Below are 56,490 nucleotides of genomic sequence, written 5' to 3'. Positions count from 1 at the left end.
CGCTCGTAACAGTCTGCGACGCCCTGTTCGGCTCCATCAACATCTCTCTTCCAGCCGGGAACGCGGCCGGCGTGGCGGTGATTCCGTTCCGGCGGGAGCTTCCCATCGCCTTCGCGGCTCTCGCTGCGGGCAGCCTGCACAGCGTGGTGGCCGACATGGAGCGCGCCGCCTCCAAGACCTTCCGCACCTACGAGGTGGCGCACGCGATTGCCGTCAGCGCGATCACGGTGGTGTTGCTCGGCTCGGCCGAGGCAGTCTTCACCACCACGGAACTCGCCGTTCTGATGATGCGGGCGTTGCTCATCTGGCTCGGCCTGGCGTTCCTCTCCGGCCGGATCTTCGGCTGGATGCTCTCCTGGGTCCTGCCGACGCTCACCATCTTCCCGTTGACCTACTACGGAGCCGAAGATCTCGGACGGCACCGCTGGTGGGACTGGACGGGGCAGTCCGCCGGTTCGCTCCCCTGCTGGGCTCTGGCGGCGGTCAGTCTCACCGTCGGTGCGGGTGCCCTGGCGCTGACGCCGTGGAGGCTGCACGGCCTAAGCAGATGCCGGGCGGCGCGGAGTGGCTGACACTCGTTGGTGTGACTCCGCGACCGCCCGGTACCCCGCAGCCCGACGGCCTGCCCGCCGTCGAGCTGCGGCGCTTCGCCGAGGGTGATTCGGTCGAGGCGCTGACCGGCCTGCTGCACCTCGCGTACGCCGACCACGCGGCGGCCGGCCGGGTGTTCTTCGCCTCGTACCAGTCCGTGCAGGACACCGCGAACCGGCTGGCCGAGGGCGAGTGCTGGCTCGCGCTGAGCGGCGGGGCGCTGCTCGGCACGGTGACGGTCGCGGCCCGGCACGCGGCCCCGGAGGGGTACCCGGCACCGGCCGGGGCCGGGTCGTTCTGGCAGCTGGCGGTGCACCCGTCGCAGCGCGGGGCCGGTCTGGGGCACCGCCTGCTGGCCCTCGCGGAGCGACGGATCGCCGCGCTCGGGGCCGACCGGGTCGCCATCGACACGTCGGCCGGGGCCGCCGAGCTGGTCGGCTGGTACCTCCGACACGGCTACACGCCGGTCGGGACGTGGCAGTGGGAGGTCACGAACTACCAGAGCGTCGTGCTCCTGAAGGAGCTCCCCCCGACCGGCTGACCCGCTGCGACGGCTAGTCGACGATCAGCAGGCTCGCGCCGTTCGGCGCGCTGGAGCGGTGCGCCTCGCGCTCGTCGGCGACCTGGTAGCTACGGCCCGCAGGCGTCACCACGACCCGGCCGTCGTCCAGCGTGGTGACGAGCTCGCCCTCGAGCACGAACAGCACGTGCCCCTTGCTGCACCAGTGGTCCGCCGAGTAGCCGACGCTGTAGTCCACCCGCCGTACTCGTACCGCACCGAACTGCTTCACCCGGCTGCGGACTTCACCCGTCTCGCCGGGCTTGCACTCCTCCGGCACCGTGCTCCAGTCCGTCGCGCTGAACGCGAAGCCACTCAACTCCATGCCCGTACTCCTTACTTGATCGCCAACATGCCTTCGAAGTGAAGATACTTCGAGATCGTCACCACGCTGCTGAAACCGACCTCACGGAGCAGCTCCTGGGTGTCCGCACTGCGCTGCGGCGCCAGCACGGAGCGCAGGCTGTGCGCCTTCTGGTAGATCTCCGCGGGGTCGAAGCCGTTCTCCAACTTGTACTCGTTGTACAGCTGTTGGACGATGTCCTGGGTCCGCGAATCCGGCTCCAGCGTCTTCTCGAAGAGGAAGAGACCGCCCCCCTCGACCAGGCCGTCGCAGACCAGCTTGAGGGCCTTGCGGCGCTCACCGGGCGGCAGGAACTGCAGGGTGTAGTACATGATGACCGCGTTGGCGCCGGAGTAGTCGACGTTGAGCATGTCGCCCTGCCGGATGGTGACGTTCTCCAGGTCCATACATCGCTGGCGGGCGACGCGGACCATGTCCGCCTCGATGTCGAACCCGATCAGCGAGAGGTCCTGGCAGCACTCCTTCTCGGCCAGCCGGGCCAGCAGCGTGCCGGTGGAGCAGCCGATGTCGATCACGCTGCCGCCGCGTCGGCAGAAGAACTCGATGCAGCGGCTGATCAGGTCGTGCCCCTCCGCGTAGAGCGGCACGCTGCGGCTGACGTGGACGTCGAACTTCTGCGGCGTACTGCCCGCGAAGCTCCACCGCGTGTCGACGGTCACGATGTCGTCGCCCACCTGCGCCAGGGTGTCAGGCACGCCCGGCAGTCGGTAAGCCGTGGGCTTGTCGGTCAGTTCGGTCAGTTCGGTCAGATCAGTCGCATGGGTCACATCGGTCACATCTGTCACGATGACTCCTGGGGCTCCTCGACAGGGAGGACGACGGGTTCGGATTCGTCGAGCTCGAATCCCGAGTTTCGGACGAGCACGCGGAAGACCTGGACGGTCAGCAGGACGGCGCCCACCGCGAAGGTGACCCGAAGGCCGACCCACGCGACGACCAGACCGGCCACCATCGCCCCGAGCGGGACGGAACCCCAGGCCATCATCCGGTACACGCTGGTCACCCGGCCGAGCAGCGCACTCGGGATCTGCGCCTGCCGCAGGGCCACGCTCACCGAGCTGAACTGGATCTGGGCGTAGCTCGCGCTGCTCAGCGCAAGCACGGTGAGCACCCGGTCCGATGCCACGAAGAGCACCGCCTGGCCGACGGCCTGAAGGCCCACTGCCAGGGCGAGGGCGCCCTTGATCCCGACCTTCTTCGCCACCTTGCCGGCCACCAGACCGGCGGCCAGCCCGCCGAAGGCGCCGCAGGCGATCACCAGTCCGTAGCCCGAACCGCTGAGGTGGAGGACCCGGTGCGCGTAGATCACCATGATGGCGGTGGTCGCGCCGGTGAAGAAGTTGATGACCGCCGAGGTGGCCGCGAGGAAGCGCAGGGTGCCCTGCCCCCACATCCAACGCACGCCCTCGGCAGCCTCCTTGAGGATCCCCGGGCGGGCCTCCTTCGGCTGTCCGGCGCCCGCCCCGGCCGGGCCGTCGGCAGCACCGGCACCCTTCCGTCCGAGCGAGCGCGCCGCCATCGGCAGCGCGAACAGCACCAGCAGCCCGGACCCGGCGAAGGAGATCCCGTCCACCAGGAACGGCAGGGTCACCGACGCCGCGAACAGCAGGCCGCCGAGCGCGGGGCCGAAGAACTGGGTGCCGATCGTCTCGGCGGACATGAGCCGGCTGTTCGCCCGGACCAGCGCGTCCTTCGGAACGATCGAGGGCAGCACGGTCTGGGCCGCGGTTCGGAAGACCGTGTCCGCCGTGGAGAGGATGAACAGCGCGACCAGCAGCACCGGGATCTGCGCGACACCGATCAGCAGCGAGGCCACGACGACGGCCAGCAGCAGGCCCCGGGCGAGGTCGAGCCCGACCATCAGCCGTCGGCGTTCCATCCGGTCGACCACGACGCCGCCGAAGATGCCGAGCAGCAGGTACGGCAGCGTGACCGCCACCTCGGCGGTCGCCACCACCTTGGGGTCGCTGTTCAGCGAGAGGACGAGCAGCGGCCCTGCCGTGAGCAGCACGCCGTCCCCCACGCAGGAGATCGCGCTGGCCGTCCACAGCAGGGCGAAGCGCCTGCCGGCTTCCGTCGTCATCGGGCGTCTCCGGCGGTGCTGATGGCGGGCGGGCCGGGTGTCACCAGGCCCCAGTCGGCGAAGGTTTCGAGCAGCCCCCGGAGCCCGGCGTCGGCCGGGTCCAGCCCGACCAGGGCGGCGATCTCCGGGAGGTCCGCGCCGGTGGCGAGCGCCTCGGCGACCAGCGCCGCGCTCTCGCCGATCCCGTTGAGGGAGTAGTGGTCCGGGGAGCCGTCGAGCCGCACCACGATCTGCCGGGGCTGCGCCGGGAGCGCCGTGAGGTCGGTCTGCTGCGGGTCGGCGAGCCAGCCGAGGATGTCGTGCCCGACCCGTACGAGAGCGCCACGCCCCGTCCAACGGGGAGCAGTTCCGTCAGCAGCGGCCACCGGCGGACCGGCGGCATGCCGGGCGACCAGCAGGGCTCCGGCGTATTCCAGCGCGATGATGTCGAACAGGCCCGGCGCCGAGGCCGCCCCGGGGGTGTCCAGGGTGCGCCGCAGGTGGTCCAGGTAGTCGGCGGTGACGGTGTAGACGTAGGGCCCCCGGTCGGTCCACCCGCTGGCCTCGACGTACGAGCGCGCCAGCGCCGGGAGGTCCTGGCCCAGCTGCTCCAGGGCGAGTGCGGTGAGCGGTGCGCCCTCGGCGACCGCGTACCGGGTGACCCTGACCAACCGGAAGCGGTAGGCGTCCACGGCCCAGGCGACGCCCTTGCCGTTGGCGGCGTACTGGGCCGCGATCGCGGTCTCCTCGGGGGTCAGCCCGAACTCGGCTGCCCGCTCGGCCACTTCGGCGGCGATGACGGCGTCCGAGAGCGCGGGCTCGCGCAGGATGCGCCGCCAGAGCCGCCAGACCTCCTCGGCCTTCACCGGGCGGCCTCCCCGGCTGCGGCGACTGCGGTCGTCCGGCGGCTGTGCGGGCCGTAGACGCGGTCCCAGATCTGCGCCGCGCGTTCGAGATCCCCGAGGATCAGCGGTGCGTCCTCGGCCGGGTCGAGCTCCCGGGTGCGTGCGGAGTGGGCGCGGCCCTGGACCTCCACGATCACCGCGCCGGGCCGGGACTTCGACATCAGGTCCTCCAGCGCCTCCCACACCGGCTCGGGCACCCGGGCGTCGTGCCAGTCGTGGTACATACCGCCGGACCAGCTGCCGCCCGCCACGTGGACTTCCACCACGCGGTCCAGGGGCAACGCGTCCAGATAGGAACGCATGCTGTAGTAGCCGAAGTTGACCACGTTGGTATGGATGTTGTGCAGGTCGATGTGGAGGTAGGTGCCCGCCTTCTCGACCAGGGCGGCGAGGAAGTCCGGCTCGGCCAGGTCCCCGCCGGGGCAGGGCACGTAGTAGGCCGCGTTCTCGTGGGCCAGCGGCACACCGAGCAACTCCTGGAGCCGACTGGCGCGTTCGGCCAGCCGGGAGACCTCCGCGCGGGAGAACTGGACGGGTGAGCTCCAGATGTCCGACCAGGAGCCGTCGCCGTAGAAGCAGTGGTCACTCATCCAGGGGCTGCGGAACCGCTGGGCGGCGGGTACGTGCCGCAGCACCGCCGCCGTCGTCTCCAACGGCTCGAAGCCGAACTCCGCGCCGTAGTTGGAGTGTGCGATGACGGTGGGCTCGCCCGCCACCAGCGCGTCGATCTCCGCCTCGCGGTCGGGCAGGATCGTCCAGGGGCTGTCCAGCGGCGCGATGACGGTGTCCAGCAGCACCTCCACCGCGTCGATGCCGGCCTGGTGGAAGGGGAACCACTCGGCGACCTCGGGGTTGTACTGCAGGCCGACACCCACCGGGGCCACCGGCCCGCGCGGAGTTCCGTCGTTCATCGGCGACACCTTCTCAACCTGTCCTCGTGCGGGTGTTGCCCTCGGTGACCTTGACGACCAGGAACCGCTCGCAGGGCAGGTCTCACTGCCGGCGTCGCTTCACTCGGACGTACCGGAGGCCAGTAGTGCCCCCGCGATTCAGGTGCTTCTTCAGCAGGTCGGGCTGCGGCGAACCTTGGTCTCGCGGCTGATCGTGATCGTGGTGGTCTCCATGTGCGTCACCCCCCTTCGAACATGACATCACGCCGCGAACGGTTCCTGGCCGACAGGGCCACCGAGTGGCGCCACCATCTGAGCGCGCTCGGTTGAGAGTTGACCACTAACGACCTACCCGCGCAAGACTCATTCGTCGACCATCAAATCCCTTGCCAAACAGGCACTTTGGTGTTCTCTCGGCCAAGTCTTGCCGTGGCCAGGGGAGATGACCTTGCTGATGATCTGTCAATTGTACGAAGTGGCGCAGAGCCCTGAGCCGAGTGAACAGCGAGCAGCCGGGAGGCGGATCGTTCGAACAGCTGCGCAGGGCGACACACGGGTGCAACAATCCGGAACGGCGCCGCAGCGGCACGGAACGGCGGCGCGCCACGCCGACACGGGAGAGGTCGAGGAGCGCGTGAACGTCGATCTGGACTACTTCAGCCGGCACCACTGGAACCGGGTCGCGGATGCCCGTGGCGCGTCCTCCAGCGAGATCGGCACCGCCCTGATCGACTCCCTCGTCGGCCTCGTCCACGCGTCCGGCGCGCGGAGCGTCCTGGACGTCGGATCGGGCAACGGGGCACTCAGCTGCGCCCTCGCCGCCGCCGTCCCCGAGTCGCAGGTGTCCGGGCTCGACTACTCCGACGTCGCCGTGCGCATCGCCACCGAGAAGTTGCTGCCCGCCCTCCCCCTCGAACTCCAGCACCGACTGTCCTTCTCGGTCGGATCGGCAAGCGAACTCCCGTACGAAGACGCCCAGTTCGATGCCGTCACGATGCTCAAGACCGCCTGGGTGCTGCCCGACCTGCCGGCCGCGCTGCGCGAGTGCCGCCGGGTGCTGCGTCCGGGCGGCAGCCTGCACGTCCAGTCCTGGGGTGATCCGGACGCGTGTGCGGCCCTGACGCTGGGGAGCGGTGTGCTCGGCGACTCGGTCGAGGGCTTCGAACTGCCACCGGAGGCGATGGCACCCTTCGAACTGACCCCCGAGCGCCTCCACGAGGAACTGACGGCGGCGGGCTTCCGGGTCGACCACCAGCACCCCTTCTCCTGGCAGCTGACCGTCGACTCCCCCGCGCAGTACTGGGACCGGCTGCGCTCCATCGCGGGCACGGCGTACTGGGTGCTGGCCGCTCAGTCGGCCGAGGACCGCGAGGCGCTGGACGCGGCCTGGCAGCTCCACAGCGCGGAGTACCGCCGGGAGGACGGGACGGTCGGCCTGCCGCTGGGCTGGTACGTCTCGGTCGGCACCGCAGTCTGACCGCCACCGGTCCATTCACCCGTTCGTACCAGCCCTGACCGGCCCCGACCCACCCCGCCGGGCGGCCGGTGCACCGCCGTGCGAGCACGCCACCCGTACGGACGGCGCACCGACCGCGTGCACGGCGCGCGCTCTGGCTTTGGGGGCGCACACTGGACAGAGTCGTTCACCGTCCCGATCACACCCTGGCTGTGGCTGCGCCCAGACCGGTGAATGCTTGGCAAAGATGGGTAAATCCCTGACGGACCCGGAGAATTCGTGCTTCTCTGCTGCTGAATCTCCAGCCGGAATCCTTCCTTCCACGGTCGGCCGCGCCAGGGACCGCACAGCCTCGAACAGCCCCGCTCTGCGCCGGGCCGGATGCTGCACGGCGGGCGCGCACGGAGCTGAAACGCGGAGCCCAGCATGCTCACCACACTGCAGACTTCCTACACGGACACCCGCGCCGGTGATTTGGCGTGGTGCCTGGGCGGCGAGCCGCTGCCCGCGCTCGCGGTGCGCGACCTGAGACTCGACAGCCCCGGCACCGACACCACCACGGCCGCCCGCTCCGGCGGCACCCTGCAGTTGCGCCTGCTCGGCGCCTCGCACCAGGTCATCCTGGCCGCCGGGCCGGGCGAGTGCCTGGAGACCGTCGCCTGCCTGCCCGGCCGCCAGACCCCGCTGCCTGCCCGGGTCGCCAAGCAGGTCGCGGGCTGGGAGTACGAGTTCGCGGCCCGGATCGAGGAGCTGCCCGCCCACATCTTCGCCGCCCGCGCCCAGGAGTTGCTGGCACTGGTGGAGGGCCACCCGCGCGCCCTCGCCGGGATCTTCCCCGGCGACCCGAGCGCCTTCACCGCCCTGGTCGCGCACGGCGACCAGAACCGGGTGCTCTGGCGGACCTGGCACGCCTACCCGCAGGAGGGACGCCTGGTCTGCACCCGCTCCTCGCTCGTCGTCCGGCCGACCGGCCCGAGCCCGAGTCCCGGTACCAGTAGTCCCAACAACCCCACCAGCCCCTCCCGCCACAGCGTCGAGCCGGACTGATACCCCATGCTGATGAATCGTCAATTCGCTGCACCGCGCTGTCCGTCGAATGGGTGCAGCTACCGACACCGCACGTCGCCTAGCGTTTGTTCATGATCAACCATCCGGCAGGCCCACCCGTCCAGCCGGGCGTCAACGGCGAAGGATCGTCCCCGCTCGGAGCCCAAGACCCCACCCGGCTGCGCGAGATCGGCGCACGGGCCGTCCGGGCGCGGGACGCCATACCGGGTGGCACCGGCTCGCGGCCGGGCCGCCGACGCCGCGCCCACCCGCGCGCCGCCCGGCTGCTGGTGCTGCTCGCCGCGTTCGTCTGCGCGGCCTGCGGTCTGGTGTACGAACTCGAACTCGTCGCCCTCGGCGGGTACTTGCTCGGCAACTCGGTCACGCAGACCTCCGTCGTGCTCTCCGTCATGGTGTTCGCGATGGGCGTCGGCTCACTGCTCGCCAAACGGCTGACCCGACGCCCGGCCACCTCCTTCGCGCTGGTCGAGTGCGCGCTCGCGCTGATCGGCGGGCTCTCCGTCCTGGCCCTCTACAGCTGCTGGGCCTGGCTCGACCGGTACGGGGCCACCAGCGCCGGGCTGGTCGGCACGACCTTCGTCATCGGCACCCTGATCGGGGCCGAGATCCCGCTGCTGATGACGCTGATCCAGCGCATCCGCCGGGAGGACGCGGGCCGGGCCGCCGCCGACCTCTTCGCCGCCGACTACGTGGGCGCCCTGATCGGCGGGCTGGCCTTCCCGTTCGTCCTGCTGCCCGCCCTCGGCCAGGCCACCGGCGCGCTGCTCACCGGCGCGGTGAACGCCCTCGCCGGGGCGGCCGTCGTGCTCTGGCTGTTCCGCGACGAGCCACCGCCACGCGCCCGGCTGCTGCTGTGGACGGGCTGCGGGCTGGTGCTGATCACCCTGGCCGTCGCCGCCGCCTGCACCGGCGCGATCGAACGCGCCGCCAGGCAGGCCCTCTACGGGGCTCAGGTGCGCTTCGCCACCCAGAGCCGGCACCACGAGATCGTGCTGACCGGGCCCACCCCCCGGGTGCCGCCCCAGCGCGACGCGCCCCTGGAACTCTTCCTCGACGGCCGCTCCGCCGTCTGCGGCCCGGACGAGTACCGCGAGCACGAGGCCCTCGTGCAGCCCGCGCTCGCCACCGGCCGACAGCTGCGGGTGCTGGTGCTCGGCGGCGGCGACGGGCTGGCCCTGCGCGAGGTGCTGCGGCACCCGTCCGTCCGCTCGGTGCTGGTGGTCGAGCCCGACCCGGCGCTCCCCGCCCTCGCCCGCAGCGACGAAGCCCTCGCCGCGCTCGGCGAGCACTCCTTCGACGACTCCCGGGCCACCCTGGTCAGCGCCGACCCGCTGGAGTGGCTGCGCAGCGGCGACAACACCTTCGACGTGATCGTCTCCGACCTGCCCCCGCCCGGTGACGGACCCGACCAGACGTACGCCTCCGCCGAGTTCTACGGCCTCGCCGCCCACCGCCTGGCCCCCGGCGGCCGGCTCGCCGTCCGCTCCGGCACGGTCGGCCCCGGCCTCTGGTCCACCGAGTCCGGCCTGCGGACCGCCGGGCTGCAGACCGTCCCGTACGCCGCCGCCGACGGCCCCCGGCACTGCCCTCGCGGCCCCGAGCCCGGCCAGACCTTCGTGCTCTCCTCCGACACGCAGCCGGAACTCGCCCTCGCCGCGGACACCCCCGCCCCACGCTCGCTCACCCCCGAGAGCCTGCAACGCTCCGCCGAACAGCTGGCCGCCGAACGCCCGGCCGAACTGCCCGCCCCCCGGACCCTGCTCGGCTAGGCCGGGCCGGTGCGTCCGCCGGTAGGTCTAACGCGGGCGTCAACCTGACGGCAAGGGTCCGTCCCGGGGAGGAGGGTGGGTAGGCTCGCTGACATGGAGCATGAGGTTGTCGTACCGCTGTCGGCCGATGTCGTCCTGCCGGCCCTCCGGGAGCCCGCGCTGCTGGCCCGCTGCGTCCCGGGGCTGAGCACCGAGGCCGACGCCGGTGACGGGCAGGAGATCAGCGGCAGGCTGAGGGTGCGGATCGGTTCCTCCACCATCACCTACCGGGGCACGCTCTCGCTGATCCAGGGCCGCGAGGGCGTGCTGACGGTGCTCGCCGAGGGCCAGGAGGCGCGCGGGAACGGCGCGGTCACGGCGACCGTCCGGATCGCCACCGAGAAGGCGGAGCCGGCCGAACAGGCCGCGCAGGCCGACACCGCCGGGCAGCCTGACACCACCGAGCAGCCCGCAGGCACCGACCGCGCGGCCATCCGCTTCACCTGCGACCTGAGCGCGACGGGCCGGCTCGCCGAGTTCGACGCCGCCACCCTGGCCGCCGCCGGGCGCCGCCTGCTCGACCGCTTCGCCACGGCTCTCGTGCTGGAGGCCGGAGGCGCAGAGCCGCCCACCGCGACAGTGCTCTACCTGGAGGACCACGCCGCCTCGGGCTTCGGCGACCTCGACGACGACCTCAGCGACCTGATCTCCTTCTCCGACGACCCCGAGCCCGGCCCCCGGCAGCCTGCCGAGCTGCCGGAGTTCCCGGCCGTCCCGGACTCCCCCGCCGATCTCCCGTACGTCTTCCAGCCCATGCCCGCCGCCGCGGACGCGGCCCTGGACGGACCCGTCCGCCGCAGCATCGTCGGCCGGTCGGCGGAGGAGGTCGACCACGCCCCGCCACGCGGGCGCTACGCCCCGGCTCCGCCCGCCCGCAGCGCCCGTGCCCGCGCCGCCACCCGCTGGGTCGGCCCGGAGACCGTCCCGGTCAGCGGCGGTGGCAGCTCGGTGCCGTGGATGATCGGCGGCGGCGTCGCCCTGATCGGCGGCGCGGTCGTACTGGTCCGCGCCCTGCGGCGGCGCTGACCGCAGGCCGGGCAGCAGGTCGAACAGCCCCTAGACTGGCTGCTCATGAGCAACCACCGCGACGCCCTGCTGGCGCAGATCAAGGACAAGGCCGTCGTGCACGGCAAGGTCACCCTCTCCTCCGGGCTGGAGGCCGACTACTACATCGACCTCCGCCGCATCACGCTGGACGGCGAGGCCGCTCCGCTGGTCGGCCAGGTCATGCTGGACGCCACCGCCGAGCTCGACTACGACGCCGTGGGCGGTCTGACGCTGGGCGCCGACCCTGTCGGGACGTCGATGCTGCACGCCGCCGCCGCGCAGGGCCGGAAGCTGGACGCGTTCGTCGTCCGCAAGACCGGCAAGGCGCACGGGATGCAGCAGCGGGTCGAGGGGCCGTCCGTCAAGGGCCGCCGGGTGCTGGTGGTCGAGGACGTCTCCACCACCGGTGGTTCGCCGCTGACGGCCGTCGAGGCCCTGCGTGAGGCGGGCGCCGAGGTCGTCGCCGTCGCGGTGATCGTCGAGCGCGGCGCCGCCCCGGCGATCGAGGCAGCCGGTCTGCCGTACTACGCGGCCTACTCCCTCAAGGACCTCGACCTCGGCTGATCCCAGGCCCCAGGCCCCGGGTACGAGAACGGCCGGCGTTTCACGTGAAACAACGTGAGACGCCGGCCGTTTCCGTACCTGGTCAGTTCTTGCGGTGCCGGCCGCCGACCGAGTCGGCCTCGCGGGAGTCGGCCTGGCCGGCCGCCTTCTTCTTCTTCCGCTCGCGCATCACCTCGAAGATGATCGGCGAGACCGAGATCAGGATGATCAACAGCATCGCCGGGATCAGGTACTTGTCGATCACGGGCGCCAGCCCGGCACCGGCGAAGTAGCCGATCAGCAGCATCGACTCCGTCCAGAGCACGCCGCCGACGACGTTCCACACGAAGAACGTGCGGGCGGGCATCTCCAGCGTCCCGGCGACGGGATTGAGGAAGGTCCGGACGATCGGGATGAAACGGGCCATCACCACGGCCTTGGCCGGCCCGAACTTGTCGAAGTACTCCTCGGCCTTCAGCACGTACTGGCGCCGGAAGATCTTCGAATCGGGCTTGTCGAACAGTTTCGGGCCGACCTTGGCTCCGAGCAGGTGCCCCAGCTGTGCACCCGCGACGGCGCAGACCGGCGCGCCGATCAGCAGCACCGCGATCGGCAGCCTGGCCCCCTCTCCCAGCACGGAGGAGGCCGCGCTCGAGGCGGCGACCCCGGCCAGGATCAGCAGCGAGTCACCGGGGAAGAAGAACCCGATGAGCAGGCCGGTCTCGGCGAAGATGATCGCCAGCAGCCCGATCGCGCCGAGCGAGGAGATCAGCGATTTGGCGTCCAGTACGTTGACCGCAAGTTGGATTGGTTCCACGGGCGCAGGATAGCGCTCAAGGGTTTACGGAGGCTCAACGTCACCCCGGGCCGGGCCGTGCGGCCCGTCTCCGTCCCAAGTGGCGAGCCACCTGGTGATCCCGGCGGGCGAGTCTGGGAAGATGGCACAGGCGTCCGGTCCGTGGTCGCAGAACACCCTCATCTGTCCCAACCGCGGCGGAAGCCTCGAACCCTGGTAACGGAAGCCGCACCGCAGAGCCGCGTCGGCCACCGGTACCGACTGCATCACGGTACTCATACCCACGTACCGAAGGCGTACCGAGCGTCGGACAGGTCGTCCGTGCGCCGCACACCGACAGGAGCGGATTCGCATGCCCATCGCAACTCCCGAGGTCTACAACGAGATGCTCGACCGGGCCAAGGCGGGCAAGTTCGCCTACCCGGCCATCAACGTCACCTCGACGCAGACCCTGCACGCGGCCCTGCGCGGCTTCGCCGAGGCGGAGAGCGACGGCATCATCCAGATCTCCACCGGTGGTGCGGAGTTCCTGGGCGGCCAGCACAACAAGGACATGGTGACGGGCGCGGTCGCGCTCGCCGAGTTCGCGCACATCGTGGCCGCCAAGTACGACATCACCGTCGCGCTGCACACCGACCACTGCCCGAAGGACAAGCTGGACGGCTACGTCCGCCCGCTGCTGGCGATCTCCGCCGAGCGCGTGGCCAAGGGCCAGAACCCGCTCTTCCAGTCGCACATGTGGGACGGCTCCGCCGAGACCCTGAACGACAACCTGACGATCGCCCAGGAGCTGCTGGCCCAGGCCGCCGCCGCCAAGATCATCCTCGAGGTCGAGATCACCCCGACCGGCGGTGAGGAGGACGGCGTCACGCACGAGATCAACGACGAGCTGTACACCACCGTCAACGACGCCGTCCGCACCGCCGAGGCCCTCGGCCTGGGCGAGAAGGGCCGCTACCTCCTCGCCGCCTCCTTCGGCAACGTGCACGGCGTCTACAAGCCGGGCAACGTCGTGCTGAAGCCGGAGCTGCTCCGCGAGCTCCAGGCCGAGATCGGCAAGCAGTACGGCAAGCAGGACCCGTTCGACTTCGTCTTCCACGGCGGCTCGGGCTCCACCGCCGAGGAGATCGCCACCGCGCTGGAGAACGGCGTCGTGAAGATGAACCTCGACACCGACACCCAGTACGCCTTCACCCGCCCGATCGCGGACCACATGTTCCGCAACTACGACGGCGTCCTGAAGGTCGACGGCGAGGTCGGCAAGAAGAACACCTACGACCCGCGCACCTGGGGCAAGCTCGGCGAGGCCAGCATGGCCGCCCGCGTCGCCGAGGCCGCCAAGAGCCTCCGCTCGGCCGGCACCCGCCTGAAGTAGGCCCGAAACAGCAGTGAGCCCCCGGCGGTCATCGTCGGGGGCTCACTGCCGTCTACGGCACTGCTACGGCTACTGCTTGAGCTCGGCGTACGCCTCCGGGCTGCTGTCGTTCAGGAACTGCCAGCAGCGGTCGGCCTCCTCGGTCTCGTCGATCGCGTCGGCGGCGCGGGCCAGCCCGGCCAGGCAGCGCAGGAAGCCGCGGTTGGCGCGGTGGTCCCACGGCACCGGGCCGTGGCCCTTCCACCCGGCCCGCCGCAGGGCGTCCAGGCCACGGTGGTAGCCGGTGCGCGCGTAGGCGTACGACTCGACCACCCGACCGGCGTCGAACGCGTCGTCGGCCAGCATCGCCCAGGCCAGCGAGAAGGTCGGGAAGGCGGCCGCCACCTGGGTGGGCGAGGCCGACTCCTCCCCGAGCATCCGGTACGGCTGCTCCTCCTCGGGCAGCAGGGTCGGTTCGGGGCCGCCGAGCAGGTTCTTGTAATTGGTCATACGGGCAGTCTGCCACCCACCCGGACCGTCCCCGGCCGCTCGCTCGCAAACCCTTCACACACCTAGATACCGGGTATGTGGACAGGTCGGACGACCACGTGCAAAAGTGACTCGACGGGGGTCACGGACGACGCACCGTCGGCTCTGTCGTCAACCGGGGGACGTGCTCTTTGCTGCCCGAAACCGAGAACCACCCACGCCGCCGCGCCAGGCTGCGCCCGCACCGGATCCGCCGGCGCCGCCTCACCCTGCTGGGGCTGGTCACCACCACCGCCCTCGGCGCTGCGGCGTTCGCCTTCACCGACCTCGGCAGCTCGCCGCCCTCGGGCGCGCGTGCCTCGCTCGCGCCCGGCGGCCACGGGGACGGCAGCTTCACCACCGCCGCCGTGACCGGCCCGGCCATCGGCCACGGCATCGTCCGGCGCTACAAGGTCGAGGTGGAGAAGGGGATAGGCATCGACCCGAAGGCCGCCGCCACCCAGATCCAGGGCATCCTCGCGGACCCCCGCAGCTGGACGACCGACGGCGTGGACAGCTTCCAGCCGGTCACCGACTACCCGTACGACTTCACCGTCCGGATAGCCTCCCCCGCGACGGTGGACCGCCTGTGCGGGGCCGCCGGGCTGCAGACCAACGGCGAGGTGAACTGCGACGTCGGCCGCCAGGTGATGGTCAACTCCAAGCGCTGGACGACCGGTTCACCGCAGTTCAGCGGCAGCCTGGACGACTACCGGGCGCTGATCGTCAACCACGAGGTCGGCCACCGGATCGGCCACGGGCACGAGGGCTGCCCAGGGCCGGGCAAGCCCGCCCCTGCGATGATGCAGCAGATCTACGGCCTGGCCGGCTGCCTGCCCAACGCCTGGCCGTACGACGCCGCCGGAAACTACCTCACCGGCCCCAGCGTGCCCTGAGCCCACCTGAGCCCCCGCCCGGACCAGGGCGCGGCGCTCAACCCATCACCGGCAGGTACGCCGACAGGTCGCTGCGCTCGCCGCTCGCCGAGACGGCCGCCGCCTCGACGGCCGAGGCGAAGTCCGTCCGGCCGGTGGCCAGTCGGATCCAGTGCAGGGCGTCGGTCTCGACCACGTTCGGCGGGGTGCCCCGGGTGTGCCGGGGGCCGGGCACGGCCTGCACCACGGCGAACGGCGGGATGCGCAGCTCGACCGCACCGCCCGGCACCTGGTCGGCGAAGGCGTCGGCCAGCAGCCGGGTGACGGCGGCCAGCGCCTGCCGGTCGTGCGGGAAGGCGGCGAGGCCGAGCGCGTCCGCCAGGTCGTCCGCGTGCACCACCAGCTCGACCAGCCGGGTGACCAGGAAGTCGGCGAGCAGGATCGGCCCGAAGCGGATCACGAACCGCCTTGCGGGGTCGGCGAGTTCGGGCCCGTCCAGGACGCCCAGCAGGGCGTCCGCGGCCGCGTCGAAGGCCTTCGCCAGCTCGGCCGGGCCGCCGCCGAAGACACCCTCCGCGTACTCCCGCGTCGACGCGTCGATCCCGGCGGCGGCCGTCTTCGTGATGCCGACCCACTCGACCAGCGGGATCGGCGCCCCGTCAGGCACCGGCTGGTCCAGGTGGCGCGGCATCCAGTCCAGGCAGAAGCCCAGGTGCGCGATCAACTCCCGTACCCGCCAGTCGCCGAGGCGGGTCGGCCGGGCGAGCAGCGCCGGGGCGTCCGGGTCGGCGCAGAGCCGGTGCACGGCGGCGCGCAGCGCCTCCGTCTGCGCGGCGAGCGCGGCGCGGACCATGGCGGGGTCGAAGGTGCGGGGGCGACGAGTGGGGGTCGGCATGCCTGCGAGGCTAACGCGAAGGGTGGCCCGCGCAGCAGCGCGGACCACCCTTCGGACTTCGAACTGCTACGCCAGCAGGGCCTCGATGACGCCGGTGTGGGCGTCCTTCAGCTCCGCGAGCGAGACGGTGAACTGGCCCTGGAATTCCACGACATCACCGTCGACCACGCCGATCCGGGTCGCCGGGAGGCTGCGGGCGCCGCACATCTCGTTGAACCGGAGCTCCTCGCTGCGCGGGATGGACACGATCGCGCGCCCCGCCGACTCGGAGAACAGGAAGACGAACGGGTCCAGACCCTCGGGCACGATGATCCGCGCGCCGTTGCCGCCCTTGAGGCAGCTCTCCACCAGGGCCTGGGCCAGGCCGCCGTCGGAGAGGTCGTGCGCGGCGTCGATCATGCCGTCGCGCGAGGCGGCGATCAGGATCTCGCCGAGCAGCCGCTCGCGCTCCAGGTCGACCTTGGGCGGCAGGCCGCCCAGGTGGTCGTGCGCGACCTGCGTCCAGGCGGAGCCGCCCAGCTCGTCGGCAGTGTCGCCGAGCAGGTAGATCACCTGGCCCTCCTCGGCGAAGCCGATCGGGGTCCGGCGGGTGACGTCGTCGATGACGCCGAGCACCGCGACCACGGGGGTCGGGTGGATGGCGACGTCGCCGGTCTGGTTGTAGAGCGAGACGTTGCCGCCGGTGACGGGGGTGCCGAGCACCAGGCAGGCGTCGGCCAGGCCACGGGTGGCCTCGGCGAACTGCCACATCACGTCCGGGTCCTCGGGGGAGCCGAAGTTGAGGCAGTCGGAGATGGCGAGCGGCTTGGCGCCACCGGCGGCGACGTTGCGGTACGCCTCCGCCAGGGCCAGCTGGGCGCCGGTGTACGGGTCCAGCTTGGCGTAGCGGCCGTTGCCGTCGGTGGCGACCGAGACGCCGAGGTTGGTCTCCTCGTCGATCCGGATCATGCCGGAGTCCTCGGGGGAGGCCAGCACGGTGTTGCCGATGACGTACCGGTCGTACTGGTCGGTGATCCACGCCTTGGAGGCCTGGTTCGGGGAGGAGACCAGCTGCAGCAGGGCTGCCTTCAGCTCCTCGCCGCCGACCGGGCGCTTCAGCCGGTCCGCCGTCGGCGCGTCGGCCTGGAGGGCGTCCTGCCAGCTCGGGCGGGCGTACGGGCGGTTGTACTGCGGGCCGTCGTGGGCGACGGAGCGCGGCGGCACGTCGACGACCTGCTCGCCGTGCCAGAAGATCTCCAGCCGCTCGCCGTCGGTCACCTCACCGATGACGGTGGCGATGACGTCCCACTTCTCGCAGATCTCCAGGAAGCGGTCGACCTTGCCGGGCTCGACGATGGCGCACATGCGCTCCTGCGACTCGCTCATCAGGATCTCCTCGGGGGAGAGCGAGGAGTCGCGGAGCGGCACGGTGTCCAGCTCGACCCGCATGCCGCCGGAGCCGGCCGAGGCCAACTCGCTGGTGGCACACGACAGTCCGGCGCCGCCGAGGTCCTGGATGCCGAGCACCAGCTTCTCGGCGAAGATCTCCAGGGTGCACTCGATGAGGAGCTTCTCCTGGAAGGGGTCGCCGACCTGCACGGCCGGGCGCTTGGCCGGGCCGGTGGCGTCGAAGGTCTCCGAGGCGAGCACGGAGACGCCGCCGATGCCGTCGCCGCCGGTGCGGGCACCGTAGAGGATGACCTTGTTACCGGCACCCGAGGCCTGCGCGAGGTGGATGTCCTCGTGCTTCATCACGCCGACGCACAGGGCGTTGACGAGCGGGTTGCCCTGGTAGCAGGAGTCGAAGACGACCTCGCCGCCGATGTTCGGCAGGCCCAGGCAGTTGCCGTAGCCGCCGATGCCCGCGACGATCCCGGGCAGCACGCGCCGGGTGTCGGGGTGGTCGGCCGCACCGAAGCGCAGCGGGTCCATCACGGCGACCGGGCGGGCGCCCATCGCCAGGATGTCGCGGACGATGCCGCCGATGCCGGTGGCCGCGCCCTGGTAGGGCTCGATGTACGACGGGTGGTTGTGCGACTCGACCTTGAAGGTCACGGCGTAGCCCTGGCCGACGTCGACGACGCCCGCGTTCTCGCCGATGCCGACGAGCATGGCGTCCGAGGCGGGCGCCTTCTCGCCGAACTGCTTCAGGTGCACCTTGGAGCTCTTGTACGAGCAGTGCTCCGACCACATGACGGAGTACATCGCGAGCTCGGCGCCGGTGGGGCGGCGGCCGAGGATCTCGCGGATCTTCGCGTACTCGTCTTCCTTGAGCCCGAGTTCGGCCCAGGGCTGGGCGGCGTCGGGGGTCTGCTCAGCGTTCTTTACGGTGTCCAGCGACATCAGGCGTTCACCAACTGCTTCAGGACGGAGGTGAAGAAGCCCAGGCCCTCGGTGGTCGGGCCGGTGAGCGGCTCCACGGCGTGCTCGGGGTGCGGCATCAGGCCGACGACATTGCCGGCGGCGTTGGTGATCCCGGCGATGTCGCGGTACGAACCGTTGGGGTTCACGTCCACGTACCGGGCCACGATCCGGCCCTCGGCCTCCAGCGCGTCGAGCACGTGCGCGTCGGCGACGAAGCGCCCCTCGCCGTTCTTCAGCGGGACGACGATTTCCTGGCCGGCCGAGTAATCCCGGGTCCAGGCGGTGTCGGCGTTCTCGATCCGCAGCTTCTGGTCGCGGCAGACGAAGTGCAGCGAGTCGTTGCGGGTGAGCGCGCCCGGCAGCAGGTGCGATTCGCAGAGCACCTGGAAGCCGTTGCAGATACCGAGGACGGGCATTCCCAGCTTGGCCTGCTCGATGACGGTCTCCATCACCGGCGAGAAGCGGGAGATGGCGCCGCAGCGCAGATAGTCACCGTAGGAGAATCCGCCCGGCAGGACGACGGCGTCGACCTGGTGGAGATCCTTGTCACGGTGCCAGAGCGCGACCGGCTCGGCGCCGGCCAGGCGGACCGCGCGCTGGGCGTCACGGTCGTCGAGCGAGCCGGGGAAAGTGACGACGCCTACGCGGGTGGTCACTTGCCGTCCTCCTCGACTCGGACGGTGAAGTCCTCGATCACGGTGTTGGCGAGGAAGGTCTCGGCGGCTTCGCGGATGCGGGCGAGGGCGGCCTCGTCGACCGGCCCCTCCAGCTCCAGCTCGAAACGCTTTCCCTGGCGGACATCGGCGATCCCGGCGTACCCGAGACGCGGCAGCGCACGCTGCACCGCCTGTCCCTGGGGGTCGAGGATCTCCGGCTTGAGCATGACGTCGACTACGACGCGTGCCACTGGCACTCCCGATGGTGTGGTGCGTGAAGGCGGGGGGACCTTCAGAGTACCGGGGCTTTCGGGCGCTTTTGCGAGCCGGGCAGGGCGACGCGCGTAGATCGCCACCCCTTACGAACCAGGGGTTCCCTGCCCCTCCCACCCCCCTTCCACACCTGGTTTCACCAGCGGTAATCCCTGGTACGGACCTTCTCCGAGAACACCCGAATACCGGCACACCGGACATGTCGGCCATCGGTATCCGAACCGCAAATCACCGTCCGGGCGGCGGATCGGTGATGCACCGTGAATATCCGGAAAAAGAATGCATGGACCCTTCGATTTCAACCGGCTTTTGGTGCAGAATAAGGGCGACCGGCAGCGGTGAGCGCTGCGTATCGGCATGGCCTGGCCCGCTGCCCACGTGCGCTTTCGCCACCGGTGCACAGGGCCGCCGAGCCGCATCCCCGCACCCGACGGCCGAATTGCCCGAGAGGATTGACACCCATGGCTCAGCGTGTAGTCGTCACGCTCTCCGACGACCTGGACGGCGGCACTGCCGCGGAAACCGTCCACTTCGGCGTCGACGGGAAGTCGTACGAGATCGACCTGTCCCTGGACAACGCGGAAAAGCTGCGGGAGGCCCTCGCTCCGTTCGTCGCGGCCGGGCGCCGCCAGAGCCGCAGCGGAAAGTCCTTCCGCCGCACGGCCCTTACGCCGGACCCGGCGGCCGTCCGCGCCTGGGCGCAGTCCCACGGCATGGAGCTGCCCGCCCGTGGCCGCATCCCCAAGCACGTGTACGAGGCGTTCGCCGACGCCAACTGACGCCGCCCCTCGTGCAGTCGTCGCCCTTCCCCGCCCCTGACCGGGAGGGGTGGGGCGACCACCTCGATCCATGGGGTAAAGTATTCCTCGTCGCCACAACCGGGAGATCGGGAGAGGCGGCCGGTGCCCTAGACAAGCACCGTGCGGACGTGGCTCAGTTGGTAGAGCATCACCTTGCCAAGGTGAGGGTCGCGAGTTCGAATCTCGTCGTCCGCTCGCAGTACATAACCGAAGATCGTGCGGACGTGGCTCAGTTGGTAGAGCATCACCTTGCCAAGGTGAGGGTCGCGAGTTCGAATCTCGTCGTCCGCTCAGTTGAAAGGCCCCCTCATCGAGGGGGCCTTTCGCGTTCCCTACTTCTGCACACCTTCGGCCTGGGGGCGCCCGGAGGCGCCCCCAGCCGTACGGCTAGACCCAGGTGTTGCCGGTCAGCCGCTCGTACGCCTCGACGTACTTGGCCCGGACGCGGTCGACGACCTCGGCGGGCAGCTCGGGCGGCGGCAGCTCGCTGTGGCGGTCCCAGCCGGACTCCGGCGAGGTCAGCCAGTCCCGGATGAACTGCTTGTCGTAGGAGGGCTGGGCGTGCCCCGGCTCCCACTGGTCGGCGGGCCAGAAGCGCGAGGAGTCCGGCGTCAGCACCTCGTCGCCGATCACCAGCTCGCCGTCCAGCAGACCGAACTCGAACTTGGTGTCGGCCAGGATGATGCCGCGGTCACGCGCGATGTCCCGGGCCCGGGAGTACACGGCCAGCGTGGTCTGGCGCAGCGTGGTGGCCAGTTCGGCGCCGAGTCGGCGGGCCGTCTCCTCGTAGGGGACGTTCTCGTCGTGCTCGCCGACCTCGGCCTTGAGCGCGGGGGTGTAGATCGGGCTGGGCAGCTCGGAGCCGTCCTCCAGACCCTCGGGCAGCGCGATGCCGCAGACCGTGCGGTCGGCGCGGTACTCCAGCAGGCCGGAGCCGGTCAGGTAGCCACGGGCCACGCACTCGACCGGCGCCATCTCCAGGCTGCGGCAGATCAGCGTGCGGCCGGCCCAGTCGGCGGGCGCCCCGGCCGGGAGCTCGGTGGAGATCACGTGGTTGGGGACGATGTCCGCGATCCGCTCGAACCACCACAGCGAGAGCTGGGTGAGGATGCGGCCCTTGTCGGGGATCTCGTTGGGCAGCACCCAGTCGAAGGCGGAGGTGCGGTCGCTGGCGACCATCACCAGCTCCCCCGACTCGGCACGGTAGAGGTCGCGCACCTTGCCGGTGTGCAGGTGGACCAGGCCGGGCACCTGGACCGGCTCGGGCTTGGTGACAAATCCGCTCAAGGTCGTCTCAGTCCTCAGGGGTGGTTCGCGTGTGGGGTGCCGCGAAGTGGGAGGTCACTGACCCCGAGTCTTTCACGAGCGCCGTCGGCGGCAGCCGTCAGCCGTCCTTGCACAGCTGGTCGAGCAGGTTGGCGGTGGCCCGCTGGACGCGCTCGTCGGTGTGCCCCGGCCGGTCCAGCGCGGGCGACCAGGCGAAGGTGCCGGCGGCGAAGACGTACGCGCCGCTCGGCGCCCGGTAGAGCGAGGTCTCCTGGTGGCGGGTGCGCCCGGCGCCGTCCCGGTAGGGCGAGTGGGCGAGCAGGATCCGCTCGGTGTGCGGCGCGAGCGGGACTCTGGGGTGGTAGTGGTCGGCCTCCCCCGCGACCAGGCCGGGCAGTTCGTCGCCGTCCCGCAGGCCGGTGCCCGCCCAGAGCCAGTGCCCGGTGTTCCGGGCGACCAGCGGGGAGGGCGAGGCGACACTGCCGCCGTACTGCACGCCGATCAGGTGCTGCTCGGGCTCCCCCGCGTCCCGCCAGAGCGCGCTGTGGCTGCCGTGCACCCCGTACGCGGCGTGGCCGGCCGGGACGCGCTGGCGTTTGCGGCAGTTGAGCAGCCGGTTCGGCTCGCCGGAGGCCCCGGCGCTCAACTCGACCCGCCAGTACATGGTGTTGGCGGAGAGGAAGACCAGCGAGGTGCCGCCGTCCCGGGCCCGCTCGGCCGCTCGGCGCATCGGCTCGGACCAGTACTCGTCGTGCCCGGGGAAGACCAGCGCCTTGTGCCGGGCCGGCTCGACCAGCCCGGCGTGCAGGTCGGAGGCGGTGGCGTAGGAGAGGTCGTAGCCGTACCGCTCGGCCCAGCGGATGAAGTCGTACGCGTGCCCGACGTGCAGCGGCAGCCCGGCCCCGGCGTGCGGGCGGTCGAAGGAGACCGTCACGGCGGCGTCCGGCTCGCGCAGCAGCCCGCCCCGGCCGTCCCAGGCGTGGTAGAGGCTGGCGCCGTCGCGGCCGTCCTCGGGGAAGAGGTTGTACGCCTGCCAGGTCACGTCCGGCAGCACCAGCAGCAGCTCGGCCGGGTGCGTCGGCTGGTCGAAGTCCCGCACGGTGAAGGGGATGTGACTGCGGTGCAGGTTGTCGGCGGTGGTGAGCACCGCGACGTACGCGCCGGGGTGCCAGTGCTGCGGGACGTGCAGCCGCCAGGACTGCCACCAGTGGTGGCAGGAGACCGTCCGGCCGACCACCAGCGGGGGCGCCTGGGCGATGCCGGCGATCCTCGGGCTGGACGTCATGTGGTGTGCGCCGTCGCCGCCGTAGTGGCCGATCCGGTAGATGTCGACGGTGAACTCGCGCGGCGGGTGCACGGTGACGCGGAAGTCGACCGAACCGCCGGGGCGGACCACCCCGGCCGAGGCGAAGCCCTTGATCTGCTGCACGACGTCGTCGGAGTTACCGGGGGTGCCGACGGGCGGCGCGGGGCGGGCCGCCTCGACCGGCCGCTGGCCGGGGGCGTCGACGCTGACGTACCAGGGCACCGCCCCTTCGGCCCCGGCCACGTAGTGGTCCGGGCTGCGCAGCCAGGGCAGCGGCCCCTGGCCGAAGGGGTCGGACACGCCGTGTGCCAGCGTCCCGGACTCCCAGCGGCGGTTGAGTTCCGTCCCCACGCGCCCCTCCCCACAGTTCACGCCCGCGCGGCATGTGCCAAGCGGATGTGCGTGCGGTCCAGCACATCACATCCCGCTGGCGCTGCGTCACCCCACGGTAGCAACAAGTATTGTTGAAATTTGGCTTACTGACGCCCCGTCCGGTTGTGGACTACAGCCGGACGGGACGCTCCAGCCGGACGCCCTCCGCCTCCAGCCAGCCGCGCAGCGGCGCGTCCTTGCCCTGCTCGACGGCCTCCGCCACCGCGAGCGCCAGATCGGGGCGCCGGACACCACCGATCAGCAGCACCGGGCCGTCCAGCCAGTCCAGGCCCGGGGTGCCGGCCCCGGCGTCGATGACGGCGCAGCAGACCGTCGCCGTGACGTGCTCGACCAGCAGGTCACGGCCGCTGCGCGCGGGTTGCAGCAGGGGCGCGGAGCGGGCGGCGCGCGCCAGCTGGAGGGCGAGTGCGGCGGCCAGGGGCTCACCGTCACCCTCCGCGAGCCGGGCCAGCAGCAGGTGCAGCGTCGGGCCGGACCGGCGCCCGGCGTCGCCGTCCAGCGCGGCCTGAAGGGCTGTGGCCTGGACTCGCCAGCCCCGGTCGGCCACCTGCTCCGGGTAGTCGGCCCAGTCCAGCTCCTGCCAGGCGGCGGGGGCGCCCGAGGGCCCGGTGAAGAGCTCCGCCGCGAGCAGCGAGACGGCCGCGTCGACGGCGCCCGGCTCCTCCAGCAGGTCGCAGGCCGGGCGGTCGCCGAGGCGGCGCTCGTAGCCGTCGGCGAGGCGGTCCCGGCGGGAGAGCTCGGTGAGCGCCGAGACGACGCCCGCGTTGAGGTGCGCCGGGTGGCGGCCGAGCCGCCAGGCGGGCAGCGCGACTCGGGTCAGCAGCCTGTCCCACCCCGCGTAGGCGAGGCCGACCTGCTCCTGGGCCGAGATCCGCAGGCCGTAGTCGACGGCCTTGGCGCGCTCCGAGGCACGGGCCGCGACGGCCCGCTCCAGCTCGGCGGAGTGCTCGCGGCAGGCGCCGAGCAGGGCGCGGGTGATCCGGGCGGTGAGCGCGGCCGTGCCCCGGCGGGGCTCGCCGAGCGCCGCGTCCAGGCTGCGGACGAAGCGGCGGGCGGCGGCGATCTCCGGGTCGGCGGCGGCGGCCGTACCGGCCACCACGGGGGCGAGCAGGGCGCGCAGCTCGCCGGCGCGCATCCACCAGAGGAACGGCGAGCCGATCACCAGCACCGGCGCCGGCGGCTCGGCCGGGCGGCGGGCGAGGACGCCGCGGCGCGGGTGGTCGTCCTCCAGCCAGCTGTCGCAGTCCGGTGTGATCGCGATCCCCGCCGGGGCGGGCACGTCCAGGTGCTCGGCGAGCTCGTTGATCAGCCGGTACAGCTCCGGCGCCTCGGACGGCCCGACCGCGACGGCCGGGGTGCGGGGCGGTACGGCCCGCGCGTGCGCCCTCGCCACCAGGTAGGCGACCAGCAGCGTCACCACCGCGACTATGGAGACCACCCAGCGGGCCGCGTCCCACCCGGCCGCGTCGGCGGAGCCGGGCGCGCCGATGCGGCCCGTGGCCCGCCCGGCGAGCAGCACCACGGCGCATGCGGCGGGCAGCACGGCGGCGGCCAGCGCCCGCCCTCGGACCCGCAGCACGGCCTGGGCACGTGCGCGGGCTGCGTCGACAGCGGCCATAAGGCGCGGCACCCCCTTCGGAGCGCTCGGAGACGGAGTGGATCGTGGAAATCCCGGCGCAATTCGCCGAGCCCGACCGTCCGGTCTTCCGAGCCGGCTCGAAATGATCAGTATCCGACCGGGAAACAGCGGCAGCCGACCCCGGTTGAGCATCCTGCACGGCACTTCTGACAGTTTTGACGCCCGTGTGCGGGTGAGCGTTCCAGAACGACACGGTTTCCACCCGTCCTGGTGACGAACGCGTGCGCTCCCGCCCTCCGCAACCCCCGCCAGCATCCCCCCGGCCGGGCCGGGCCACCCGGCGGTGATCACCAGGGCGCAGCCGCCGCCACGGCGATGCAGCGCACCCTAAGGCCGGGAGTCGCACCGCGTCAGCCGGATGCCGAGTCCATCACCCGAAGGGCTGGAATCCTGCCGCCGTCCGGTGTGGCGGCTGGCCTCCGGACGCGGCGGCGCGCCTTGCGCCACCGGGATGACCGGGGGCTGTGACCGGGGCGCAGAAGGGGGCGCAAAAGGGGCGCGGGGCTCTGCTCGATCGAGCAGGGCCCCGCGCCCCGGGGTGGTGCAGGGTCGGCCCTACCGGGCTGCCTTCTCCGCGATGTCCGTGCGGTGGTGGGCGCCCTTGAGGGAGATCTTCCCGATGCCCCGGTAGGCCCGGGTGCGGGCCTCGGCGAGGTCGGTGCCGGTCGCGGTGACCGAGAGCACCCGGCCACCGGCGCTGAGCACCGAACCGTCGGCACCGGCGGCGGTGCCCGCGTGCAGCACGTACACCGTGCCGTCGGCGGCCTCCGCCTCGGCCAGGCCCTCGATCGGGTCACCCGTGCGCGGCGCGGCCGGGTAGCCCTCGGAGGCGATCACCACGGTGACGGCGGCGCCGTCGTCCCAGCGCAGCGGCTCCAGGGCCCCGAGGGTGCCCTCCGCCGAGGCCAGCAGGACGCCACCGAGGGGGGTGCGCAGCCGGGCCAGCACGACCTGCGTCTCCGGGTCGCCGAAGCGCGCGTTGAACTCGATCACCCGGGTGCCGCGCGAGGTGAGCGCCAGACCCGCGTAGAGCAGCCCGGAGAACGGGGTGCCCCGGCGGCGCAGCTCGTCCACGGTGGGCTGGAGAACGGTCTCCAGCACCTCCTGCACCAGGCCCTCGGGGGCCCAGGGCAGCGGCGAGTACGCGCCCATGCCGCCGGTGTTCGGGCCCTCGTCACCGTCCAGGGCGCGCTTGAAGTCCTGCGCGGGCACCAGCGGGAGCACCGTGGTCCCGTCGGTGATCGCGAAGAGCGACACCTCCGGGCCGTCCAGGTACTCCTCGATCACGGTGCGCTCGCAGGAGGCCGCGTGGGCCAGCGCCTCGGCGCGGTCGGAGGTGACCACGACGCCCTTGCCGGCCGCGAGGCCGTCGTCCTTCACCACGTACGGGGCGCCGAAGGCGTCCAGCGCCTCGGCCGCCTCGGCCGGGGTGGTGCAGACGTAGCTGCGGGCGGTGGGCACTCCGGCGCCGGCCATGACGTCCTTGGCGAACGCCTTGGAGCCCTCCAGCTGGGCGGCCGCCCCGGAGGGGCCGAAGACCGGGATGCCGGCCGCGCGCACGGCGTCGGAGACACCCGCGACGAGCGGGGCCTCCGGGCCGACCACGACCAGGTCGGCGGCCAGCTGCCGGGCGAGCGCGGTGACGGCCGCACCGTCCAGCTGGTCGACAGGGTGCACCGTCGCCACCTGCGCGATCCCGGCGTTACCCGGGGCGCAGTGCAACTCGGTGACGTCGGAATCTTGGGACAGAGAGCGGCACAGGGCGTGTTCGCGGGCGCCGCCGCCGATGACGAGGACCTTCACGCCTGGAAGCGTAGTCGGTGGCCTGTTCGGGCTGCTCCCCGGCTCCGTCGGAAGCTCCAACCAGGTGGCGTGGGAGCCCTTGACGACTGTAGGAACCTCCATGAGCTGCCGGTGTGTCCCCGGCGTGTCATGGCAGCGGGACGACGGGGGCTCGCTCGGACGGGTGAAATCTCGCCACCCGCCGAAACCCTCCCACCTCGGACGCAAGGGGTGAAATCCGGTAACGATCACTGCGGAACCGGCCACGCGGTCAGCCATTTGGCGGTAAGAAGTGCTGTTGGGCAGCCACCCGCACCGGGCCTGCCCGCACCACCAGCACCGACCGCACCACCAGCACCGAGCGCCCAGCCAGGGCCTCAGCAGTCCCCGCCACAGGGAGCCCCACAGGTGAGCCAGCCGGAAATGCAGCCCGAGGAGAGTCCCTGGGGCAAGGAAGTCGGCGAGGAGGACCAACCCGCCGCCCCCTCCCCCGGACGTGCCCCGACCCGTCGCCGCACCGACCTGAGTGCCCGCCAGTTCCCCCTCGGGGACTGGGGCGAGCCCGCCGAGCGGCTGGAGGAGCTCTACCGCTGGTCGGAGGAGCGGGCCGTCGAGGCGATCGACTGGTACCGGAAGGACCGGATCTGGAAGCGGCGCTGGGCACGGCTGCTGCGGTTCGGCGCGGCCGTCTTCGCGGCGGTCGGGGTGACGGCCCCGCTGGTCGCCCTCACCGGCCTCGCCGACCGCGCCGCCGACTGGGGGTACGTCGGCCTGGCGCTCTCCGTCGCCTGCCTCGGCGCGGACCGCGCCTTCGGCCTGACCTCCGGCTGGATGCGGGACGTCAGCACCTCCCAGGCCCTCCAGCGGCGCCTGGAGGCGTTCCAGTTCGACTGGGCCTCCGAGTGCGTACGCGAGGTGCTCGGCCCGACCGAGGGCACCGCCGGGGAGGCGGCCGAGCGCTGCCTCGGGGTGCTGCGGCGGTTCTGCGAGGACGTCTCCGACATGGTCCGCATCGAGACCTCGGAGTGGATGCTCGAATTCCGGGCCTCGATGACCCAGCTCCCCACCCAGTCGCCCGGCACCTGGGGCGGCCGCAGCGAGGGCAGCTCCGGCGCCCAGGTCCGCATCCTCCCCCCGCCGGGCGCCCGCCCGACCATGCCCCGCCAGCGCCCCCCGGAGGGACCGCTCCGCTGAACCCTTCGCGAAGGACCACCGGGCAACCTCCCGGGGGCTGACCAGGTGCGTGAAGTCAGGCGAAGACGACCATCGAGCCCTGGGTGACGCTCCGCGTCGCGGCCGCGTAGAGCCCCGCCCAGGCGTGGCGCTCGCGCGCGTAGGGGTGCTGGTCGTCGATCGGCGGGCCGAAGGGCTGCTCCAGGCCGGTCGGCGAGAGCGGGCGGGTCGGCAGTGGGGGCTGCAGCTGGTCTATCCCCAACAGCGGTGCGACCGCGAGGAGTTCACGCAGCAGCCCCTGCGAGGAGCCGAGCGGGCCGCCGGCCTCCAGCAACGCGTCGACCACCAGCGGGGTGTGGAAGTCGATCGGCACGTACGCCCCGGCGTGGTCGAAGTGCCAGACCAGGTGGGACTGCTCGGCCGTGCTCTCGAACATCTCCAGCAGCTGTTCGTAGTCGCTGCCGAGCTCGTCCACGGGGCTGAGCTGGAAGCCGGTGAGCCCCAGCAGGTAGGCCCGCCGGAGGAAGTGCAGCGAGTCGTAGTCGAAGGCGGCTATCGGCTCGACCGTGCCGCTGAAACCGGGCACGTACTCGTAGACCGGCACCTGCGGCAGCCCGTGGGCGGCGAGTGCGGCGTTGTACCGCACGAGGTCGTCCCGGAAGGGGTTCTCGGGGTTGTGCGTCAGCACGTCCACAAGCGGGACGAGCCAGAGGTCGCAGGCCATGGGCCGGCTCGTCCTCTCCGGTCGGCGGGCAACGACCGCCCACCCTACCGGCCCTTGGGCCCTCCACCGCCGGGCAGCAGCGGACGCCCGAACCGGCTGGGCGGCAGCGACCTCGGCAGCGGCACCAGGCCCAGCCCGACCTCGCCCGCCTCGACCACGACGGGCCCTCCGACCGTCCCCCCGGCCGTCCCCCCGAGAGGCCCTCCGACCGGCTCCGGCGGCGGCTCGGGGAGTGCGGTGAGCAGCGGGAGCACGGCGACCGACTCCAACGGGTTGCCGGTGAGCCGGGCCAGCAGCTCGATCGTGAAGAGGTTGTACTCGTTGACGATCCGGTGCGCCCCGGCGAGATCCCGCTCCTCGATCCGGTCGACCAGCTCGTGGTGACGGTCCCAGCAGACCCCGCTGAGATCGTCGGCGGCCCGCAGGTACGGCGCCGCGAACATCCACGACTGCACCCGCAGCCAGTCCAGGAAGTCGGCGATCCGCCGGTTGTCGAGCAGCGCCCCGGCCTCCGCCCAGAACCGCCGGTCGCAGCCGACCAGCACGTCCAGCTGGCCCGCCCGGGAGGCGCGGGCGGCGGCCTCGGCGCGGCGGCGCAGCGAGGGCAGGCGGTTCCAGTCGTAGGTGCTGGCCTTGGAGCGCAGCTGCCGGAAGGAGCTGTCGGTGAGCAGCGTCCGGCTCTCGAAGATCTCCAGGAAGTCGGCCCAGGTGAACTCGGGCACGGTGAATCCCCGGTGGTGCTCGGCCCAGAGCAGGCCCTGGGCCGCCAGGTCGACCAGGGCCTCGCGGGCCGGCGTCGCCGAGACGCCGTACAGCTCGGCGATCTCCTTGACGGTGAAGTTGCGCCCGGCGGCGAGCCGCCCGGCCATCATCTCCTCGCGCAGGGCACCGGCGATCTGCTCCCGGAGGCTGTTGCGCTGGATCGGCGGACGGCCGTCGCCACCACTGGCGGCACCGGACAGCCGGGCACCTGGAAGGTCGGCCCCGGACATCTGCGTTCCGGACATCTGGCGACGGCCTCCTCTCCGGGCTCGGGCCGGTGTGCTGGTTCGCGTCCGCTGCGGGCAGGCAGCTGAACACGACGACGGCTCATCTTCTCAAAAATGGGCACCAGATGCGCAATGCATTCACACCACCCGCAACCGGACAGCCGGCCTGTTGTTCAGCGTTGGACGGGCGCCGGGATGCCGAGCAGGCGGTCGCGGTGGACGGGGAAGTCGGCGCGGGCCTTGGAGACCTCCGCCGGGTCGAAGTCGACGGTGAGGACCTCCTCGCCCGCACCCGCCTCCGCCAGCACCTTCCCCCACGGGTCGACGACCACGCTGTGGCCGCCCTGTTCGACCCCGCCGTGCGTACCGGCGGTGTTGCAGGCCAGCACGTACGCCTGCTCCTCGACCGCACGGGCGCGGGCCAGCAGCGACCAGTGCTCGCGGCGGCGCTCCGGCCAGGCGGCCGGGACGATCAGCAGTTCGGCCCCGGCGTCCAGCAGGGCCCGGAAGAGCTCGGGGAAGCGGAGGTCGTAGCAGGTGGCCAGGCCCAGCGTGCCGATCTCGGTGGTGGCGGTGACGATCTCCTGCCCGGCGCCCATCACCACCGCCTCACCGCTGTCGAAGCCGAAGCGGTGGATCTTGCGGTAGGTGTGCGCCAGCTCGCCGTCGGGCGAGAAGAGCAGCGAGGTGTTGTAGATCGGCCCGTCCGGGTCGCGCTCGACGATCGACCCCGCGTGCAGCCAGACCCCGGCCGCCTTCGCGGCCGCCGACATGGCCTCCGCGGTCGGCCCGTCGAGCGTCTCGGCGCCGTCCGACCAGGCGTCGTAGGCGAAGCCGCCGAGCGGCCACAACTCCGGCAGCACCACGAGGTCGGCGCCCTCCTGGGCCCGTACCAGGGCGGCAGCCCTGGCCCGCCGCTCGGCCGGTGGTTCCTCGTCGGAGACCACGAGTTGGATCAATGAAGCGCGCACACTACCACCGTCCATGAGACCAGTCCTACGATCATCACCCGAAAGCACTGCCCTGCTGTCACCCGGCAGCGTAACGTGCGGTTAGCGCGTACGCCCGGAAGCCGGAATTCCCGGACCACGACGGACTCCCGACGGACTCCCCGCGGACTCCCTGCGGACTCCCGGGCGGCGCGGCAAGGAAGCTGACGGAGAGCCGGAGATTGCCGTGACGGACAACCAGACCGTGCAGACCTACATCGACGCCTGGACGCACTCCGTCGAGTCGATGTCCGAGCTGCTCGCGCCCCTGCCGGAGGACTCCTGGAACAGGGCCACCGAGTGCCCCGGCTGGTCCGTCCGCGACGTCGTCTCGCACGTCATCGCGGTCGAGTCCGAACTGCTCGGCGACCCCCGGCCGATCCACTCGCTGCCGCGCGACCTGCTGCACATCACCGGAGACTTCGCCAGGTACATGGAGCTGCCGGTCGACAAGCGCCGGTGCCACACCTCGCCGGAGATCACCAGCGAGCTGGAGTACACCGTCATCCGGCGCTCCCGTGCACTGCGCAACGCCAAGTACGAGGCGGGCGACCTCGTCCGCTGGCCCGGCGGCCCGGCGGCCCGCGAAATCCCGTACGCGGACATGCTGCGGCTGCGGGTCTTCGACGTCTGGGTGCACGAGCAGGACCTGCGGCGGGCCCTCGGCCTGCCCGGCAACCTCGACTCGGCCGCCGCCGTGATAGCCCGCGACCACCTCCTGCTCGCCCTCCCGAAGGTCGTCGCCAAGCTCGCGGGCGCCCCCGCCGGCAGCTCGGTCGCCTTCGACGTGACCGGCCCGCTGGAATTCCTCCGCACCGTCCGGGTGGACGACTCCGGCCGCGCCACCGTCGACAGCGCCGTCACCCTCGCCCCCGACGTCCAGCTCACCCTCGACTGGGAGACCTACCTCCGCCTCGCCTGCGGCCGAGGCCGCCCCGGCCCGGTCAAGGTCGACGGCGACCAGGAGCTCGCCGCCCGCATCCTGGCCAACTTCGCCGTCACCCCCTGACCCCGGCGTTACAGCCTGGTTGTCGCACGCCATCCCCGCACGCGGGGTGGCACACTTCGCGCTCCCGTACGTCCCCCTGGTACCGGTACGTCACCCGTTCGGCCTCGTTGTCCCGGGCAGCCCGAGAGCCGGGTCGAACGAAGGAGGACGTCATGGACGAGCAGGACGACCGGGACGAGATGGTGATGATGCGGTCGAGCTTCCCCGTCACGGGGCAGCCGATCAGGGTGGTGATGATCAACGACGAGCCGTGGTTCGTCATCGCCGACGTGTGCAAGATCCTGGGGCGGGAGAACCCCACCCGAACGAAGAGCATCGTCGACCCGGGCCAGTCCCGGGTCGTGAACCTCCGCGCGGTCACCCTTACTTTTGGTAAGGCTAAGGACTCCTCCGCAGGTGGGAAACCCTACGAGCGGGGCAACCCGATGACCAACGTGGTCAGCGAGAGCGGGCTCTACACGCTGATCATGCGGTCGAACAAGCCGACGGCGCTGCCGTTCCAGCGCTGGGTCACCGAGGAGTTGCTCCCCTCCATCCGGCGAGGCGACACCGACGTGCCGAAGCAGCAGCAGCGGATGGCCGAGACCCTCTCGGAGGCGATCGGCCAGCAGGTGCAGATCCTCGCCGAGATCCAGCAGGGTGACGGCGGGCCCGGGGTGCACGTCCGCTCGGACGGGACGGTGCACTGCCGTCACGGCGAGATGGAGTTCCGGGTGCCGAGCCGGGACGAGGACAGCGGGCCGCCCTTCGGGGCGTACTTCCAGTGCCCGAGCGTCGAGCGGGTCGGGATCAGGGGCGGCACGGCGCTGCCCCGCTGCGCGCGCCTGAAGCTGGTCGACCTGATCCGCCGCCTGGCCCGTCCCCCGGCCGCGCCGGAGCCGTCCCCGGCTGGCGGGCTGCTCGAGTGGGACGTCAGCTCGAACCGCGTCCGCGCCACCGCCCAGGACCTCGCCGACCTGCTGCGGAAGATGGGGCAGCAGCCCGAGTAGCAGCAACCGCCGTAACCCTTGCTTTGAGCGAGGGTTACGGCTTTTTCATGGCCCGAATTGCCTGCATATCGGTAAGGCTATCCACATCACTGCAGCTCACAAGCCCTATGCCCGCGCGAGCTTCCGCCGCAGGCGGACGATCGCCAGCAGCCCGCCCGCCATCGGCACGTACAGCCAGCAGAACGCCCAGCGGTACGTCTCCGCCGTGTAGCCGCCGGGGCCGGCGAGGGTGTCGAGGAGGAGGCCGACGCCGAGCAGGGTGATCATCGTGCCGATGAATCCGCCCATGTTGGCGATGCCGGAGGCGGTGCCGAGGCGTTCGAGCGGGTTGTGGGAGCGGGCGAAATCGAGGCCGACCAGGGAGGCGGGGCCGTTGCTGCCCATGACGAGGAGCAGCAGGACGAGCAGCCAGAGCGGCGGGTGGCCGGAGGGCCAGGCGAGGACGACGGCCCAGAGGGTGCCGGTGGTGGCGATGACGGTGTAGGCGATCGGCATCCGGGCGCGGGCGGAGCGCAGCAGGAGGCGGCCGAAGAGCAGCCCGAAGGCCATGTTGCTGAGGACGAGCAGGGTGAGCAGGCCGCCGGCCTCGGCGCGGCTCATGCCCTGGCCCTCGACCAGGTACGGGAGGCCCCAGAGCATCGCGAAGGCGTTGCCGGGGAACTGGGTGGTGAAGTGGATGGCGAGGCCGAGCCGGGTGCCGGGCTCGCGCCAGCAGTCGCGGATCTGGGTCCGTACGGGCACCCGCCGGACCACAGCGGACACGGGCACGGGCGCGGGCCCGGCGCCGGGCGGGGTCTCGCGGAGCAGCAGGGCGACGAGGGCGAAGACCCCGGCGCCGAGCACCGAGATGGTGGTGAAGGTGGTGGTCCAGCCGGCGCTGTGCAGGGCCTGGGCGACGACCACGGTGGTGACGAGGTTGCCGCAGGTGCCCATCAGGCCGGTGAGCTGGGCGACCAGGGCGTTCTTGGCGGCGGGGAACCAGCGGGCGGAGATCCGCAGGACGCTGATGAAGGTCATGGCGTCGCCGCAGCCGAGCACCGCGCGGGAGGCGAGTGCGGGGCCGAAGGAGGTGCTGAAGGCGAAGGCCAGCTGGCCGGCGCTGAGCAGGACGACGCCTGCCAGCAGGACCCGTCGGGGGCCGAAGCGGTCGACGAGCAGGCCGACCGGGATCTGCATGGCCGCGTAGACCAGCACCTGGAGGATCGAGAAGGTGGAGAGCGCGGAGGCGTTGATGCCGAAGCGCTGTGCGGCGTCCAGCCCGGCAACGCCGAGGCTGGTGCGGTGCAGGACGGCGAGGACGTAGACGCTGACGCCGATCGACCAGGCGAACCAGGCGGCCCGCCCGCCGGGCGGGGACCCGGGCAGCCCGGCGAGCGGTCCGGTGGTGAGGGGCGGCCGGGGGCCCGGGACGGAGCCTGCGCGGGCGGGGCTGAGCGGGTCCACGGTCACCCGGACAGCGTAACTACCTGATCGGATGATCATCCCGGAGGGAACGAATCCGGCCTCAGCCCCGCAGGGTCCAGGTCACCGTCCGGGTCATCCGGGCGTCCCGGAACGCCTCGTCGCGGACCCAGTCGGTGGTGTCCCGGACGGTCGCGGTGACGGTCAGGGTGCCGGTGCGCGGCGGCAGCCCGGAGGTGTCGAGCCAGGTGCGGTCCACCGCCTGCGGCTCGACGGAGACGCCGTTGACCCGCCAGTCGACCTGGAGCTGCCGGCCGCCGGTCAGGGCCACCGGCCTGACCTGGAGCCGGGGCCGCCCGGTCAGGTCGCCGGGGGCGGGGACGGGCGGGTCCATCGGGCTCACCCGGCGATAGATCTGCTCGATGATCGCCTCCCGCGAGGGCAGGTTGTACGTGCCGCCGAGGGTGCGCATGACGGAGTCGGCCGTCGGGCGGTAGACGCCGTTGGCGCTGCGGTACGCCCCGACCGTCCCGGCCCCGTCCGGCGACTGGGCGCCGAGCCAGCGCCACCACTTGACGTGGGTCCGGCTCATCTCCTCGGCGCCGACGGTGGCGAGGTTCGGGTAGTCGGCGTCCTCGGGGGCGCTGTCGTACTCGTCGCCGAGATCACCGACGGTGTGCCCTATCTCGTGCTGGATGATCCGCCCGGCGTCCGGGCTGCCGCCTGCCAGGGTGGTGACCCCGGTGCCGCCCGCGCCGCCGTACTCGGTGGAGTTGGCGAGCGCGATCAGGTACTGCGGGCCCTCGCCCTCCCCCGCGTACCGGGCGGTCGCGGACTCGTCCGCGCAGAGCAGCCGGGCGGTGCCCTCGCACCAGAAGTGCATGCCCAGGGGGGTGCCGAGCTTGCGGCTGTGGTTCTCCGTCTCGGCGATGCCGGAGACCGGGGAGACCACCTCGACCCGCCTTATGTTGAAGAAGCCCTGGTAGCTGCGGAAGGGCTCGATGTCCATCAGCGCGCGCCAGGCGCGGTCCGCCTGGTCGCGGAAGACGTTCTGCTGGTCGGCGGTGTAGCCGTCGCCGAGCAGCACCAGGGTGATCCGGTTCGCGGGCTCGCCGGTGCGCCTTATGTCGGTGGTCGGGGCGGTGCCCGCCGCGCGCAGGTCGGCGTGGGTGGCGGTGTGCGGCGGCACGGCGCGGTCCGGGCCGGGGGCGGGCGCGCCGATCACACCGAACGGCGACGGCGCCACCAGCTCCAGCGCGGCGGGCAGTACGGCGGCCGACAGCAGCACGAGCGCGGCCAGACTCCGGACGAGACGGCCAGGATTGCCAGACGGCATGCGGGTGCGTCCTCGGTGCTCCGGTCACCCGGCGGGCGCGCGGGTGGGGGGTCGCGAAGACGTACCCCCGGCGCACGCCGGGACAGCCGGTTCGCGCCGAGGTTCGCCGGACCGGTCCATTTACCCGGGCCAACCGGCGCAACTGGCGCGCAGCACCCGTAACCAGGGCGGTAGACGGCCGCCGCTACCTGCGCCGCCCCAGCACGAAGTGGGTGGCGAGGCCCAGCAGCAGGCCCCAGAACGCCGAGCCGATGCCGAGCAGGGTCATGCCGGAGGCGGTGGCGAGGAAGGTCACGACGGCGCCGTCGCGGTCGCTCTCGTCGGCGACGGCGGCGGCCAGGCTGCTCTGCAGGGCGGCGAGCAGGGCGACTCCGGCGATGACCGCGATCAGGGCCGGCGGGAGGCCGGTGAAGAGGCTGACCAGGACGCCGCCGAAGGTGCCGACGACCAGGTAGAGCACGCCGGTGGACATCCCGGCGATGTAGCGGCGGCGCGGGTCGGGGTGGCTCTCGGGGCTGGTGCAGATCGCGGCGGTGATCGCCGCCAGGTTGACGCCGGGCGAGCCGAAGGGCGCCAGCAGGACGGAGACGGCGCCGGTCGCGGTGACGAGCAGCCGGTCGTCCGGCTGGTAGCCGGAGGCCCGCAGCACGCCGAGCCCGGGGGCGTTCTGCGAGGCGAGCGCGACGAGGGTGAGTGGGAGCGCCAGGCCGACCGTCGCGGGCCAGGAGAAGGCGGGCGTGGTCAGCACGGGATGGACGAGCCCGCCGCCGCCCAGGTGCAGCGGCAGGCCGATGGTGGCGGCGGCCAGCACCGCGCCGGTGAGCAGCGCGAGCGGCACGGCGTACCGGGGCAGCAGGCGCTTGGCGGCCAGGAAGGCGGCGAAGCTGCCCAGCACCAGCACTGGCGCGCTGTGCAGGGCGGAGAAGATGCCCACCCCGAAGGAGAACAGGATGCCGGCGAGCATCGCGTTCACGATCCCCGCCGGGATGGCCCGGATCAGCCGCCCGAACAGACCGGTGACCCCGAACACCGTGACGGCGACCCCACAGAGCAGGAACGCGCCGACCGCCTCCCGGTACGGGTACGCCCCCAGGCTGGTCACCAGCAGCGCGGCGCCCGGCGTGGACCAGGCAACGATCACCGGCGTGCGGGTGCGCCAGCTGAGCGCGAAGCAGGTCACCCCGCAGCCCATCGAGACGGCCCAGATCCAGGAGGAGGTGTGGGCCGCGTCCAGGTGCCCGGCAGCGGCTGCGGCCAGCACCACGACGAGCGGGCCGGAGAAGCCGACGGCGATGCAGATCACCCCGGCCAGCAGCGCGGGTACGGAGACGTCCCGGCGTATCGACGGGCGGTACGGGGGCGTGTCCGGCACGGCCTCGACGGGCGGCGCGGTCTGGTGGTCTGTCACGGCAGCAGTATCCCGAAGGGGCCCGCCGCCGTCCCGGAAAAACTTTCTTGAAGGTCACCTGCAACCACGGCGCCGGATGCGCGTCTGTACGGGTGAAGGGTGCGGAAAGCGGGACCGGCGAGCGCCGGGGGGACGCGATCACCGGCCACCTTCGACTTGACTCGTCGTCAGCACACACAGCCCTTGGGGGACTTCCGTCATGCGCCTGCCCGTTATCTCCCGTTTCGTCGCCACTTCGGCCGCCGCTCTCACCCTGGGCGTGGCCCTCCCGCTGCTGGCCGGCGGCACCGCCTTCGCCTGCGGCGACGAGCAGCCGCCCGCCGCCGTGGAGTCGCCCGAGCCCCGGCACGCGACGGACCCGGTGAGTGCGTTCGTCCCGGAGTTCCCGACCTCGCTGACGGCGGGCGGGCAGGTCGAGATCGGCGTCGAGATCGGCAACTTCACCGGCGCCGCGTACCAGCGGCTCGCCCCGACGTTCGCCGTGTTCGCCTCGACCCCCGGGCCGGGCCACACCCTGGTCAACCTCCAGATCCCCGAGGTGAACGTCGACGTGATGGTGGACGGCTCGTGGCGGCACCTGCCGATGCACCACAGCTGCGACCCGACACTCGTCGCCGACACCAGCAGCCTCAGGGCCCCGCTGGCGGACGGCCACGCCCGCCGCTACATGTTCCGGCTCGGGCTCACGACCGCCACCGCGAAGGCGATCAAGAAGGTCGACGTCCTCGCCGGCACGACCGCCGGGGACGTCCCCAAGCACCGCACCCTCGCCGTCAACCACCCCGCGCCCGCCCCCGCACCGGCTACCACCCCGCCGGTCGCCAAGGCAGCGCCCGCCGTACCCGCCGCCGTGATCACCACTCCCACCGCCGCAGCCTCAGCCACACCTTCCCCCAAGACCGCCGCCGCAGCCACGCTCGCCCAGACCGGGCCCGCCGCGCAGACCGGGTGGCTGTTCGGCTCGGGTGCGGCCTGCCTCGCGGCCGGCGCCGCAGTGCTCTACGCCGTGCGGCGGCGCTACGCCCGCTAGGGCCGCGCCGGCCGGACACGCGACAGGGCCCCGCGCCTCCCGGAGGGGAGGCGCGGGGCCCTGTCGTGCGTGGTGCCGTCAGCCCCAGGTGATGAGGCGCTTCGGGCGCTCCAGGATCGCGGCCGTGTCGGCCAGCACCTTGGAGCCGAGCTCGCCGTCGACCAGGCGGTGGTCGAAGGAGAGGGCGAGGGTGGTGACCTGGCGGGGCACCACCTTGCCCTTGTGGACCCACGGGAGGTCGCGGACGGCACCGAAGGCGAGGATGGCCGCCTCGCCCGGGTTGAGGATCGGGGTGCCGGTGTCGACGCCGAAGACGCCGACGTTGGTGATGGTGATCGAGCCGCCCGACATGTCGGCGGGCGAGGTCTTGCCCTGGCGGGCGGTGTCGATCAGGTCGCCGAGCGAGACGGCCAGCTGCGGGAGGGTCTGCGAACCGGCGTCCTTGATGTTCGGGACGATCAGCCCGCGCGGGGTGGCCGCGGCGATGCCGAGGTTGACCTGCCCCTTGATGACGATCTCCTGGGCGGCCTCGTCCCAGCTGGCGTTGATCTCGGGGTAGCGGCGGACGGCCGTCAGCAGCGCCTTGGCGACCAGCAGCAGCGGGCTGACGCGGACGCCCTGGCCCAGCTCGCCGTTCTCCTTCAGCTCGCGGACGAGCCGCATCGTGCGGGTCACGTCGACCTGCACGAACTCGGTGACGTGCGGGGCGGTGAACGCCGAGGCGACCATCGCCTGCGCCGTCGCCTTCCGGACGCCCTTGACCGGCACCCGGACGTCGGCGAGCCCGCTCGCCACCGGCACCGCCTCGACGGCCGCCGGAGCGGCCTCGACGGGGGCGGCAGCGGCAGCCGGGGCGGCTGCGGCGTGCACGTCGTCCCGGGTGATCACGCCGTCGGGGCCGGTCGGGGTGACCGTCCACAGGTCGATCCCGAGGTCCTTGGCGAGCTTGCGCACCGGCGGCTTGGCCAGCGGACGCTCGCCCTGCCCCTGCGCGGGCACCACGGCGACCGGGGCCACCGCAACGGGAGCCACCGCAACAGGCGCCGCAACAACGGGAGCCACCGCGGCCGGAGCAGCGGCAGTCCGCCGGGCCCGGCGCTGGGTGCCACCGGTACGCGGCCCGTAGCCGACCAGCACCTCACGGCGCGCGGGCTCGGCCTCGGCCTCGGCGGCCGGGGCGGCCGCAGCGGGTGCGACGGCGGCCGGGGCGGCGGGCGCCGGGACGGCCGGAGCCGCACCCTCGACCGCGACCGCGATGATCGCGGTGCCGACGTCGACGGTCGTACCGGCCGGGAAGAACAGGCTCTCGACCGTCCCGTTGAACGGGATAGGCAGCTCGACGGCGGCCTTGGCGGTCTCGACCTCGCAGACGACCTGGCCGTCGGTCACGGTGTCACCGACCTTGACGTACCAGGTCAGGATCTCGGCCTCGGTGAGGCCCTCGCCGACGTCCGGCATCTTGAACTCGCGGAGCGAGCGAACTTCGGTGGTCATGATCGCTCCGCTCTCAGAACGCCAGCGCGCGGTCGACGGCGTCGAGCACACGGTCGAGGTCCGGCAGGAAGGCATCCTCGACCCGCGACGGCGGGTACGGGGCGTGGTAGCCGCCGACCCGCAGGACGGGGGCCTCCAGGTGGTAGAAGCAGCGCTCGGTGAGCCGGGCGGCGAGCTCGGCGCCCATGCCCATGAAGACCGGCGCCTCGTGCACCACGATGGCGCGGCCGGTGCGCTTGACCGACTCCTCCAGCGTGGTGAAGTCGACCGGGGAGAGCGAGCGCAGGTCGACGACCTCCAGGCGGCGGCCGTCCTCCTCCGCCGCGGCGGCGACTTCCTGACAGACCTTCACCATCGGCCCGTAGGCGAGCAGGGTGAGGTCGGTGCCGGGCCGGACGATCCGCGCGGAGTGCAGCGGCAGCTCGGCGGCGTCGGAGACCTCGCTCTTGTCCCAGTAGCGGCGCTTCGGCTCCAGGAAGATCACCGGGTCGTCCGAGGCGATGGACTGCCGGAGCATCCAGTGCGCGTCGTTCGCGTTGGAGGGGGTGACCACCCGCAGACCGGCGGTGTGCGCGAAGTACGCCTCGTGCGACTCGCTGTGGTGCTCGACCGCGCCGATGCCGCCCGCGTACGGGATACGGATGGTGATCGGCAGCCGGACGTGGCCCAGCGCGCGGGCGTGCATCTTGGCGAGCTGGGTGACGATCTGGTCGAACGCCGGGTAGACGAACCCGTCGAACTGGATCTCGACCACCGGGCGGTAGCCGCGCAGCGCCAGGCCGATCGCGGTGCCGACGATGCCGGACTCGGCGAGCGGGGTGTCGATCACCCGGGCCTCGCCGAAGTCCTTCTGCAGGCCGTCGGTGATCCGGAAGACACCGCCCAGCTTGCCGATGTCCTCGCCCATGAGGAGGGTCTTGGGATCGTTCTCCAACGACTTGCGAAGTGCGTCGTTGAGCGCCTTCGCGATGCTCAGCTGGCCGGCCATCAGAGGTTCTCCCCGCCCTCGAAGGACGCCGTGTACGCCTCGTACTCGGCCCGCTCCTCGTCCACCAGCGCGTGCGGCTCGGCGTACACGTGATCGAAGATCAGCGTCGCGTCCGGGTCCGGCATGCTGCGCACGCCCTCGCGGACCCGCAGGCCCAGCGCCTCGCTCTCGGCCTCGATGCCGGCGAAGTACGCCTCGTCGCCGAGGCCCTCCTTCTCCAGCAGCGCCTTCAGGCGGGAGATCGGGTCCTTGGCCTTCCAGGACTCGGTCTCCTCCGTCTCGCGGTAGCGGGTCGGGTCGTCGGAGGTGGTGTGCGCACCCATCCGGTAGGTGAAGGCCTCGATCAGCACCGGGCCGTTGCCGTTGCGGGCGTGGTCGAGCGCCCAGCGGGTCACCGCGAGGCAGGCCAGCACGTCGTTGCCGTCCACCCGGACACCCGGGAAGCCGAAGCCGGAGGCGCGGCGGTAGAGCGGGATCTTGGTCTGGTTGGTGGTGGGCTCGGAGATCGCCCACTGGTTGTTCTGGCAGAAGAAGACCACCGGCGCGTTGTAGACCGCGGCGAAGGTGAACGCCTCGCTGACGTCGCCCTGGCTGGAGGCGCCGTCGCCGAAGTACGCGATCACCGCGTCGTCGGCACCGTCCTTGGTGATGCCCATCGCGTAGCCCGTGGCGTGCAGCGCCTGCGAGCCGATCACGATGGTGTAGAGGTGGAAGTTCTTCTCGTTCGGGTCCCACCCGCCGTGGTTCACGCCACGGAACATGCCGAGCAGGTTCAGCGGATCCACGTCGCGGCACCAGGCCACGCCGTGCTCGCGGTAGGTCGGGAAGGCGTAGTCGGCGGCGCGCATCGCACGGCCCGAGCCGACCTGTGCGGCCTCCTGACCGAGCAGCGAGGCCCACAGGCCCAGCTCGCCCTGGCGCTGGAGCGCGGTGGCCTCGGCGTCGAAGCGCCGGACCAGCACGAGGTCGCGGTAGAGCGCGAGCAACTCCTCGGGCGTCGTCTCCAGCGGGAACTCGGGGTGCTCGACGCGCTCGCCTTCCGGCGTGAGCAGCTGTACGAGCTCCGCCGGGGCATCCGTACCCGCGCGAAGGTTGTCAGGGACGCCGGGGGCAGCCTTCTTGCGCGCCCTCGCCGTGCTTTTGACGGTCACGTTCACTCCTCGGTCTGTCCGGCCGCCCGGGGTCGCCGGTGACCGGTCCGGTCACCCCCCTGCAAGCGCGCGTGGGTGTGCGCGCCGACTGCGGGGCAGGTGGTGTTCCCTTTCCGACGGCGTCCCTCACGAGAACGTTACCCAGCGGCGCCCCTTGGCGCGCTTGCGCTAGGACGTCCTACTTGTTCACGGCCGAGAACCACGGGTGTGGCGCAGCTCTCAGAACGGTGCCGTCAGGACACCTGCGCACGCTATCCGGGCAGAGCCCTCCGCGTAAGGGGGTACTGCGAACGAATTCCGTGATCAGGATGTGCTGGACATCGGGCCGCCCGGCGCTGCTCACCGGACTTCGTTGGGACGGTATGGGACCATTTGGCCGTGACTGGAAACGGGCAAATCAGGGTATTCCTTCTCGATGATCATGAGGTCGTCCGGCGCGGCGTCCACGATCTCCTCTCGATGGAAGGCGACATCGAGGTCGTCGGCGAGGCGGGCACCGCCGCCGAGGCGCTGGCCCGCATCCCGGCCGTCAACCCGGACGTCGCCGTGCTGGACGTCCGCCTGCCGGACGGCAACGGCGTGGAGGTCTGCCGCGAGGTGCGCTCGCAACGGCCCGAGATCAAGTGCCTGATGCTGACCTCCTTCTCGGACGACGAGGCGCTCTTCGACGCCATCATGGCCGGAGCCTCCGGGTACGTACTGAAGGCGATCCGGGGCACCGACCTGCTCTCCGCCGTGCGTGACGTCGCGGCCGGCAAGTCGCTGCTCGACCCGGTCGCCACCAGCCGGGTGCTCGCCCGGCTGCGCGACGGTGGTGAGAAGGAGGACGAACGACTCGCTCAGTTGACGAAGCAGGAGCGCCGCATCCTCGATCTGATCGGCGAGGGGATGACGAACCGTCAGATCGGCAACGAACTTCACCTGGCAGAGAAGACCGTGAAGAACTACGTGAGCAGCCTTCTTGCCAAAATGGGCATGGAGCGGCGCACCCAGGCGGCGGCCTACGTCGCCCGGCACCAGGCCGACCACCAGCACTGAGAGTTCACGGATCAGACAGCTGACACTCTGTCAAGTCACCATGCCGTGGCCCACTACGCTCTGCTCCGTGACGACGTACGGCCAGCTCTTCGTGAGCGCCCCGGCCCGCCCGGACAGCTCAGCACCCCCGGTCGGCACCCTCAGCCCCCCGGTCGCGAAGGTCGCCGTCGCGGGGGTGCTGCGGGCCTACCGGGTCGGGACGGCCCGCGAGGCCGTCCCGGTCTCGGAGGGGCTGCTCAACCGGGGTTACCGCGTCACGACGGAGACCGGGCGGTACTTCCTCAAGTGCTACGTCGACCGGGCCACCGCCTCCCGGCCCGCGATCACCGCCCAGCACCGGGCCACCACCGCCCTGCGCGCCCTCGGGCTGCCCACCGCGCCGCCGCTGCCAGCCCGCGCGGGGCGCACCGTGACGGCGTACGGCGGGCGGCGGTTCGCGCTCTTCCCCTGGGTCGACGGGCGGCACCGGCACGGCACCGGGCTGGGCGCGCAGCAGTGCGGCGAGCTCGGCGAGCTGCTCGGCAGGTTGCACGGCGCACTCGAGCGCGTCTGCGCCCCTGTCGCACAACCCGCGGGCCATCGGAGCGCCGACCCGGACGAGACCGCCCTGCTGGTCGCCGACCTGCTGCCGCAGGCCCGCCCGCGCGCGGCGTACGACCCCTTCGACGCGCTGGCCGAACGGCGCCTCACCGAGCGGCTCGACCTGCTCGCCGCCCACCGGCACCGCCGCCCGGCCCCCGAGGCCGCCCCGCCGACCGGCTGGACGCACGGCGACTTCCACAGCCTCAACCTGCTCTACGACGGCGCCCGCGTCGCCGCCGTGCTCGACTGGGACAAGCTCGGCCGCCGCCCGCGTGCCGAGGAGGCCGTCCGGGCCGCCACGCTGATCTTCAACGACCGCGAGACCGGCACCCTGGACCTCGTCCGCGTCCGCCGCTACTCCCAGGCCTACCGGGCCACCGGGGCCGCCGGCGCCGCCGACCTCGCGGCCGCCGCCCACCGCGTCTGGTGGGAGCGCCTGAACGACCTCTGGATGCTCCAGTGGCACTACCAGCGCGGCGACCACCGGGCAGACCCGCTCTTCCCCGCCGCCGCCGCCCAGCTCGGCTGGTGGTGCGAGGAGTACGAGCAGGTCCTGGACGCCTTCACCAACTGACGCCCTGGCCGGGCCTACTGCACCGTGCCGCCGCCCGTCTTGCCGGGGGTGGGGGTCACCGGCGGGGGCGGCGGGGCCGAGGCACTGCTCGGGGGCGGCGAGGAGACCGGCTCGCTGGGCGTGGACGACTCGGACGGGGAGCTGGACGGCGAGGCCGAGGCCGAGGGCGAACCCGACGGGGACGGCGAGGCCGAGGCGGAGCGCGAGCTGCTCGGCGAGGGCGTGGAGCTGTGGGTCGACGGCGGCGGGGTGCTGTAGCTGCCGGAGTTCGAGCCCGTGCCCGTGCCGGTGCTCGGGCTGTTGGTGCCCGTCGAGCGCTGGGGCGAGGGGGTGGTGTCCTCGGTCGTCGGCTCGGTCGACACGGAGGTGCTGGTCTGCGGCGCCACCGGGGTGCCGGGCTTGCCGGTGTCGTTGTTGTTCAGGGCCAGCACGATCCCGGCCGTCCCGGCCAGCACCAGCAGCACCGCGCCGACGATCCAGATCATCGGGCTCCGGCGCGGGTGCTCGGGCCCCTGGTCGTCGTAGCCGCCACCACCGCCGCCACCACCCGGCGGCGGGCCGTAGGGCGCGGAGGGCGTGTTGTAGGGCGAACCCACCGAGTACGGCAGCACCGACGTCGGGTCAGCGCCGGCACCGGGCACCGCGCCGAGCGGGGTGGTCAGCGCCGAGGACCCGCTCGGGGTGCCCTCGTAGCCCGGCTGGCCGCCGGTGCCCGCACCCGCCGCCGCCAGCCCGGCCGCAGCGGCGGCAGCGGCCGCCGCACCCGCCGCGTACCCGGCACCGGCCGCGCCGTGCATCTCCCGCAGCGCGTGCTGCAGGTGGGCGCGGAACTCGTCGGCGCTCTGGAAGCGGTCGTCCGGGTTCTTCGCCAGCGAGCGCAGCACCAGCTCGTCCAGCTGGTGCGGGACGCGGGGGTTGACCTGCGAGGGCGCCACCGGCGCGTCCTGGACGTGCTGGTAGACCACTGCGAGCGGGGTGTCGCCGACGAACGGCGGGCGCAGCGTCAGCAGCTCGTAGAGCATGCAGCCGGCCGCGTAGAGGTCCGAGCGGTGGTCGACGGGCTTGCCGAGCGCCTGCTCCGGTGAGAGGTACTGCGGGGTGCCCATCACCATGCCGGTCTGCGTCATGGTGCTGGCCGCGCCGGTGAGCGCGCGGGCGATGCCGAAGTCCATCACCTTGACGGCGCCGCCAGTTGTGATGATCACATTGGCGGGCTTGATGTCCCGGTGCACGATCCCGTGCCGGTGGCTGTAGGCGAGCGCCTCCAGCACCCCGGCGGTGATGATCAGCGCCTGATCGACCGGCGGAGCCGACTCGTCCACCAGCAGCTCGCGGACCGTCCGGCCCTCGACCAGCTCCATCACGATGTACGGCGTCGACTCGCCGTCGTGGTGCTCCTCGCCGGTGTCGTAGACCGCGACGATCGAGTGATGGTTGAGCCCCGCGACGGAGTGCGCCTCACGGGTGAACCGGAGCCGCGCGACATCGTCCTGGGCCAGCTCCGAGCGGAGCAGCTTGACGGCCACCGTACGGGCCAGCCGTACGTCCTGAGCTGCGAAGACCTCCGCCATCCCGCCCCGGCCGAGCCGGTGGGTGAGGCGGTACCGGCCGTCGCCGACGGTGCCCAGCGGGGCGGCGGTGCCGCGCCCCGGAGTCTGCGCGGCGGCGGGCAGCGCGGTCGTCGCGGCGGTCTCGTCGGACGCCTTGGGCGTCTCACGAGCCACCTCGCCGCCCTGGGCGTGCTCCGCCTCGCCGTCTCCCGGCCGCTGTGTGTCTGCCATCGCTCCTCGCCCCGGGCTGTCGCTCGGTGCGAAGTCGCCCTGTCGGTTCCGTCCCCCGAACGCTACCGCTTCGGCGCACTCAACGTGGACCAGCCGACCTGGTGACCGGGCGCAGCGCACCGTACTTCGAAGTTGTCCGGCCGTGCTGGTTCTTGGACGCGGCGGCCCCGACGATCAGCCCGGCGAGCACCACCAGGCCGACCAGCACACCGAAGACGATCAACGCCGTCAGGCACCCGTTGTTGCGCTGCTTCGGCGGCTGCGGCACGGGCTGAGTCGCGTAGGGCGGCGGGGTGTACTGCTGCGGCGCGTACTGCTGCGGGAAGGCCTGCGGGTGGGGCTGAGGGTGGGTCTGCTGATGCGCCTGCGGGTGGGGCTGGGCCTGCGGGTGGGCGTACGGCGGCGGGGTCTGCGGACCGTACGGCGGCGGGGTGGGTGCCTGGTACGGCTGGAACGGCCGGCCCGCCGTGGCCCGGAAGTCGCCGGGCACCTGCGGGAAGTCGGTCAGCGACGGGGCTGCGTGCACCGAGCGCGGGCCCTCGCCGATCACCAGCGGAGCGGCGGCCACCAGCGGGGTGCCGGTCGGCGCGGTGCCGGGCGAGATCCGCTCGACCTCCTGCCGCATCGCCTCCGCCGTGGGGAAGCGCTGCGCCGGGTCCTTCCGCATCGCCCGCGCGACCAGTGCGTCCACGCCGGGCTGCACGGCCGGGTTGACGGCCGAGGGCGCGGGCGGCTCCTCCTGCACGTGCTTGTAGGCGATCGAGAACGGCGAGTCCCCGTCGAACGGCAGCTCGCCGGTGATCAGCTCGAACAGCATGCAGCCGACGGAGTACAGGTCGGAGCGGGCGTCCACGCTCTTGCCGAGGGCCTGCTCCGGCGAGAGGTACTGCGGGGTGCCGACCACCATGCCGGTCTGTGTCATCGAGGTCACCCCCGACTGGAGGGCCCGCGCGATACCGAAGTCCATCACCTTCACGACGCCCTTGGTCGTCACCATGACGTTGCCGGGCTTGATGTCCCGGTGCACCAGGCCGTGGTCGTGCGAGGCGTCCAGCGCCGAGAGCACCTCCGCGGTGATCCGCAGCGCCTGCTCGGCGGGCAGCGCACCGCCACCGCTGCGGACGGCCTCGTTGAGCAGCTCGCGCAGGGCCTTGCCCTCGACGTACTCCATGACGATGTACGGCACCGTCACGCCGTCCGGCCCGACGTCCTCGCCGCTGTCGAAGACCGAGACGATGTTGGGGTGCTGGAGCCGCGCGACGGCCTGCGCCTCCCTGCGGAACCGCTCGCGGAAGGACTGCTCACGGCCGAGTTCGGTGTGCAACGTCTTCACGGCGACCTGCCGGTCGAGCACCGTGTCGTACGCCAGGTGCACGGAGGCCATCCCACCCTGACCGAGCAGGTGCTGCAGCACGTACCGCCCGTTGGCCAGGGAGTGGCCCTCGACCTCGCTCATCGTCCTCTGCTTCCCCCACCCGACCCCGGGCGGCCGGGGCCAGGGTATCGGGGAAACCTCACGCGCCCGGTGCGCCCCCAGGGCTCGGCCTACAGGTACGGCCCGGCGCGCAGGCCGCCACGGCTCTCGCCCGGGTCGTCGACGTCGTGCTCGGCGCCGAGGCTGCCGGGCGGGAGGGCGCGGCGCATCTGCTCCAGCTGGGCCCTGGCCGCCATCTGCTGGGCGAACAGCGCCGTCTGGATGCCGTGGAAGAGGCCCTCCAGCCAGCCGACCAGCTGGGCCTGGGCGATCCGCAGTTCGGCCTCGGTCGGGATGGTGTCGTCGGTGAACGGGAGCGACAGCCGCTCCAACTCCTCGACCAGCTCGGGCGCGAGCCCCAGCTCCAGCTCCTTGATCGAGCTCTTGTGGATCTCCTTCAGCCGCACCCGGCTGGCTTCGTCGAGAGGAGCCGCCCGGACCTCCTCCAGCAGCTGCTTGATCATGCTGCCGATCCGCATCACCTTCGCGGGCTGCTCGACCATCTCGGTCACCGGGAGCTCACGGGGCTCGAACCCCTCGCCGCTCCCACCGCTGCCGAAGCCAGAACCCGGCACCGCCCCGACCGGCATCCCGTCCGGACCCACGATCAGCACCTTCGGGCCTTCACCCGGCTGTCCGCCCGACGCCTGGTACGTCTCCGGCATCGACGGGTCGTTCATCGGGTTAGTCATAGCTCCTTCATATGCTTCGCAAGTGGAGAGGGTCAACTGACAGACCATGATGCGGCGCGGCGTTCCGGTCGGGCCACGGCCTCAGCGGTGGCGCAGCCGCAGCCCCACGAGCCCGAGACCGCAGCCGATCAGGGCCAGCCCGGCGCCCAGCGGCAGCTGGAGGTTGGAGGGGTCCGTCCAGCGCAGCGGGGTCGTCACGTCGACGGCGGCCTGGGCGACCGGACGGGCTGCGGAGGTGGCGGCGGCCTGCGGCGCGGCCTCGCCGGGGTCGGGGGCGGCGGTGTCGGCGTCGTCCGTGCCGTCTGCGGAGTCGTCCCCCTCCGGAGCCGCTTCCGGGGCCGCGACCTCGGGCTGTACGGCCGCAGGCTCCTCCGGGGCGGCGGCCGGAGCCAGCTCGGGGCCCGGCCGGCGGAGCGCGGGCGAGGAGGCGGCGGCCACCGGCTGGGGCGCGATCGCGGACACACTCGCCGACACGGACGGGGTCGGGGACGGGGTCGGCGAGGGCGTCGGGCTCGCGGTGGCCGACGGGGTGCCGCTCGGGGTGCCGGGCGACGGCGAGGCCGACCGGCTCGGGGAGGGCGTCCCCGGCTCCGGGCTCGACGGGCAGGGCGGCTCACTGCTCGGCGGGCAGGACGCGTCGGTCGGGGTGGCGCTCGGCCCCACCGGGACACCCGGCAGCGCGGGCAGCGAGGGCAGTGCAGGCGGCGTGGGCAGCACAGGCGGCGACGGCAGGGCGGGCAGCGCAGGTATGCCGACCGCCGGTATCGGCGCCCCCGGAGCGGCGGCCGCAGGCGCGGTGCTCCCCGCGCCGGGGCGGGCACCGTCGGCAGCCACCGCCGGGCAGGCCAGCAGCAGCGGGACGGCCAGACCGGCGGCCGTACGTACCGCCCACCGCGCGGGAGCAGCGCGGAGGACGGAGCCGGACGCGGGGCGGACGCCCCGGATGCGGCGGAGCTCGGAGAACACGTACGGAGGTGCGGCCACGGACGGAGGTCCTTCCGACGGCCGACCGCGCCAGGGCGCGGGCAGCGGCGGGACAGCTCCGGACCAGCCTCACACATTCCGTCATTACGGGCATTTCAGACATTCGGCCCGCATCATCGGGGCCCTGGGGTCAGGCGCCGCGCTCGTCGGTGCCGGGGACCTTGCCGGTGCTCAGCGCGATCCGGTTCCAGGTGTTGATGGTGAAGATCAGGGCCAGCAGCCGGGCCAGCTCCGCCTCCTCGAAGTGCTCGGCGGCACGGGCGTAGACCTCGTCCGGGACACCGCCGTGCGAGACCAGCGTGACGGCCTCGGTCAGCGCCAGCGCGGCCTGCTCCTGGGCGGTGAAGAAGTGCCCGGCCTCCCGCCAGAGGGCGACGAGGTGCAGCCGCTCCTCGCTCTCGCCCGCCTTGCGCGCATCGGTGGTGTGCATGTGCAGGCAGTACGCGCAGCCGTTCAGCTGGGAGGACCGGATCTGGACCAGCTCCACCAGGGCCGGGTCCAGGCCCTCGCGGGCGGCGGCGTCGAAGCCGAGGAGGGCCTTGAAGGCCTTCGGGGCGGCCTTGGCGAAGTTGACTCGGGCTGCTGCGGTGTTCGTCGTCATACCCACCAATCTAGGGTGCGAGAAGACCTGTCGTAAGGTGCATTCCGATGGAAGAAACATGGGTCAATTCGGCCGAGCGGATCGGCGCCGACCTGCATCTGGAGCTCCCCCGCACCGGCAGCCGCCGGGCGGCCCTCGCCCACGCCCTGCGCGAGGCCGTCCGGGACGGGCGGCTGGCCCCCGGCCTCCTGCTGCCGCCCTACCGCTCGCTCGCCGCCGACCTTGGGCTGGCCCGGAACACCGTCGCGGGGGCGTACGCCGAGCTGGTCGCCGAGGGCTGGCTGACCGCCCAGCAGGGCTCCGGCACCCGCGTCGCCGGGCGGGCCCGGCCGCGCGGGGCGGCCCGGCCGGCCGGACGAGCGCCGGAGGCCGGGCAGCGGCCCGTGCACAACCTGCGCCAGGGGCAGCCGGACGCGGCGACCTTCCCCCGGGGGGCCTGGATCGCCGCCACCCGCCGGGCCGTCGACCGGGCCCCCAACGAGGCGTTCGGGCCCGGCGACCCGCGCGGCCGCCCCGAGCTGCGGCAGGCGCTGGCCGACTACCTCGCGCGGGCCCGGGGCCTGCGCACCGACCCGGAGCGGATCGTCGTCTGCTCCGGCGTCGCGCACGGCCTGCGGCTGCTCCTCGGCGGCGCGGTGCTGCGCGGACCGCTGGCCGTGGAGGCGTACGGACTGCCGTTCCACCGGAGCCTGCTCGACGCCGCGCACGTCCGGACCGTCCCGCTGGAGGTCGACGAACAGGGCGCCCGCACCACGGAGTTGCACGACTGCCGGGCGGCGCTGCTGACCCCTGCCCACCAGTTCCCGACCGGGGTCGCCCTGCACCCCGGGCGGCGGGCGGCGGCCGTCGACTGGGCCCGAAGCACCGGCGGGGTGATCCTGGAGGACGACTACGACGGCGAGTTCCGGTACGACCGGCGCCCGGTCGGTGCGCTGCAGGGCCTCGACCCGGAGCGGGTCGGCTATCTCGGCTCCGTCAGCAAGGGCCTCTCCCCCGCGCTGCGGCTGGGCTGGATGGTGCTGCCCGAGCACCTCGTCGACCCCGTGCTGGCCGCCAAGGGCGAACGCGAGGCCTGGGTGGGGGTGATCGACCAGCTCACGCTCGCCGACTTCATCGAGACCGGCGCCTACGACCGCCACATCCGCAGGATGCGCCAGCACTACCGCGACCGCCGCGACCGGCTCGTCGCCACCCTGGCCGAGCACGCGCCGCACATCACCGTCACCGGGCTCTCAGCCGGGCTGCACGCCGTGCTGCGCCTGCCGGACGGCACCGAGGCCGAGACACTGGCCGCTGCCGCCCGGCAGGGCGTCGCCCTGGACGGCCTGGCCGCCTTCCGGCACCCGTCGGCGGCCGGTGCAGCCGCCGGGGCAGCTGTCCCCCCGGCCGCCGACGGGCTGGTGATCGGCTATGCGACACCGCCCGAACACGCCTACGGCGCGGCCCTGGAGGCGCTCTGCCGAGTGCTGCCGGGGGCGGCGAAGGCCGACTGGTAGTCGGGGCCGGCGATCGGGCGGGCCGCGAAGAACTCCCCGGGCAGGTCGAAGGCGTCCACCAACTGGGCAGCGCGCTCCGCGAGCTGCCCGATGCTCCGCTCGACCAGGCCGGGGATCTCGGCACTCTGACCCGTCATCAGATGTCGGCATTCGGGCCGCGCCCGGTGCCGGTGCGGTCAACCGGCCTGACGGCCCGGCCGGTTCGCCGAACGGGCCGCCGACCACCGGGACTGGCTCAGGTACTGCTCGGCCAGCTGGTTGATCTGGTCCTCCAGATCGGCGTTGCGCCGGGCCCGCGCGAGCCGGTAGCCCGCGTCGATCTCCTCCCGGGCGGCCTGGGCGTCCTGCTCGCGGCGGTAGATCTCGACCTCCTGGTGGACGGTGATGCCGCGCTCGTCCAGGCGGCGGCGGGTGCCCGCGCGGACCACGTTGCTCCGCAGCTGCTCGGCCAGGATGGCGTCGTAACTCGTCGGCCCGCCCATGAACTTGACCAGGATCGGCATGCAGTCGAGCAGCAGCACCAGCAGCCGGACGAGCCAGACCCCGGCGAAGACGAAGAAGCTGTTCGCCGAGACCTTCCCGAGCGCCTTGTCCTCGTCCAGCAGCCCGACCCCGCTGTGGTCCCGGCGGTACTGCTCGGCCTTCTGCACCGCGCCCTTGTCGACGGCCGCCGCGTGGTCGGCGGCCGCCTTCTGGACGGCGGCGGTCAGGTCGGCCTGCTGGGTCCGCAGCGTCGCGAGCTCGGCGGCCCGCCCGGCCAGCCGCTGGTCGGTGCGGAACTGCTCCTGGGCGGCGGTGTCGGCGTCGCAGGCCGGGCCCTTGCCCCGGACTCCGGTCGTCCCGGTGCGGGCGTCCCCGTTGCACTCCGCGTCGGTCTTGTCGACCAGCGTCCTGAACTGCGCCTGAAGGCCGTCGAGTTCCTTCTGCTGAGTGACCAACTGGGTCGAGGTGGCCGACAGTTGGTCGCGGAGCGACTGGAGGCCCGAGGTGACCGGGAGGATGTGACCCGCGCAGCTCCGCCGGTCGACCGTCGTGGGGTCGACCGGGTTGCACGCCTCCCAGAGCTTGATCTCGGTGTCGTAGGAGGACGAGTTGGTCGCGTTGATCTGGTCCCGGATGGTGGGCTGGAAGATCTGCAGCACCAGCGGCTCCGCGATCACCAGCCCGACCACCAGCGCGACCGCCAGCCGGGGCAGCAGCAGGACGAGCTTCGACCTCAGGTCGAACACGCCGTGGCTGCACGAGACCAGGAAGCCGTCCAGGGTCAGGATCAGCCAGCCCCAGATCAGGGCGACGGCCAGCACCCCGAGCAGCGGCGCGCCCGGCACCACCTTGCGCACCGCGACGCCCATCGAGACCGCCGCCAGCAGGCCCGTGTTGAGCACGATGAAGGCGTACTTGGTATAGCGCGGGCGCTCGTCCGCCGTCAGGTCCAGCAACTCCTCGCGGATGCCGATGAGCCTGCGCAGCGCCCGAGCCGGCCCGTGGTCCGGCGGGGACGGCCAGCGCCCGGAGGCAGCCGGGGGCACCGGTACGGCAGGCGGGTGCGACGGCGTGCCGGGGAGGGTCACGGCGTCCGGGAGCAGCGGGGTGGCGGCCTCCGCCTGTCGGTCGACCAGCATGTCAGCCACCGAACCTCCACACGTCGCCGGAGACGTCGTTGTCACGCTCCGCACCGCTGTCCTCCTCGGCCACCGGGGCCGGCCCACCCTGCTTGCGCAGGCGGTCGGGCTCGGCGGCCTCGGCCAGCTCCCGTCTCCGCTCCTCGGCGGCGGGGACGGCGCCGGCCGCTGCCGGGCCGTCCCCGTCCTGCTGGCGGTCGTAGTTCTCCAGGCCCCCCACGAATCTCTCCAACTCCTCGATACTGCTGTCGCCGTAACCCTTCTGGATGGCCGAGCGGCGCAGCTCGAAGCTCATCTCCAACCGGCGCTGCTGGTCGTCGTGACGGCGCTTGAGCTCGGCCATCCGCGCCTCCCGGGCGGCATCCTGGTGCGCCTGGGCGCGGCGGTCCTCCCGCTCGACCGTCCAGCGGTGCTCGTCGCGCTGTTGGGCGGCGGCGGCCCGGCGCTCCTCCGTCTCGATCTGCAGGTGCAGGCGCTGGCGCTCCATCTCCTGCACCTTCTCCTGGCGTTCCTCCGCCCGGCGCTGGTCCTCCCGGCCCGCCTCCCAGCGGATGTCCTCGCGATCCAGCGCGCGCTGCTCGTTGCTCCGCCCGTAGGAGCGCTGGTCAAGGTGGTCCAGCTGCTGGAAGAGCCGCTCCGAGCTGATCTCGCCGCGCTGGTGGGCGAGCCGCAGCTGCCCCGCGATGTCCTCGCCGATCGCCAGGTAGTCGGCCTCCGCCTCCTCGCGGGCGAACTCGTTGCCCCGGCGACGGCGGCCCAGATCGCCGTGCTGGTCGAGATCCTGGAGGTCATGGGTGTGCAGCTGCTCGTCGATCGCCTCCTTCCGCTCCGACCGGCGGTTGTCCTGCGCGTAGCCACGGGCCAGGGTGTCGTACTCCTGGTCGAGGTCGAGCTTGTCCGTCCGGACGACGTGGCTGTTGCGCTGGTCGAGCCGGGTGATCCGCAGCGCCCGCTCCCGGCGTGCGATCGCCTCCTCGTGCTCGCGCTCCTGCACTCTTCGGGCGTACTCCAACTCCCTGAGCAGCGAGGGCGTCAGCACGTCCGTCCCGATCACCCGCACCACCATGCCCGGGTACGAGGGCGGCTGGATCTCGGTGTAGGCGCGGATCTGGGTCTGCACCAACTCCCGTACCTGGAGCAGCTCGTCGATGCCGTGCTGCTGCGCGATGTCGTGGATGCGCGGGCAGCCGCCCAGGTAGCCGAGCAGGTTGGTGCGGATCTGCCGCCCGTCCTGCACCACCTGGCCCGCCTCGATCACCCCGCAGGCGAACTCCGCCCGGACGGTGAACTGTTCGGCCTCGTGCGAGCCCAGCTTCAGGTCGACCACGATCGGGACGTCCTTGCGGCAGTCCACCAGCGTCACCGAGGTCGCGGCCCGCACCCTCGGGTCGTTCAGGGTGAAGGTGCCGTCGTCGACGACGTACTCCTCGCCGATCCGGTAGACCAGTTTCTGGTACGAGCTGACGGGCAGCAGGTCGCCGGATTCCCGGGCGGGGTTGCTGCGGAACCTCCGGGCGGCGGGCAGCCGGTCGAGCTGCCGTTCGGCCACAATGGGGTAGGTGTCGTTGTCCAACTCAGGTCCCCTCCTTGACAAATGTCAGTCCCCGGGCCGGGTGCCGGCCCGTTGCAGGGCGTCCAGCAACCGCAGCGCCTCGCCCTTGCCGAGCCGCCCGGCGGGCGCCGCGGCGAGCCGTTGCAGGCCCAGTACCAGGGCCTGCCACTCGCGCGGGCTCAGCCTCGCCTCCAGCTCGCCGCCGATCAGACCCAGATCCCCCTGCGGGTCGGCGCCCGACCGGTCGACCGTCCGCAGGCAGGCGAAGAGCGAGCGCCGGGCCCGGCCCATGGTCGGCAGGGCCCGCAGCAGCGGGGCCCAGAGATCGGCGAGCAGTTCGGCCCGCTCCCGGCGGGCCGGCTCGCTCGCCGGCTCCGCGCCGAGCAGCAGCCCGGCCGCCGTCGAGCCGCCGCGCGGGCTCTCCGCCTCCAGCACCGCCAGTGCGGCCTGCCGGGCCAGCTCCCTCGGCCGGTACGAGTACGGCCGGTCGATGAAGCGCGCCGCCCGGCTGCGCAGCACCCCCAGCACCACCTGGGTGTCCTCGCCGTAGTCGACCAGGCCGGCGAAGAGCCGCCCCAGCTCCTCGACGGCCAGCACCTCACCGGCCGGTTCCTGACCCGCGACGTGCCAGATCCAGCGCACCGCCTCGGCGGGGAAGCGCACCCCGAGCTCACCGCCGAACACCAGCGCGGCGAGACCGCGGCGCATGGGGTCGCGGTCGCAGGCGCAGCGCCGGGCGATGTCCAGCGCGGCCGCGGCCACCTCGTCGTCCATCGCCATCCACCAGAGTGTGTAGACGGCGGTGAGGCGCTCGGCCGGGGTGCTGGCGCGCCCCGTCCAGGGCCAGAGGTACTGCGTCAGGACCTCCTCGAAGGCCGCGCGGGCGAGCAGTGCGAGCCCGGCGGCGACGGAGACCTGGAGCTCCGCGTCCTCGGCCGGGTCGGCCGCCTCCACGAGCAGGCCGAGCCAGCGCCGGACGCCGTCCCACAGCTCGTTGTGGTAGCGCTGCCAGAGCTCGCGCAGGACTTGCGCCCGGTGGGCGGCGCGGCGGAACACCACGGCGTTGCGGGGAAGCGCGCCGACCAGCAGCCTGGTGGTGGTGATCAGCCCGCCCTCGGTGGTCAGCTCGGCCCGCAGCGGCCGGAAGGTGGTCTCCCCGCCCTCGGCCGGGCCGTCCTCCCCCGCGCCTTCACGCTCCAGGGCGGACCGGAGCAGGCTCAGCACCCGCTCGAAGTCCCGCTCCCCGGCGCCCGGGACGAAGGCCAGTGCGACCACCGACAGCAACGGGCGCGGCTCGGGCCGGGCCTCGAACCAGGCGGTGACCTCGGGGTCGAGGGCGGAGGTGCGCTCGGCCCAGACCTGCTCGGGCGGCTCCCCGTCGGCGATCCGCCCGGCGATCCGGGCCAGCTCGCGGGGTGTGGCGTCCTCGTGGCGGTGGAGCAGCGCCAGCTCGACGGTCGGCCCGTCGCACCCGGCGTGCCCGAGGGCCGTCCGCAGCACCTCGACCGGGTCCGGGGCGGCCCAGCGCACCGGGGTCAGCGAGCTGGGCGCCCCCGGGGTGAACCGCTCGGCCCTGGCGGTGACCACCAGGTAGGCACCGCAGGCGAGGACCTGGTCCCGGACCTGCCGCCAGCCGAAGTCCTGCGGCTCCCCGCCCGCGAGTTCCTCCGTCCGGTTGAGCAGGGCGTAGCCCCAGCCGCGCTCGTACGGCGCCTTCGCCAGCTCGTCGGCGGCGAGGACGGGTGAGAGCAGCCGCAGCGGGCCGGAGGTGACCTCCCGCAGCAGATTGACCGCTCCGCTGCGCTTTCCCGTACCGGCGGGCCCGGTCAGCAGTACCACCCGCTCCCGGTGCAGCGCCCCGAGTGCCTCCTCGTACGGCGCCGGGCGGACGTACCCCACCAGCAGCTCGCCGACCTCGGCCTCGGAGAGGTTGCCGGTGTTGCTGCGGCGGCCGGTGGGCTGTTCGGCGCCGGTGCCGAAGTGCGCGCCCGCCGCGTTGACCTGGCCGTGGAAGTGGTTGTGCACGCCTGGGCCGAGGCTCTCGGCGGGCTGCGGGCCGGCGGGCGGGGGCGCGGCGGGCGGGGAGGCTGCGGGCGGCTCCTCCGGGGCGTTCATCTTCGGCCTTGGGAGACACCGAAGTTGGCCCGCCTGGCGTCCACCGACCCGTGGAAGTGGTTGACCACCTGGGCGCCGGCCGGCTCGGCCGGGCCGGGCGCGGCAGGCCCGGCGGGCTCGGCGGGCGCGGCGGGCGCGGCAGGTGGTGCGGGCGGGTCGTCGAGGTCGAGCCGGTGCACGTCACCGCCCGGCACCCAGAGCCAGGCCGGCTCCTCGAAGTCCTTCGCCGGGAGGGCGACCCGCACCTCGCGGAAGTCGGCCGGGCGCAGGCTCGTCCGCCGCTGGAGCACGGTGTCCTGGAAGACCTGCCGGGAGAGGGCCAGGGCCAGCCCGGCGTCCGGTGAGCCGTCCAGCGCCCGGCTCAGCTGCGGGCTGTCGACCAGCCGGGAGACGAGCACCGGCGCCGGGCCGCCGTGACCGAGCGGCCCCGGCTCGGCCAGGCCGTGGTGCACGGCCATCCGGACCCGGCAGCGGACGCCCTCCGGCGCCTGCCCGTTGTGCTCGGCCAGGCCCGCCATCAGGGCCCGGACGAAGCCGTCGACCAGCCGCAGCTCAGCCTCGTCCTGCTCCGGGACGAAGGCCAGCACGGAGTCCCCGCCGACCTGCTCCTCCCAGCCCGACCGGTCGAGACCGGCCTCCCCAGCCGCCCGGTCGATCAGCCCGGAGAGCACCTCCTGCACCCCGAGGTGCTCCGACAGCACCCTCGGCCCGTACTTCTTGACGTCCACCCGGAAGAGCAGTCTGCGGCTCGCTCGTTCCGGTCTCTGCGGTGTGTTCATGACCAACCCCAGGGAGCTCGCGGCGGGGCTTGCCCGTCGCCACCAGCAACTCAGTGGCTGGATATTGTCACACCGTAGGCCGAAGTAGAAATTGGAAAGAACCGATCAATTCATCGATCACCAGAGATGATGTTCCGTCAATTCCGCACCACTGCATGATCACTGACTGATCAACAGATCGGATCGGATCCGGCCGGGCCGAGAACGCCGGGCGCTCACGCCCGCAGCACGACCTTGCCGACCTGCTCGCCCGCCTCCACCACGCGGTGGGCGGTGGCGGCCTCGGCCAGCGGCAGCACCCGGTCGACGACCGGCTTGAC

At 72.6% G+C, this 56,490-nt stretch carries 51 protein-coding genes, 2 tRNA genes and 1 pseudogene (2 of these 54 running past the window's edge); 19 read left to right on the top strand and 35 right to left on the bottom strand.

Translation table 11 applies throughout. From position 1 onward, the window contains the following. On the top strand, positions 1–572 hold the 3' portion of the coding sequence (locus ACR68M_RS16790) for a hypothetical protein (RefSeq protein ID WP_441251316.1). 73 nt of this gene lie to the left of the window's left edge; the window shows 572 of its 645 coding nt (coding positions 74–645); its start codon lies beyond the left edge, outside the window; its stop codon occupies positions 570–572. 11 nt (positions 573–583) lie between these two features. Next, positions 584–1,132, top strand: coding sequence for a GNAT family N-acetyltransferase (locus ACR68M_RS16785; protein ID WP_441251315.1), 549 nt, complete (start codon positions 584–586; stop codon positions 1,130–1,132). A gap of 13 nt (positions 1,133–1,145) precedes the next feature. On the opposite strand, the gene ACR68M_RS16780 is transcribed toward ACR68M_RS16785, so the two are convergent. From ACR68M_RS16780 to ACR68M_RS16760, 5 genes are read right to left on the bottom strand one after another with little or no spacing between them, the layout of a single operon-like run. Further along, on the bottom strand, positions 1,146–1,475 hold the full coding sequence (locus ACR68M_RS16780; protein ID WP_441251314.1) for a DHCW motif cupin fold protein: 330 nt from the start codon (positions 1,473–1,475) through the stop codon (positions 1,146–1,148). An 11-nt stretch (positions 1,476–1,486) separates the two neighbouring features. Continuing rightward, positions 1,487–2,299 (bottom strand): methyltransferase domain-containing protein, encoded by an 813-nt coding sequence (locus ACR68M_RS16775; RefSeq protein ID WP_441251313.1) that lies wholly within the window; start codon positions 2,297–2,299, stop codon positions 1,487–1,489. Further along, positions 2,296–3,597, bottom strand: a complete 1,302-nt coding sequence (locus tag ACR68M_RS16770) for an MFS transporter (RefSeq protein WP_441251312.1) — start codon at positions 3,595–3,597, stop codon at positions 2,296–2,298. Before ACR68M_RS16770 ends, ACR68M_RS16775 begins: the two co-directional genes overlap by 4 nt. Further along, on the bottom strand, positions 3,594–4,442 hold the full coding sequence (locus tag ACR68M_RS16765; RefSeq protein ID WP_441251311.1) for a hypothetical protein: 849 nt from the start codon (positions 4,440–4,442) through the stop codon (positions 3,594–3,596). The genes ACR68M_RS16770 and ACR68M_RS16765 overlap by 4 nt, the downstream gene beginning before the upstream one ends. Continuing rightward, the gene (locus ACR68M_RS16760; protein WP_441251310.1) at positions 4,439–5,392 is read right to left on the bottom strand and encodes a DUF692 domain-containing protein; all 954 of its coding nucleotides are present in this window, start codon (positions 5,390–5,392) and stop codon (positions 4,439–4,441) included. The genes ACR68M_RS16765 and ACR68M_RS16760 overlap by 4 nt, the downstream gene beginning before the upstream one ends. 613 nt (positions 5,393–6,005) lie before the next feature. Here ACR68M_RS16760 and ACR68M_RS16755 point away from each other — a divergent pair. From ACR68M_RS16755 to pyrE, 5 genes are all read left to right on the top strand, one after another. Continuing rightward, on the top strand, positions 6,006–6,848 hold the full coding sequence (locus ACR68M_RS16755; protein ID WP_441251309.1) for a methyltransferase domain-containing protein: 843 nt from the start codon (positions 6,006–6,008) through the stop codon (positions 6,846–6,848). A 405-nt stretch (positions 6,849–7,253) separates the two neighbouring features. Beyond that, positions 7,254–7,874 carry a DUF2617 family protein gene (locus ACR68M_RS16750; protein WP_441251308.1) on the top strand — a complete coding sequence of 207 codons (621 nt, stop codon included), beginning with the start codon at positions 7,254–7,256 and terminating at the stop codon, positions 7,872–7,874. A 92-nt stretch (positions 7,875–7,966) separates the two neighbouring features. Further along, positions 7,967–9,664, top strand: a complete 1,698-nt coding sequence (locus tag ACR68M_RS16745) for a spermidine synthase (RefSeq protein ID WP_441251307.1) — start codon at positions 7,967–7,969, stop codon at positions 9,662–9,664. Between the two features lie 93 nt (positions 9,665–9,757). After that, positions 9,758–10,729 carry a hypothetical protein gene (locus tag ACR68M_RS16740; protein WP_441251306.1) on the top strand — a complete coding sequence of 324 codons (972 nt, stop codon included), beginning with the start codon at positions 9,758–9,760 and terminating at the stop codon, positions 10,727–10,729. Between the two features lie 45 nt (positions 10,730–10,774). After that, positions 10,775–11,314, top strand: a complete 540-nt coding sequence (gene pyrE / locus ACR68M_RS16735) for an orotate phosphoribosyltransferase (RefSeq protein ID WP_441251305.1) — start codon at positions 10,775–10,777, stop codon at positions 11,312–11,314. A gap of 82 nt (positions 11,315–11,396) precedes the next feature. Here pyrE and ACR68M_RS16730 read toward each other — a convergent pair whose 3' ends face one another. After that, a complete protein-coding gene (locus ACR68M_RS16730) occupies positions 11,397–12,110 on the bottom strand; it encodes a DedA family protein (protein ID WP_441251304.1) in 714 nt (237 codons plus the stop codon). A 331-nt stretch (positions 12,111–12,441) separates the two neighbouring features. On the opposite strand from ACR68M_RS16730, the gene fbaA reads away from it, so the two are divergent. After that, positions 12,442–13,464, top strand: coding sequence for a class II fructose-bisphosphate aldolase (gene fbaA / locus ACR68M_RS16725; protein ID WP_441251303.1), 1,023 nt, complete (start codon positions 12,442–12,444; stop codon positions 13,462–13,464). Positions 13,465–13,533: 69 nt separating this feature from the next. Here fbaA and ACR68M_RS16720 read toward each other — a convergent pair whose 3' ends face one another. Continuing rightward, a complete protein-coding gene (locus ACR68M_RS16720; RefSeq protein WP_441251302.1) occupies positions 13,534–13,953 on the bottom strand; it encodes a DUF3151 domain-containing protein in 420 nt (139 codons plus the stop codon). 170 nt (positions 13,954–14,123) lie between these two features. Here ACR68M_RS16720 and ACR68M_RS16715 point away from each other — a divergent pair, with 170 nt between their 5' ends. Continuing rightward, the gene (locus ACR68M_RS16715) at positions 14,124–14,867 is read left to right on the top strand and encodes a DUF3152 domain-containing protein (protein ID WP_441251301.1); all 744 of its coding nucleotides are present in this window, start codon (positions 14,124–14,126) and stop codon (positions 14,865–14,867) included. A 37-nt stretch (positions 14,868–14,904) separates the two neighbouring features. Here the strand turns inward: ACR68M_RS16715 and ACR68M_RS16710 are convergent, their stop codons facing one another. The 4 genes from ACR68M_RS16710 to purS form a co-directional block, all read right to left on the bottom strand. Continuing rightward, positions 14,905–15,741 carry a sterol carrier family protein gene (locus ACR68M_RS16710; protein ID WP_441251300.1) on the bottom strand — a complete coding sequence of 279 codons (837 nt, stop codon included), beginning with the start codon at positions 15,739–15,741 and terminating at the stop codon, positions 14,905–14,907. A gap of 66 nt (positions 15,742–15,807) precedes the next feature. Beyond that, positions 15,808–18,063: a phosphoribosylformylglycinamidine synthase subunit PurL gene (gene purL / locus ACR68M_RS16705; protein ID WP_441251299.1), complete on the bottom strand. Its 2,256-nt coding sequence runs from the start codon at positions 18,061–18,063 to the stop codon at positions 15,808–15,810. Continuing rightward, positions 18,063–18,740: a phosphoribosylformylglycinamidine synthase subunit PurQ gene (gene purQ / locus ACR68M_RS16700; RefSeq protein WP_441251298.1), complete on the bottom strand. Its 678-nt coding sequence runs from the start codon at positions 18,738–18,740 to the stop codon at positions 18,063–18,065. The genes purL and purQ overlap by 1 nt, the downstream gene beginning before the upstream one ends. Beyond that, positions 18,737–18,997 carry a phosphoribosylformylglycinamidine synthase subunit PurS gene (purS, locus tag ACR68M_RS16695; RefSeq protein ID WP_441251297.1) on the bottom strand — a complete coding sequence of 87 codons (261 nt, stop codon included), beginning with the start codon at positions 18,995–18,997 and terminating at the stop codon, positions 18,737–18,739. Before purS ends, purQ begins: the two co-directional genes overlap by 4 nt. 477 nt (positions 18,998–19,474) lie before the next feature. Between purS and ACR68M_RS16690 the strand changes: the two genes are divergently transcribed. The 3 genes from ACR68M_RS16690 to ACR68M_RS16680 all read left to right on the top strand — a co-directional run bounded on the left by ACR68M_RS16690 (position 19,475) and on the right by ACR68M_RS16680 (position 20,104). Beyond that, complete coding sequence (locus tag ACR68M_RS16690; RefSeq protein ID WP_104817179.1) at positions 19,475–19,792, top strand: histone-like nucleoid-structuring protein Lsr2; 318 nt, start codon at positions 19,475–19,477, stop codon at positions 19,790–19,792. Positions 19,793–19,935: 143 nt separating this feature from the next. Further along, a tRNA-Gly gene (locus ACR68M_RS16685) sits at positions 19,936–20,008 on the top strand. Positions 20,009–20,031: 23 nt separating this feature from the next. Next, positions 20,032–20,104 (top strand) — tRNA-Gly (locus ACR68M_RS16680). A 96-nt stretch (positions 20,105–20,200) separates the two neighbouring features. On the opposite strand, the gene ACR68M_RS16675 is transcribed toward ACR68M_RS16680, so the two are convergent. The 4 genes from ACR68M_RS16675 to purD all read right to left on the bottom strand — a co-directional run bounded on the left by ACR68M_RS16675 (position 20,201) and on the right by purD (position 26,220). Continuing rightward, positions 20,201–21,100 (bottom strand): phosphoribosylaminoimidazolesuccinocarboxamide synthase, encoded by a 900-nt coding sequence (locus tag ACR68M_RS16675; RefSeq protein ID WP_441251296.1) that lies wholly within the window; start codon positions 21,098–21,100, stop codon positions 20,201–20,203. Positions 21,101–21,197: 97 nt separating this feature from the next. Continuing rightward, on the bottom strand, positions 21,198–22,736 hold the full coding sequence (locus ACR68M_RS16670; RefSeq protein ID WP_441251295.1) for a N,N-dimethylformamidase beta subunit family domain-containing protein: 1,539 nt from the start codon (positions 22,734–22,736) through the stop codon (positions 21,198–21,200). Between the two features lie 151 nt (positions 22,737–22,887). Beyond that, entirely contained in the window at positions 22,888–24,396 is a 1,509-nt protein-coding gene (locus tag ACR68M_RS16665) for a hypothetical protein (RefSeq protein ID WP_441251294.1), read from the bottom strand. 576 nt (positions 24,397–24,972) lie between these two features. Beyond that, positions 24,973–26,220, bottom strand: coding sequence for a phosphoribosylamine--glycine ligase (gene purD / locus ACR68M_RS16660; protein ID WP_441251293.1), 1,248 nt, complete (start codon positions 26,218–26,220; stop codon positions 24,973–24,975). 387 nt (positions 26,221–26,607) lie between these two features. Here purD and ACR68M_RS16655 point away from each other — a divergent pair, with 387 nt between their 5' ends. Further along, positions 26,608–27,393, top strand: a complete 786-nt coding sequence (locus ACR68M_RS16655) for an SLATT domain-containing protein (RefSeq protein ID WP_441251292.1) — start codon at positions 26,608–26,610, stop codon at positions 27,391–27,393. 55 nt (positions 27,394–27,448) lie between these two features. Here the strand turns inward: ACR68M_RS16655 and ACR68M_RS16650 are convergent, their stop codons facing one another. The 3 genes from ACR68M_RS16650 to ACR68M_RS16640 all read right to left on the bottom strand — a co-directional run bounded on the left by ACR68M_RS16650 (position 27,449) and on the right by ACR68M_RS16640 (position 30,056). Then, positions 27,449–28,096 carry a hypothetical protein gene (locus ACR68M_RS16650; protein WP_441251291.1) on the bottom strand — a complete coding sequence of 216 codons (648 nt, stop codon included), beginning with the start codon at positions 28,094–28,096 and terminating at the stop codon, positions 27,449–27,451. 44 nt (positions 28,097–28,140) lie between these two features. Continuing rightward, positions 28,141–29,103 (bottom strand): GntR family transcriptional regulator, encoded by a 963-nt coding sequence (locus ACR68M_RS16645; RefSeq protein WP_441251290.1) that lies wholly within the window; start codon positions 29,101–29,103, stop codon positions 28,141–28,143. Positions 29,104–29,258: 155 nt separating this feature from the next. Then, entirely contained in the window at positions 29,259–30,056 is a 798-nt protein-coding gene (locus ACR68M_RS16640) for a carbon-nitrogen family hydrolase (RefSeq protein ID WP_441251289.1), read from the bottom strand. Positions 30,057–30,261: 205 nt separating this feature from the next. Here ACR68M_RS16640 and ACR68M_RS16635 point away from each other — a divergent pair, with 205 nt between their 5' ends. Both ACR68M_RS16635 and ACR68M_RS16630 read left to right on the top strand, forming a co-directional pair. Continuing rightward, complete coding sequence (locus tag ACR68M_RS16635; protein WP_441251288.1) at positions 30,262–31,083, top strand: maleylpyruvate isomerase family mycothiol-dependent enzyme; 822 nt, start codon at positions 30,262–30,264, stop codon at positions 31,081–31,083. Positions 31,084–31,235: 152 nt separating this feature from the next. Further along, the gene (locus tag ACR68M_RS16630; protein WP_441251287.1) at positions 31,236–32,072 is read left to right on the top strand and encodes a BRO-N domain-containing protein; all 837 of its coding nucleotides are present in this window, start codon (positions 31,236–31,238) and stop codon (positions 32,070–32,072) included. 105 nt (positions 32,073–32,177) lie between these two features. On the opposite strand, the gene ACR68M_RS16625 is transcribed toward ACR68M_RS16630, so the two are convergent. From ACR68M_RS16625 to ACR68M_RS16615, 3 genes are all read right to left on the bottom strand, one after another. After that, positions 32,178–33,515, bottom strand: a complete 1,338-nt coding sequence (locus ACR68M_RS16625) for an MFS transporter (RefSeq protein WP_441251633.1) — start codon at positions 33,513–33,515, stop codon at positions 32,178–32,180. A 61-nt stretch (positions 33,516–33,576) separates the two neighbouring features. After that, on the bottom strand, positions 33,577–34,809 hold the full coding sequence (locus ACR68M_RS16620; RefSeq protein WP_441251286.1) for a M64 family metallopeptidase: 1,233 nt from the start codon (positions 34,807–34,809) through the stop codon (positions 33,577–33,579). A 184-nt stretch (positions 34,810–34,993) separates the two neighbouring features. Continuing rightward, positions 34,994–36,217 (bottom strand): benzoate/H(+) symporter BenE family transporter, encoded by a 1,224-nt coding sequence (locus ACR68M_RS16615; RefSeq protein ID WP_441251285.1) that lies wholly within the window; start codon positions 36,215–36,217, stop codon positions 34,994–34,996. Positions 36,218–36,416: 199 nt separating this feature from the next. Between ACR68M_RS16615 and ACR68M_RS16610 the strand changes: the two genes are divergently transcribed. Further along, positions 36,417–37,247: an LPXTG cell wall anchor domain-containing protein gene (locus ACR68M_RS16610; protein WP_441251284.1), complete on the top strand. Its 831-nt coding sequence runs from the start codon at positions 36,417–36,419 to the stop codon at positions 37,245–37,247. 78 nt (positions 37,248–37,325) lie between these two features. Here ACR68M_RS16610 and ACR68M_RS16605 read toward each other — a convergent pair whose 3' ends face one another. The 3 genes from ACR68M_RS16605 to pdhA are packed head-to-tail and all read right to left on the bottom strand — an operon-like array spanning position 37,326 to position 40,880. After that, positions 37,326–38,741: a dihydrolipoamide acetyltransferase family protein gene (locus ACR68M_RS16605; RefSeq protein ID WP_441251283.1), complete on the bottom strand. Its 1,416-nt coding sequence runs from the start codon at positions 38,739–38,741 to the stop codon at positions 37,326–37,328. A 13-nt stretch (positions 38,742–38,754) separates the two neighbouring features. Next, positions 38,755–39,729: an alpha-ketoacid dehydrogenase subunit beta gene (locus tag ACR68M_RS16600; protein ID WP_441251282.1), complete on the bottom strand. Its 975-nt coding sequence runs from the start codon at positions 39,727–39,729 to the stop codon at positions 38,755–38,757. Beyond that, on the bottom strand, positions 39,729–40,880 hold the full coding sequence (gene pdhA / locus ACR68M_RS16595; RefSeq protein ID WP_441251281.1) for a pyruvate dehydrogenase (acetyl-transferring) E1 component subunit alpha: 1,152 nt from the start codon (positions 40,878–40,880) through the stop codon (positions 39,729–39,731). The genes ACR68M_RS16600 and pdhA overlap by 1 nt, the downstream gene beginning before the upstream one ends. A 378-nt stretch (positions 40,881–41,258) precedes the next feature. Here pdhA and ACR68M_RS16590 point away from each other — a divergent pair, with 378 nt between their 5' ends. Continuing rightward, the gene (locus ACR68M_RS16590) at positions 41,259–41,918 is read left to right on the top strand and encodes a response regulator (RefSeq protein ID WP_441251280.1); all 660 of its coding nucleotides are present in this window, start codon (positions 41,259–41,261) and stop codon (positions 41,916–41,918) included. Between the two features lie 67 nt (positions 41,919–41,985). Next, positions 41,986–43,074 carry a phosphotransferase gene (locus ACR68M_RS16585; RefSeq protein WP_441251279.1) on the top strand — a complete coding sequence of 363 codons (1,089 nt, stop codon included), beginning with the start codon at positions 41,986–41,988 and terminating at the stop codon, positions 43,072–43,074. 14 nt (positions 43,075–43,088) lie between these two features. Here ACR68M_RS16585 and ACR68M_RS16580 read toward each other — a convergent pair whose 3' ends face one another. From ACR68M_RS16580 to ACR68M_RS16560, 5 genes and pseudogenes are all read right to left on the bottom strand, one after another. Next, positions 43,089–44,855, bottom strand: a complete 1,767-nt coding sequence (locus ACR68M_RS16580) for a protein kinase domain-containing protein (protein ID WP_441251278.1) — start codon at positions 44,853–44,855, stop codon at positions 43,089–43,091. Positions 44,856–45,024: 169 nt separating this feature from the next. After that, positions 45,025–46,311 (bottom strand): annotated as a pseudogene (locus ACR68M_RS16575) (protein kinase domain-containing protein); the annotation flags it as partial. An 89-nt stretch (positions 46,312–46,400) separates the two neighbouring features. After that, the gene (locus tag ACR68M_RS16570) at positions 46,401–46,994 is read right to left on the bottom strand and encodes a bacterial proteasome activator family protein (RefSeq protein WP_441251632.1); all 594 of its coding nucleotides are present in this window, start codon (positions 46,992–46,994) and stop codon (positions 46,401–46,403) included. Positions 46,995–47,102: 108 nt separating this feature from the next. Next, a complete protein-coding gene (locus ACR68M_RS16565) occupies positions 47,103–48,005 on the bottom strand; it encodes a hypothetical protein (protein WP_441251277.1) in 903 nt (300 codons plus the stop codon). A gap of 130 nt (positions 48,006–48,135) precedes the next feature. Beyond that, complete coding sequence (locus tag ACR68M_RS16560; protein ID WP_441251276.1) at positions 48,136–48,606, bottom strand: carboxymuconolactone decarboxylase family protein; 471 nt, start codon at positions 48,604–48,606, stop codon at positions 48,136–48,138. 47 nt (positions 48,607–48,653) lie between these two features. Here ACR68M_RS16560 and pdxR point away from each other — a divergent pair, with 47 nt between their 5' ends. Continuing rightward, a complete protein-coding gene (pdxR, locus tag ACR68M_RS16555; protein WP_441251275.1) occupies positions 48,654–50,102 on the top strand; it encodes a MocR-like pyridoxine biosynthesis transcription factor PdxR in 1,449 nt (482 codons plus the stop codon). Here pdxR and ACR68M_RS16550 read toward each other — a convergent pair. The 6 genes from ACR68M_RS16550 to ACR68M_RS16525 all read right to left on the bottom strand — a co-directional run. Further along, complete coding sequence (locus ACR68M_RS16550; RefSeq protein WP_441251274.1) at positions 50,039–50,239, bottom strand: hypothetical protein; 201 nt, start codon at positions 50,237–50,239, stop codon at positions 50,039–50,041. The two genes, pdxR and ACR68M_RS16550, sit on opposite strands and share 64 nt — an antisense overlap. Before the next feature lie 39 nt (positions 50,240–50,278). Further along, a complete protein-coding gene (locus ACR68M_RS16545) occupies positions 50,279–51,724 on the bottom strand; it encodes a DUF4407 domain-containing protein (protein WP_441251631.1) in 1,446 nt (481 codons plus the stop codon). Between the two features lies 1 nt (position 51,725). Beyond that, positions 51,726–53,297, bottom strand: a complete 1,572-nt coding sequence (locus tag ACR68M_RS16540; protein WP_441251273.1) for a hypothetical protein — start codon at positions 53,295–53,297, stop codon at positions 51,726–51,728. A gap of 24 nt (positions 53,298–53,321) precedes the next feature. Further along, positions 53,322–55,391, bottom strand: coding sequence for a hypothetical protein (locus ACR68M_RS16535; RefSeq protein WP_441251272.1), 2,070 nt, complete (start codon positions 55,389–55,391; stop codon positions 53,322–53,324). Continuing rightward, complete coding sequence (locus ACR68M_RS16530; protein WP_441251271.1) at positions 55,388–56,170, bottom strand: hypothetical protein; 783 nt, start codon at positions 56,168–56,170, stop codon at positions 55,388–55,390. The genes ACR68M_RS16535 and ACR68M_RS16530 overlap by 4 nt, the downstream gene beginning before the upstream one ends. Before the next feature lie 215 nt (positions 56,171–56,385). Beyond that, positions 56,386–56,490, bottom strand: partial view of an NAD(P)H-quinone oxidoreductase gene (locus tag ACR68M_RS16525; protein WP_441251270.1) — the 3' end only. 873 nt of this gene lie beyond the right edge of the window; the window shows 105 of its 978 coding nt (coding positions 874–978); its start codon lies beyond the right edge, outside the window — the gene reads right to left on this strand; it ends in the stop codon at positions 56,386–56,388.

This window comes from Kitasatospora sp. McL0602 (assembly GCF_052076145.1).
GTDB lineage: Bacteria > Actinomycetota > Actinomycetes > Streptomycetales > Streptomycetaceae > Kitasatospora.
Note: the sequence above shows the minus strand (reverse complement) of the source record. Positions and strands in the feature narration are given on the sequence as shown.

Bases quoted from the DNA above. Each gene is read 5' to 3' on its own strand.
- ACR68M_RS16780 (WP_441251314.1), bottom strand. From the start codon at position 1,475: ATGGAGTTGAGTGGCTTCGCGTTCAGCGCGACGGACTGGAGCACGGTG.
- ACR68M_RS16770 (WP_441251312.1), bottom strand. From the start codon at position 3,597: ATGACGACGGAAGCCGGCAGGCGCTTCGCCCTGCTGTGGACGGCCAGC.
- ACR68M_RS16760 (WP_441251310.1), bottom strand. From the start codon at position 5,392: ATGAACGACGGAACTCCGCGCGGGCCGGTGGCCCCGGTGGGTGTCGGC.
- ACR68M_RS16750 (WP_441251308.1), top strand. From the start codon at position 7,254: ATGCTCACCACACTGCAGACTTCCTACACGGACACCCGCGCCGGTGAT.
- ACR68M_RS16745 (WP_441251307.1), top strand. From the start codon at position 7,967: ATGATCAACCATCCGGCAGGCCCACCCGTCCAGCCGGGCGTCAACGGC.
- ACR68M_RS16740 (WP_441251306.1), top strand. From the start codon at position 9,758: ATGGAGCATGAGGTTGTCGTACCGCTGTCGGCCGATGTCGTCCTGCCG.
- pyrE (WP_441251305.1), top strand. From the start codon at position 10,775: ATGAGCAACCACCGCGACGCCCTGCTGGCGCAGATCAAGGACAAGGCC.
- fbaA (WP_441251303.1), top strand. From the start codon at position 12,442: ATGCCCATCGCAACTCCCGAGGTCTACAACGAGATGCTCGACCGGGCC.
- ACR68M_RS16720 (WP_441251302.1), bottom strand. From the start codon at position 13,953: ATGACCAATTACAAGAACCTGCTCGGCGGCCCCGAACCGACCCTGCTG.
- ACR68M_RS16710 (WP_441251300.1), bottom strand. From the start codon at position 15,741: ATGCCGACCCCCACTCGTCGCCCCCGCACCTTCGACCCCGCCATGGTC.
- purL (WP_441251299.1), bottom strand. From the start codon at position 18,063: ATGTCGCTGGACACCGTAAAGAACGCTGAGCAGACCCCCGACGCCGCC.
- ACR68M_RS16690 (WP_104817179.1), top strand. From the start codon at position 19,475: ATGGCTCAGCGTGTAGTCGTCACGCTCTCCGACGACCTGGACGGCGGC.
- ACR68M_RS16665 (WP_441251294.1), bottom strand. From the start codon at position 24,396: ATGGCCGCTGTCGACGCAGCCCGCGCACGTGCCCAGGCCGTGCTGCGG.
- ACR68M_RS16650 (WP_441251291.1), bottom strand. From the start codon at position 28,096: ATGGCCTGCGACCTCTGGCTCGTCCCGCTTGTGGACGTGCTGACGCAC.
- ACR68M_RS16645 (WP_441251290.1), bottom strand. From the start codon at position 29,103: ATGTCCGGAACGCAGATGTCCGGGGCCGACCTTCCAGGTGCCCGGCTG.
- ACR68M_RS16630 (WP_441251287.1), top strand. From the start codon at position 31,236: ATGGACGAGCAGGACGACCGGGACGAGATGGTGATGATGCGGTCGAGC.
- ACR68M_RS16620 (WP_441251286.1), bottom strand. From the start codon at position 34,809: ATGCCGTCTGGCAATCCTGGCCGTCTCGTCCGGAGTCTGGCCGCGCTC.
- ACR68M_RS16610 (WP_441251284.1), top strand. From the start codon at position 36,417: ATGCGCCTGCCCGTTATCTCCCGTTTCGTCGCCACTTCGGCCGCCGCT.
- ACR68M_RS16605 (WP_441251283.1), bottom strand. From the start codon at position 38,741: ATGACCACCGAAGTTCGCTCGCTCCGCGAGTTCAAGATGCCGGACGTC.
- ACR68M_RS16600 (WP_441251282.1), bottom strand. From the start codon at position 39,729: ATGGCCGGCCAGCTGAGCATCGCGAAGGCGCTCAACGACGCACTTCGC.
- ACR68M_RS16580 (WP_441251278.1), bottom strand. From the start codon at position 44,855: ATGGCAGACACACAGCGGCCGGGAGACGGCGAGGCGGAGCACGCCCAG.
- ACR68M_RS16570 (WP_441251632.1), bottom strand. From the start codon at position 46,994: ATGCCGGAGACGTACCAGGCGTCGGGCGGACAGCCGGGTGAAGGCCCG.
- ACR68M_RS16560 (WP_441251276.1), bottom strand. From the start codon at position 48,606: ATGACGACGAACACCGCAGCAGCCCGAGTCAACTTCGCCAAGGCCGCC.
- pdxR (WP_441251275.1), top strand. From the start codon at position 48,654: ATGGAAGAAACATGGGTCAATTCGGCCGAGCGGATCGGCGCCGACCTG.
- ACR68M_RS16550 (WP_441251274.1), bottom strand. From the start codon at position 50,239: ATGACGGGTCAGAGTGCCGAGATCCCCGGCCTGGTCGAGCGGAGCATC.
- ACR68M_RS16545 (WP_441251631.1), bottom strand. From the start codon at position 51,724: ATGCTGGTCGACCGACAGGCGGAGGCCGCCACCCCGCTGCTCCCGGAC.
- ACR68M_RS16535 (WP_441251272.1), bottom strand. From the start codon at position 55,391: ATGAACGCCCCGGAGGAGCCGCCCGCAGCCTCCCCGCCCGCCGCGCCC.
- ACR68M_RS16530 (WP_441251271.1), bottom strand. From the start codon at position 56,170: ATGAACACACCGCAGAGACCGGAACGAGCGAGCCGCAGACTGCTCTTC.